The sequence below is a fragment of the Bacillus sp. FSL W8-0848 genome (assembly GCF_038007805.1).
Taxonomy (GTDB): Bacteria; Bacillota; Bacilli; order Bacillales; family Bacillaceae; genus Bacillus; species Bacillus glycinifermentans.
In genome coordinates this window covers 3,901,421-3,959,091 of the sequence record NZ_JBBOYB010000001.1, presented here as the reverse complement: position 1 = coordinate 3,959,091, position 57,671 = coordinate 3,901,421, and the positions used below count along the sequence as shown (strand labels likewise).

Annotated in this window: 58 protein-coding genes and 4 tRNA genes (2 of these 62 running past the window's edge); 39 read left to right on the top strand and 23 right to left on the bottom strand. The window is 44.7% G+C overall.

Annotated features, from left to right (window positions below; all coding sequences use genetic code 11):
- From noc to NSQ39_RS20685, 5 genes are all read left to right on the top strand, one after another.
- Nucleotides 1–423: the final stretch of a nucleoid occlusion protein gene (gene noc, locus NSQ39_RS20705; protein ID WP_341016822.1), read on the top strand. It extends 426 nt beyond the left edge of the window; 423 of the gene's 849 nt are visible here — the last part of the coding sequence; its start codon lies off the left edge, out of view; it ends in the stop codon at nucleotides 421–423.
- A gap of 55 nt (nucleotides 424–478) precedes the next feature.
- Nucleotides 479–1,330 (top strand): RNA polymerase sigma-70 factor, encoded by an 852-nt coding sequence (locus NSQ39_RS20700; protein ID WP_175077324.1) that lies wholly within the window; start codon nucleotides 479–481, stop codon nucleotides 1,328–1,330.
- A 69-nt stretch (nucleotides 1,331–1,399) separates the two neighbouring features.
- Entirely contained in the window at nucleotides 1,400–1,843 is a 444-nt protein-coding gene (locus NSQ39_RS20695; protein ID WP_341016816.1) for a carboxymuconolactone decarboxylase family protein, read from the top strand.
- A gap of 241 nt (nucleotides 1,844–2,084) precedes the next feature.
- Nucleotides 2,085–2,846 (top strand): sporulation initiation inhibitor protein Soj, encoded by a 762-nt coding sequence (soj, locus tag NSQ39_RS20690; protein ID WP_046129434.1) that lies wholly within the window; start codon nucleotides 2,085–2,087, stop codon nucleotides 2,844–2,846.
- Nucleotides 2,839–3,687, top strand: a complete 849-nt coding sequence (locus NSQ39_RS20685) for a ParB/RepB/Spo0J family partition protein (RefSeq protein WP_341016813.1) — start codon at nucleotides 2,839–2,841, stop codon at nucleotides 3,685–3,687. The genes soj and NSQ39_RS20685 overlap by 8 nt, the downstream gene beginning before the upstream one ends.
- A gap of 48 nt (nucleotides 3,688–3,735) precedes the next feature.
- Here NSQ39_RS20685 and yyaC read toward each other — a convergent pair whose 3' ends face one another.
- Nucleotides 3,736–4,353 carry a spore protease YyaC gene (gene yyaC, locus NSQ39_RS20680; protein ID WP_046129432.1) on the bottom strand — a complete coding sequence of 206 codons (618 nt, stop codon included), beginning with the start codon at nucleotides 4,351–4,353 and terminating at the stop codon, nucleotides 3,736–3,738.
- Nucleotides 4,354–4,810: 457 nt separating this feature from the next.
- On the opposite strand from yyaC, the gene NSQ39_RS20675 reads away from it, so the two are divergent.
- The 6 genes from NSQ39_RS20675 to rpsR all read left to right on the top strand — a co-directional run bounded on the left by NSQ39_RS20675 (nucleotide 4,811) and on the right by rpsR (nucleotide 8,697).
- Nucleotides 4,811–5,827 (top strand): YkvI family membrane protein, encoded by a 1,017-nt coding sequence (locus NSQ39_RS20675; protein WP_175077321.1) that lies wholly within the window; start codon nucleotides 4,811–4,813, stop codon nucleotides 5,825–5,827.
- 132 nt (nucleotides 5,828–5,959) lie between these two features.
- The gene (locus NSQ39_RS20670; RefSeq protein WP_046129452.1) at nucleotides 5,960–6,166 is read left to right on the top strand and encodes a DUF951 domain-containing protein; all 207 of its coding nucleotides are present in this window, start codon (nucleotides 5,960–5,962) and stop codon (nucleotides 6,164–6,166) included.
- 189 nt (nucleotides 6,167–6,355) lie between these two features.
- The gene (gene ychF, locus NSQ39_RS20665; protein WP_046129430.1) at nucleotides 6,356–7,456 is read left to right on the top strand and encodes a redox-regulated ATPase YchF; all 1,101 of its coding nucleotides are present in this window, start codon (nucleotides 6,356–6,358) and stop codon (nucleotides 7,454–7,456) included.
- Between the two features lie 112 nt (nucleotides 7,457–7,568).
- Entirely contained in the window at nucleotides 7,569–7,856 is a 288-nt protein-coding gene (rpsF, locus tag NSQ39_RS20660; protein ID WP_046129429.1) for a 30S ribosomal protein S6, read from the top strand.
- Between the two features lie 45 nt (nucleotides 7,857–7,901).
- On the top strand, nucleotides 7,902–8,414 hold the full coding sequence (gene ssbA, locus NSQ39_RS20655; RefSeq protein ID WP_046129428.1) for a single-stranded DNA-binding protein SsbA: 513 nt from the start codon (nucleotides 7,902–7,904) through the stop codon (nucleotides 8,412–8,414).
- Between the two features lie 43 nt (nucleotides 8,415–8,457).
- Nucleotides 8,458–8,697, top strand: coding sequence for a 30S ribosomal protein S18 (rpsR, locus tag NSQ39_RS20650; protein ID WP_003178022.1), 240 nt, complete (start codon nucleotides 8,458–8,460; stop codon nucleotides 8,695–8,697).
- A gap of 108 nt (nucleotides 8,698–8,805) precedes the next feature.
- Here the strand turns inward: rpsR and NSQ39_RS20645 are convergent, their stop codons facing one another.
- On the bottom strand, nucleotides 8,806–10,104 hold the full coding sequence (locus tag NSQ39_RS20645; protein ID WP_216898930.1) for an MFS transporter: 1,299 nt from the start codon (nucleotides 10,102–10,104) through the stop codon (nucleotides 8,806–8,808).
- Nucleotides 10,105–10,288: 184 nt separating this feature from the next.
- Here NSQ39_RS20645 and NSQ39_RS20640 point away from each other — a divergent pair, with 184 nt between their 5' ends.
- Complete coding sequence (locus NSQ39_RS20640; RefSeq protein ID WP_216898927.1) at nucleotides 10,289–11,749, top strand: SulP family inorganic anion transporter; 1,461 nt, start codon at nucleotides 10,289–10,291, stop codon at nucleotides 11,747–11,749.
- A 47-nt stretch (nucleotides 11,750–11,796) separates the two neighbouring features.
- Here NSQ39_RS20640 and NSQ39_RS20635 read toward each other — a convergent pair whose 3' ends face one another.
- Entirely contained in the window at nucleotides 11,797–12,276 is a 480-nt protein-coding gene (locus NSQ39_RS20635) for a spore coat protein (protein WP_175077317.1), read from the bottom strand.
- A 182-nt stretch (nucleotides 12,277–12,458) separates the two neighbouring features.
- Here NSQ39_RS20635 and NSQ39_RS20630 point away from each other — a divergent pair, with 182 nt between their 5' ends.
- The 4 genes from NSQ39_RS20630 to rplI all read left to right on the top strand — a co-directional run bounded on the left by NSQ39_RS20630 (nucleotide 12,459) and on the right by rplI (nucleotide 16,197).
- Entirely contained in the window at nucleotides 12,459–12,566 is a 108-nt protein-coding gene (locus NSQ39_RS20630; protein ID WP_236809876.1) for a hypothetical protein, read from the top strand.
- A gap of 232 nt (nucleotides 12,567–12,798) precedes the next feature.
- Nucleotides 12,799–13,734: a YybS family protein gene (locus tag NSQ39_RS20625; protein ID WP_175077316.1), complete on the top strand. Its 936-nt coding sequence runs from the start codon at nucleotides 12,799–12,801 to the stop codon at nucleotides 13,732–13,734.
- A 34-nt stretch (nucleotides 13,735–13,768) separates the two neighbouring features.
- On the top strand, nucleotides 13,769–15,751 hold the full coding sequence (locus NSQ39_RS20620; protein ID WP_046129424.1) for a DHH family phosphoesterase: 1,983 nt from the start codon (nucleotides 13,769–13,771) through the stop codon (nucleotides 15,749–15,751).
- Nucleotides 15,748–16,197 (top strand): 50S ribosomal protein L9, encoded by a 450-nt coding sequence (rplI, locus tag NSQ39_RS20615; protein ID WP_046129423.1) that lies wholly within the window; start codon nucleotides 15,748–15,750, stop codon nucleotides 16,195–16,197. The genes NSQ39_RS20620 and rplI overlap by 4 nt, the downstream gene beginning before the upstream one ends.
- 29 nt (nucleotides 16,198–16,226) lie before the next feature.
- Here the strand turns inward: rplI and nagE are convergent, their stop codons facing one another.
- The 7 genes from nagE to NSQ39_RS20580 all read right to left on the bottom strand — a co-directional run bounded on the left by nagE (nucleotide 16,227) and on the right by NSQ39_RS20580 (nucleotide 22,712).
- Entirely contained in the window at nucleotides 16,227–17,594 is a 1,368-nt protein-coding gene (gene nagE, locus NSQ39_RS20610) for an N-acetylglucosamine-specific PTS transporter subunit IIBC (RefSeq protein ID WP_046129422.1), read from the bottom strand.
- Complete coding sequence (gene murQ / locus NSQ39_RS20605; RefSeq protein ID WP_046129421.1) at nucleotides 17,594–18,493, bottom strand: N-acetylmuramic acid 6-phosphate etherase; 900 nt, start codon at nucleotides 18,491–18,493, stop codon at nucleotides 17,594–17,596. The genes nagE and murQ overlap by 1 nt, the downstream gene beginning before the upstream one ends.
- A complete protein-coding gene (locus NSQ39_RS20600; protein WP_046129420.1) occupies nucleotides 18,490–19,221 on the bottom strand; it encodes a GntR family transcriptional regulator in 732 nt (243 codons plus the stop codon). Before NSQ39_RS20600 ends, murQ begins: the two co-directional genes overlap by 4 nt.
- Nucleotides 19,218–19,964, bottom strand: coding sequence for a glucosamine-6-phosphate deaminase (gene nagB / locus NSQ39_RS20595; RefSeq protein WP_046129419.1), 747 nt, complete (start codon nucleotides 19,962–19,964; stop codon nucleotides 19,218–19,220). The genes NSQ39_RS20600 and nagB overlap by 4 nt, the downstream gene beginning before the upstream one ends.
- Nucleotides 19,965–19,966: 2 nt before the next feature.
- A complete protein-coding gene (nagA, locus tag NSQ39_RS20590) occupies nucleotides 19,967–21,166 on the bottom strand; it encodes an N-acetylglucosamine-6-phosphate deacetylase (RefSeq protein WP_099047084.1) in 1,200 nt (399 codons plus the stop codon).
- Between the two features lie 179 nt (nucleotides 21,167–21,345).
- Nucleotides 21,346–22,551, bottom strand: coding sequence for a CynX/NimT family MFS transporter (locus NSQ39_RS20585; protein ID WP_046129418.1), 1,206 nt, complete (start codon nucleotides 22,549–22,551; stop codon nucleotides 21,346–21,348).
- Nucleotides 22,552–22,619: 68 nt separating this feature from the next.
- A complete protein-coding gene (locus tag NSQ39_RS20580) occupies nucleotides 22,620–22,712 on the bottom strand; it encodes a YycC family protein (protein ID WP_128748418.1) in 93 nt (30 codons plus the stop codon).
- A 130-nt stretch (nucleotides 22,713–22,842) separates the two neighbouring features.
- On the opposite strand from NSQ39_RS20580, the gene NSQ39_RS20575 reads away from it, so the two are divergent.
- Nucleotides 22,843–23,061 carry a hypothetical protein gene (locus NSQ39_RS20575; protein ID WP_046129417.1) on the top strand — a complete coding sequence of 73 codons (219 nt, stop codon included), beginning with the start codon at nucleotides 22,843–22,845 and terminating at the stop codon, nucleotides 23,059–23,061.
- Between the two features lie 130 nt (nucleotides 23,062–23,191).
- Nucleotides 23,192–24,556, top strand: coding sequence for a replicative DNA helicase (dnaB, locus tag NSQ39_RS20570; protein ID WP_046129416.1), 1,365 nt, complete (start codon nucleotides 23,192–23,194; stop codon nucleotides 24,554–24,556).
- A gap of 18 nt (nucleotides 24,557–24,574) precedes the next feature.
- On the opposite strand, the gene NSQ39_RS20565 is transcribed toward dnaB, so the two are convergent.
- Nucleotides 24,575–24,841, bottom strand: coding sequence for a holin (locus NSQ39_RS20565; protein WP_175077315.1), 267 nt, complete (start codon nucleotides 24,839–24,841; stop codon nucleotides 24,575–24,577).
- Nucleotides 24,842–25,096: 255 nt separating this feature from the next.
- On the opposite strand from NSQ39_RS20565, the gene NSQ39_RS20560 reads away from it, so the two are divergent.
- The 19 genes from NSQ39_RS20560 (at nucleotide 25,097) to NSQ39_RS20470 (ending at nucleotide 40,802) form a co-directional block, all read left to right on the top strand.
- Entirely contained in the window at nucleotides 25,097–26,389 is a 1,293-nt protein-coding gene (locus NSQ39_RS20560; RefSeq protein WP_046129414.1) for an adenylosuccinate synthase, read from the top strand.
- A gap of 272 nt (nucleotides 26,390–26,661) precedes the next feature.
- A tRNA-Lys gene (locus tag NSQ39_RS20555) sits at nucleotides 26,662–26,737 on the top strand.
- A gap of 10 nt (nucleotides 26,738–26,747) precedes the next feature.
- Nucleotides 26,748–26,819 (top strand) — tRNA-Glu (locus NSQ39_RS20550).
- A 90-nt stretch (nucleotides 26,820–26,909) separates the two neighbouring features.
- Nucleotides 26,910–26,986, top strand: a tRNA-Asp gene (locus NSQ39_RS20545).
- A gap of 10 nt (nucleotides 26,987–26,996) precedes the next feature.
- Nucleotides 26,997–27,069 (top strand) — tRNA-Phe (locus NSQ39_RS20540).
- Between the two features lie 384 nt (nucleotides 27,070–27,453).
- A complete protein-coding gene (gene walR, locus NSQ39_RS20535; RefSeq protein ID WP_046130588.1) occupies nucleotides 27,454–28,161 on the top strand; it encodes a cell wall metabolism DNA-binding response regulator WalR in 708 nt (235 codons plus the stop codon).
- Between the two features lie 7 nt (nucleotides 28,162–28,168).
- Entirely contained in the window at nucleotides 28,169–30,013 is a 1,845-nt protein-coding gene (gene walK, locus NSQ39_RS20530) for a cell wall metabolism sensor histidine kinase WalK (RefSeq protein ID WP_046130587.1), read from the top strand.
- Nucleotides 30,003–31,367, top strand: coding sequence for a YycH family regulatory protein (locus tag NSQ39_RS20525; protein ID WP_175075912.1), 1,365 nt, complete (start codon nucleotides 30,003–30,005; stop codon nucleotides 31,365–31,367). The genes walK and NSQ39_RS20525 overlap by 11 nt, the downstream gene beginning before the upstream one ends.
- A complete protein-coding gene (locus tag NSQ39_RS20520) occupies nucleotides 31,354–32,196 on the top strand; it encodes a two-component system regulatory protein YycI (protein WP_175075913.1) in 843 nt (280 codons plus the stop codon). The genes NSQ39_RS20525 and NSQ39_RS20520 overlap by 14 nt, the downstream gene beginning before the upstream one ends.
- Nucleotides 32,197–32,210: 14 nt before the next feature.
- Nucleotides 32,211–33,005: an MBL fold metallo-hydrolase gene (locus NSQ39_RS20515; protein WP_048353860.1), complete on the top strand. Its 795-nt coding sequence runs from the start codon at nucleotides 32,211–32,213 to the stop codon at nucleotides 33,003–33,005.
- A gap of 81 nt (nucleotides 33,006–33,086) precedes the next feature.
- Nucleotides 33,087–34,298: a S1C family serine protease gene (locus NSQ39_RS20510; RefSeq protein WP_309245908.1), complete on the top strand. Its 1,212-nt coding sequence runs from the start codon at nucleotides 33,087–33,089 to the stop codon at nucleotides 34,296–34,298.
- Between the two features lie 231 nt (nucleotides 34,299–34,529).
- A complete protein-coding gene (locus tag NSQ39_RS20505; RefSeq protein WP_046130582.1) occupies nucleotides 34,530–35,375 on the top strand; it encodes an SAM hydrolase/SAM-dependent halogenase family protein in 846 nt (281 codons plus the stop codon).
- A gap of 187 nt (nucleotides 35,376–35,562) precedes the next feature.
- Nucleotides 35,563–36,033, top strand: coding sequence for a hypothetical protein (locus NSQ39_RS20500; protein ID WP_046130581.1), 471 nt, complete (start codon nucleotides 35,563–35,565; stop codon nucleotides 36,031–36,033).
- 11 nt (nucleotides 36,034–36,044) lie between these two features.
- Nucleotides 36,045–36,527, top strand: coding sequence for a GNAT family N-acetyltransferase (locus NSQ39_RS20495; protein ID WP_175075916.1), 483 nt, complete (start codon nucleotides 36,045–36,047; stop codon nucleotides 36,525–36,527).
- A 330-nt stretch (nucleotides 36,528–36,857) separates the two neighbouring features.
- Nucleotides 36,858–37,358 carry a DUF4234 domain-containing protein gene (locus NSQ39_RS20490; protein WP_175075917.1) on the top strand — a complete coding sequence of 167 codons (501 nt, stop codon included), beginning with the start codon at nucleotides 36,858–36,860 and terminating at the stop codon, nucleotides 37,356–37,358.
- Between the two features lie 184 nt (nucleotides 37,359–37,542).
- On the top strand, nucleotides 37,543–37,701 hold the full coding sequence (locus NSQ39_RS20485) for a CxxH/CxxC protein (RefSeq protein ID WP_065894714.1): 159 nt from the start codon (nucleotides 37,543–37,545) through the stop codon (nucleotides 37,699–37,701).
- A gap of 80 nt (nucleotides 37,702–37,781) precedes the next feature.
- Nucleotides 37,782–38,261, top strand: coding sequence for a 23S rRNA (pseudouridine(1915)-N(3))-methyltransferase RlmH (gene rlmH, locus NSQ39_RS20480; RefSeq protein WP_216898924.1), 480 nt, complete (start codon nucleotides 37,782–37,784; stop codon nucleotides 38,259–38,261).
- A gap of 170 nt (nucleotides 38,262–38,431) precedes the next feature.
- Nucleotides 38,432–39,139: a hypothetical protein gene (locus NSQ39_RS20475; protein ID WP_216898922.1), complete on the top strand. Its 708-nt coding sequence runs from the start codon at nucleotides 38,432–38,434 to the stop codon at nucleotides 39,137–39,139.
- Nucleotides 39,132–40,802: an ORC-CDC6 family AAA ATPase gene (locus NSQ39_RS20470; protein ID WP_216898920.1), complete on the top strand. Its 1,671-nt coding sequence runs from the start codon at nucleotides 39,132–39,134 to the stop codon at nucleotides 40,800–40,802. The genes NSQ39_RS20475 and NSQ39_RS20470 overlap by 8 nt, the downstream gene beginning before the upstream one ends.
- A gap of 174 nt (nucleotides 40,803–40,976) precedes the next feature.
- On the opposite strand, the gene NSQ39_RS20465 is transcribed toward NSQ39_RS20470, so the two are convergent.
- The 6 genes from NSQ39_RS20465 to NSQ39_RS20440 form a co-directional block, all read right to left on the bottom strand.
- A complete protein-coding gene (locus NSQ39_RS20465) occupies nucleotides 40,977–41,579 on the bottom strand; it encodes a response regulator transcription factor (protein WP_216898918.1) in 603 nt (200 codons plus the stop codon).
- Complete coding sequence (locus NSQ39_RS20460) at nucleotides 41,576–42,718, bottom strand: sensor histidine kinase (protein WP_046130575.1); 1,143 nt, start codon at nucleotides 42,716–42,718, stop codon at nucleotides 41,576–41,578. Before NSQ39_RS20460 ends, NSQ39_RS20465 begins: the two co-directional genes overlap by 4 nt.
- A 5-nt stretch (nucleotides 42,719–42,723) precedes the next feature.
- Nucleotides 42,724–43,461 carry an ABC transporter permease gene (locus tag NSQ39_RS20455; protein ID WP_216898916.1) on the bottom strand — a complete coding sequence of 246 codons (738 nt, stop codon included), beginning with the start codon at nucleotides 43,459–43,461 and terminating at the stop codon, nucleotides 42,724–42,726.
- The gene (locus NSQ39_RS20450; RefSeq protein WP_046130573.1) at nucleotides 43,458–44,360 is read right to left on the bottom strand and encodes an ABC transporter ATP-binding protein; all 903 of its coding nucleotides are present in this window, start codon (nucleotides 44,358–44,360) and stop codon (nucleotides 43,458–43,460) included. Before NSQ39_RS20450 ends, NSQ39_RS20455 begins: the two co-directional genes overlap by 4 nt.
- A 381-nt stretch (nucleotides 44,361–44,741) precedes the next feature.
- Nucleotides 44,742–45,053 carry a nucleotide pyrophosphohydrolase gene (locus NSQ39_RS20445; protein WP_006639775.1) on the bottom strand — a complete coding sequence of 104 codons (312 nt, stop codon included), beginning with the start codon at nucleotides 45,051–45,053 and terminating at the stop codon, nucleotides 44,742–44,744.
- 2 nt (nucleotides 45,054–45,055) lie between these two features.
- Nucleotides 45,056–46,672, bottom strand: a complete 1,617-nt coding sequence (locus NSQ39_RS20440; RefSeq protein WP_175075922.1) for a DUF2075 domain-containing protein — start codon at nucleotides 46,670–46,672, stop codon at nucleotides 45,056–45,058.
- 199 nt (nucleotides 46,673–46,871) lie between these two features.
- Between NSQ39_RS20440 and NSQ39_RS20435 the strand changes: the two genes are divergently transcribed.
- Nucleotides 46,872–47,885, top strand: coding sequence for a hypothetical protein (locus NSQ39_RS20435; RefSeq protein WP_175075923.1), 1,014 nt, complete (start codon nucleotides 46,872–46,874; stop codon nucleotides 47,883–47,885).
- 414 nt (nucleotides 47,886–48,299) lie between these two features.
- Here the strand turns inward: NSQ39_RS20435 and ahpF are convergent, their stop codons facing one another.
- Together ahpF and ahpC are read right to left on the bottom strand one after the other, a co-directional pair.
- Nucleotides 48,300–49,829 (bottom strand): alkyl hydroperoxide reductase subunit F, encoded by a 1,530-nt coding sequence (ahpF, locus tag NSQ39_RS20430; RefSeq protein WP_175075924.1) that lies wholly within the window; start codon nucleotides 49,827–49,829, stop codon nucleotides 48,300–48,302.
- 13 nt (nucleotides 49,830–49,842) lie between these two features.
- Entirely contained in the window at nucleotides 49,843–50,406 is a 564-nt protein-coding gene (ahpC, locus tag NSQ39_RS20425; protein ID WP_046130566.1) for an alkyl hydroperoxide reductase subunit C, read from the bottom strand.
- Between the two features lie 270 nt (nucleotides 50,407–50,676).
- Between ahpC and NSQ39_RS20420 the strand changes: the two genes are divergently transcribed.
- A complete protein-coding gene (locus NSQ39_RS20420; RefSeq protein WP_216898914.1) occupies nucleotides 50,677–51,306 on the top strand; it encodes a hypothetical protein in 630 nt (209 codons plus the stop codon).
- A 17-nt stretch (nucleotides 51,307–51,323) separates the two neighbouring features.
- Here the strand turns inward: NSQ39_RS20420 and adhE are convergent, their stop codons facing one another.
- The 4 genes from adhE to gntK all read right to left on the bottom strand — a co-directional run.
- Nucleotides 51,324–53,927 carry a bifunctional acetaldehyde-CoA/alcohol dehydrogenase gene (gene adhE / locus NSQ39_RS20415; RefSeq protein WP_175075926.1) on the bottom strand — a complete coding sequence of 868 codons (2,604 nt, stop codon included), beginning with the start codon at nucleotides 53,925–53,927 and terminating at the stop codon, nucleotides 51,324–51,326.
- Nucleotides 53,928–54,308: 381 nt separating this feature from the next.
- The gene (gene gnd, locus NSQ39_RS20410) at nucleotides 54,309–55,715 is read right to left on the bottom strand and encodes a decarboxylating NADP(+)-dependent phosphogluconate dehydrogenase (RefSeq protein ID WP_175075927.1); all 1,407 of its coding nucleotides are present in this window, start codon (nucleotides 55,713–55,715) and stop codon (nucleotides 54,309–54,311) included.
- A 22-nt stretch (nucleotides 55,716–55,737) separates the two neighbouring features.
- Nucleotides 55,738–57,084: a GntP family permease gene (locus NSQ39_RS20405; RefSeq protein ID WP_046130562.1), complete on the bottom strand. Its 1,347-nt coding sequence runs from the start codon at nucleotides 57,082–57,084 to the stop codon at nucleotides 55,738–55,740.
- A 19-nt stretch (nucleotides 57,085–57,103) separates the two neighbouring features.
- On the bottom strand, nucleotides 57,104–57,671 hold the 3' portion of the coding sequence (gntK, locus tag NSQ39_RS20400) for a gluconokinase (protein WP_175075928.1). The gene runs 971 nt beyond the window's last position; 568 of the gene's 1,539 nt are visible here — the last part of the coding sequence; the start codon falls outside the window, past its right edge; its stop codon occupies nucleotides 57,104–57,106.

Here is a 57,671-nt window from a genome sequence, read left to right as displayed (position 1 = left end):
GATTTGACGCAGGAAGCCCTTGCCCAAAGGATCGGCAAGGGACAGTCAACGATCGCCAACAAGCTCAGACTGCTGAAGCTTCCGGCAGAAGTGCAGGAAGCGATTTTGAAAAAAGAGATTTCAGAGCGGCATGCACGAGCGCTCATTCCGTTAAAACAGCCCGAACTTCAGATCAAGCTGCTAAACGAAGTGATTGAAAAAAGCTTAAATGTCAAACAAACCGAGGACCGCGTTGTCAAAATGCTTGAGCAGGATAAGCGAAAGCCCAAACCGAAGAGAAAAGCATACAGCAGGGACGCGAGAATCGCGATGAACACGATCCGCCAGTCATTATCGATGGTGGAAGACAGCGGAGTCAAACTGAATACCGAAGAAGAGGAATTTGAAGAATACATTCAGTTTACGATCCGGATACCGAAATAAAAGCTCCCAGAGCTTTTATTTTTTTAGGTCAAAATATCTACATACGGGGGAAGCTATGGAACATTATCAAAAATACTGGTCATTGCTTCATTCAGTCGCTTATCGAATGACAGGTTCTATACAGGATGCTGAAGATATCGTGCAGGACCTGTTTGCCGATCTTCAGGAAAAAAGCATCGATCAGATCAATAAGCCTTATTTGATCAAATCTGTTACAAACCGCTGCATTAATTTTTTGCAGTCAGCCCGGAAAAAGCGCGAGGTCTATGTCGGCGAGTGGCTCCCGGAGCCAAGCTTGAGACTCCCGGATCAGAACCCGGCTGATCTGGCGGAAAAAGAAGAAACGGTATCCTACGCATTTCTGGTGGCGATGAGCAGGTTGAATCCCGTTGAGAGAGCGGTATTTATGTTTAGGGACGTGTTTGGATATCACTATAAGGAAATATCATCCATTATCGAAAAATCTGAAGCAAACTGCCGGAAAATTCACAGCCGCATCAAGCATAAATTAAGCGGAGAACTATCTCTTACTTCCAGACCGAAAGAGGAGCGGCAACTGGCAGAGCTGTTCATAGCATCGGCAAAAACGGGAGATTTTGACGAATTCGCTCGCAAGCTGACCGAAGAAGCGGTTTTATATACTGACGGAGGCGGAAAAGTGAAGAGCGCAATCAGACCGATCTACGGAAGGAGCCGAATCTATGCATTCTTTAAGGGAATTGCTTCAAAAGGAAGACTTGCAGGCCATATAAGGCATGCCCAAATCAATGGCCAAAGAGGCGTGCTGATAGAGCGGGGCAAAAAACCGATATACGCCATTTGCTTTGCATGGTCCCCGGAGTGCGATTTGATCAACAACATATACATCGTTTCCAATCCTGATAAACTAAAGCACATTACATTTTAGCGTTTCCTGTCACAAATCGAATGCCTCACTTGTTATATAAGTGAATCGCTTTTTTGAGGAGGAATTGACATGGAAACAAGATTGATCATGGAGAAGGTAAATCCCAAAGGATATGCCGGCATGCTGGAGCTTGAAAAAGCACAAAGCGCTTCAAGCATTGATCCCATTTTAAAGGAGCTTATCAAAATCCGCGCTTCGCAATTAAACGGCTGTGCTTTTTGTTTGAATATGCACACTAAGGATGCGAGGAAAATCGGCGAAACCGAACAGCGTTTGTACGCCCTCAACGCATGGCGCGAAGCTCCGTTTTTCACGGACAAGGAAAGGGCTGTTTTGGCGCTGACTGAAGCGGTGACACTTATTGCGGATGAAGGAGTGCCGGACGATGTGTACGAGGAAGTGCGGAAGCATTTTAGCGAAATCGAAACCGCTGAACTCATCATGGCGGCCGTAACGATCAATGCATGGAACAGAATCGCGGTCTCCACCCGGAAAATGCCTCCAACGGACTGACCTTTGCCCTGGAACACATGGATGTTCCAGGGTTTCCTTTTCTTAAATTATTATTCTTATATAATATAATTATTATCCCTTCATTCGACAACATTATCTTTTTTTCTTCCTCATGCATAAAAATGCAATGTCACTGCTTCGACACAAAAAACAAAAATTCAAAAAATGCAAACGGCCGATTCTTTTTTTGTTAAAATAGAGAAATGAGAGAAACTTGTTCAATGTGAAAGTAGGTGACATTGTGGGGAAAATTATTGCGATCACAAACCAAAAAGGAGGCGTTGGTAAAACAACAACCTCTGTCAACCTGGGAGCTTGCTTAGCTTACATCGGGAAAAGGGTTTTGCTAGTCGACATAGACCCGCAAGGAAACGCAACAAGCGGAATTGGAATAGAAAAAGCTGATGTTGATCAATGTGTGTACGATATATTAGTGGATGATGCAGACGTCAAAGACGTCATCAAAACAACATCCGTCGAAAATCTGGATGTCATTCCGGCTACGATTCAGCTGGCGGGTGCCGAAATCGAGCTTGTACCGACCATTTCCCGCGAAGTCAGATTGAAACGCGCTTTAGAATCGGTCAAACAAAACTACGATTTTATGATCATCGACTGTCCGCCTTCATTGGGACTGCTCACCATCAACGCGCTGACGGCTTCGGATTCCGTTGTCATACCCGTGCAGTGCGAGTACTATGCTTTGGAAGGGCTAAGCCAGCTTCTCAACTCCGTCAGACTCGTGCAAAAGCACTTGAATACCGACCTTATGATAGACGGCGTATTGCTGACAATGCTTGATGCGAGAACGAATTTAGGCATACAGGTCATTGAAGAAGTGAAAAAATACTTCCGGGATAAAGTATATAAAACCGTCATTCCGCGGAACGTCAGGTTAAGTGAAGCGCCGAGTCACGGAAAGCCGATTATTTTATATGATCCGCGTTCCCGGGGAGCGGAAGTCTATTTAGATTTAGCAAAGGAAGTGGCTGCGAATGCCTAAAGGTCTCGGAAAAGGGATTAATGCGTTGTTTTCAAATGTCGATTTATCGGAGGAAACGGTTGAGGAAATCAAGCTGAAAGATTTGCGGCCAAACCCTTATCAGCCAAGGAAAACGTTTGATGACCAATCGTTGAAAGATTTAAAAGAATCCATTCTGCAGCATGGCGTTTTGCAGCCGATCATTGTCAGGAAGTCCATCAAAGGCTACGATATCGTAGCAGGAGAGCGGCGCTTTCGGGCTGCTGAAAAAGCCGGTTTGGAAACCATTCCTGCGATTGTCCGCGAACTGTCAGAATCCCTGATGATGGAGATTGCCTTATTGGAAAATCTTCAGCGAGAAGACCTGTCTCCGCTTGAGGAAGCAAAAGCCTATGAATCATTATTAAAGCACCTTGATTTGACACAGGAACAGCTTGCAAAAAGGCTTGGCAAAAGCCGTCCTCATATTGCCAATCATTTAAGACTTTTGACGCTGCCTGAGAACGTTCAAGATTTAATCGACAAAGGCACACTGTCGATGGGGCACGGAAGAACACTGCTCGGGCTGAAAAATAAAAAGAAGCTTGAACCATTGGTGCAAAAGGTTGTATCTGAACAGCTGAACGTCCGTCAGCTTGAAAAACTGATTCAGCAAATGAACGCCAATGTTCCACGTGAAACAAAGAAACCGAAATCGGTGAAAGATGCGGTAATTAAAGAACGGGAGACATATTTGCAAAATTATTTTGGAACACCGGTCACCATTAAAAAGCAAAAGAAAAAGGGCAGAATCGAAATTGAATTTTATTCAAACGAAGATCTGGAGCGCATTCTTGAACTTTTGTCTGAAGGGCATTCGTAATATCCGCAAACGAGTTGAAACCATCTGGATAACAGATGGTTTTTTTGATTACATCCTTCCCGTTATTTTTTGAATCGGCGATAGATGAGGCCGGAGCCATCCGGCTGCTTTCTCAAGATGCAACAACCCTTCCGCGAGGACGTTTGACATGCTCATGACAAGGTTAAGCCTCGTGTTCTGCAAAACAAAATACTCCATAAACCCGCTGACATTGACGATGCCGTTAATGTGAACGTCGCCGACTTCAGGCAGATTTTTTTGTACACCGGCGCCTGGTTTTAATGGTCCTTTGCCAATTTGGAAGGAGCCAACGCTTTTGGTTCGTCCGAGACAGGCGTCAATCGCGATAATGAAGGGATTTTGATGGTTTTGATGAATCGTTTCCAGCTTTTCGGCCAAGTTGACGGCATGAACCGGATCGGCAAGGGTTCCATATACATGAAACCTTGTCAGCCGTCTTTCGGCAAGCTTCATTCCGACGAGAGGGCCGAGCGAATCGCCTGTGGAGCGGTCCGTGCCGATGCAGACGACGGCAACGGGGCGATCGGCCGCCTGTTTTAGATGGACGGAAAGAACTTTTTCAATTTGTTTGACTGCCAACGGATCTGAATGGGAAATATATTCGTTTATTGGTTCTTGAGAAAAGAGCCCGCCTTTTCGATTCAAATGTTTCACATCCTTGTCATCGTAATAACAGAATTGTTGTACCAGATTTTATTTCTAGTATATCCAGTGTTGTCTTGTTTTATGCTTGGATTGAAAAAGCGTAAGAACCGGGGGCAATTTGGGTTTATTGCGTGAACTGAAGGAGCAGAAGAGTGTAAGAAAAGGACTCATGTAAAATATAACAAAAAAGCAAGGAAGATGGCCTGGTCTTATATGAGAAATTGAGATTCAGTGCTGATAGCAGACTCTCGGGAAATAAAGTGACCGCAGAACAGATGAAACCCTCTCAACGGGTCTCCATGTTTCCGCCGCGGTCACTCGGTCACCATCACCGCAACTTGATCTGATCCGTTTCCTCAAATCCCGATGCTCCTTTTTGGAATCTTTCATGAATCAGGTCAGTATAGTAACAGTAAAACGGAAACAAGCTTAAAACGATCGACGAGGTGATCAAATCGTGTGGAGAGCCGGGATGAAGTGGATGCTTCTCATTTTGGGAAGTTTAATAGGTGCAGGATATGCATCCGGCCAGGAAATATGGCAGTTTTTTGGCGATGAAAGCGGACTGGCTATCCTGTTGTTTACGATCATATTCACTCTGTCTACATATATTGTGATGAAAATCAGCTTTGAAGAAAAGTCAGAGCACTTTCTTCCCGTTCTTGAAAAATTGATCGGTCCTATGCTCGCAAAAGTATACGATCTGCTCATCATTTTATATTTATTTACGACGACGATCGTCATGATTGCCGGAGGCGGGGTTACGCTGCAAATGTTTCAAATCCCGTTTTGGGCGGGTGTCGGCTTATTTGCTTTGTGCACGGCATTTATTTTTTTATGGGGGCTAAACGGGATTCTATCAGTGAACAGCTATTTAATTCCCATTCTGGTAGCCGGGCTGCTGTATGCGCTGATTTCATTTCAGGCAGCACATCAGCAGCCGTGGCTGCTCAATATGAACCGTCAATATAATTGGCCTGCCGGGATTGCATTCGCTTCGCTGAACGTTTTATCGGTCGTTGCCGTATTGTCCTCGGTCGGCAAGGAGTTGAAAGGGCTTGGCGAAGCGCGGATTGCCAGTCTTCTCAGCGGCTTGGTATTTGGCGCAATTTCATTTATGTACAATGAAACGCTTGTCGTACTTGCCGGGCAGCTGTCGCATTATGAAATTCCATTATTCGCGGTTTTGGAAGGTGCGCCTTTTCCGATGTTTATGTTTATGACAGCCGTTCTTTGCGTAGCGATTTATACGACGACTGTCACAAGCATTCTCGGACTGTCAAGCCGTTTTCTTACGCTTGTGAAAGGGCCGAGATGGATCATTGCGCTATTCCTTCTTTTGCTGATGCTGCCTTTTACATCATTCGGCTTTTCTAATTTGATCGCTTTTTTATACCCGATTTACGGACTGCTGAATCTTTATTTATTAGTGAATATTTTGCTTTATCCCATATTATGCAAATGGAAAAATTGAGATGTGTTATACTATATTAGTATAATTAATCTGTTATATTGAAATGATCTCATGTTTTGAAAAATTGCCCTTTCCATGTCGTTTTTTGTACAATAGGATCACAAAAAAGGAATTTTAAAGAGGTGAACGATGTTGGCGGATAAAGAATTTGGCCTGAATGACGTGGTCGAAATGAAAAAGCCGCATCCGTGCGGGACGAACCGCTGGAAAGTGATTCGAATGGGGATGGATATCAGAATTAAATGCGAGGGTTGTGCCCACAGCGTCATGATTCCCCGCAAAGAATTTCAAAGAAAGATGAAAAAGATTCTGGTGAAGCATGAGGAGTCCGATTCTTAATATATACGGGCCCCATGCTTTTTTGGTGGCTTGATTATGGATTTTGGCAAAAAAAGATTTTCACCCCGTTTCAGTTATTGAAAAGCAGGTTTTGTCAGCTTGTTTTTTACAGTAATCATCCTTATAATTGTTGCAGGTTTGAATTACACGAATGTCATATGGATGTTTATTTATAGAGGAGATGAAAGAATGGCTTTAACAGCTGGGATTGTTGGTTTGCCGAACGTCGGGAAGTCAACCTTATTTAACGCGATTACACAGGCCGGGGCAGAATCGGCCAACTACCCGTTTTGTACGATTGATCCAAACGTCGGGATCGTTGAGGTGCCGGATGAGCGTCTGCAGAAGCTGACAGAGCTCGTCAATCCAAAGAAAACCGTTCCCACCGCATTCGAATTTACCGATATTGCGGGTATTGTAAAAGGGGCTTCCAAAGGGGAAGGTCTTGGAAATAAGTTCTTGTCCCACATTCGCCAAGTTGACGCGATTTGCCATGTCGTCCGCTGTTTTGCTGATGACAATATTACGCACGTCTCCGGAAAAGTGGATCCGATATCCGATATCGAGACGATCAATCTTGAGCTGATATTGGCGGATCTTGAAACCGTTGAGAAGCGGATCGGCCGCGTCGGAAAGATGGCGAAACAAAAAGATAAGGAAGCTGTCTTTGAATTTGAGATTTTGACAAAATTAAAAGAAGCGTTTGAACAGGAAAAGCCGGCGCGCTCTGTCGAGTTTACCGAAGAGCAGCAAAAAGTGCTGAAACAGCTCCATCTTTTAACGACTAAACCCGTATTATATGTAGCGAATGTCAGCGAGGATGAAGTGGCTGATCCTTCAGGCAACGAATATGTCCGGAAAGTCAAGGAATTCGCCGCCGCTGAAAACGCTGAGGTGATCGTCGTCTGCGCGAAGATCGAGTCCGAAATCGCCGAGCTTGAAGGCGAGGAGAAAGCGATGTTCCTTGAAGAGCTGGGAATCGAAGAATCCGGCCTTGACCAATTAATTAGGGCGTCTTACTCACTGCTCGGACTGGCAACTTATTTTACGGCGGGAGAGCAGGAAGTCAGAGCCTGGACGTTCAAAAAAGGCATGAAGGCTCCGGAATGCGCGGGCATCATCCATTCTGACTTCGAACGCGGATTTATCCGCGCGGAAACTGTGGCATACGACGATCTGCTTGAAGCGGGAAGCATGTCCGCGGCAAAAGAAGCCGGGAAAGTCCGCCTTGAAGGAAAAGAATACATCGTTAAAGACGGTGACGTGATTCATTTCCGTTTCAATGTATAACGCTGTTGAAAAGAGACAGGAGCTTTGATATAATATAAAATTGTGAGTAATAGGATTATTGCTCCTTGCCCAAGTAATGGGCCGCTTAGTCCAAAAGGAGGTGCAAATACAAATGAGAAAGTACGAAATCATGTACATCATCCGCCCAGACGTTGATGAAGAGTCTAAAAAGGCTGTTGTTGAGCGTTTTAACAACATTTTAACGACAAACGGTGCGGAGATCACTGAAACAAAAGATTGGGGAAAACGCCGTCTTGCTTACGAAATCAACGATTTCCGCGACGGATTCTACCAAATCGTAAACGTTCAATCTGGTGCTGAAGCAGTTCAAGAATTTGACCGTTTAGCTAAAATCAGTGATGACATCATTCGCCACATCGTGGTTAAAGAAGAAGAGTAAACAGAAATGAATGATATATTCTAAAGCAAAAGGATGGTCTCTCATATGCTTAACCGAGTTGTTTTAGTCGGCAGACTGACAAAGGACCCAGAGCTTCGTTATACTCCCAGCGGTGCGGCAGTTGCCACCTTTACGCTCGCTGTAAACCGTACGTTTACGAATCAGCAGGGCGAACGTGAAGCAGATTTCATCAACTGTGTCGTTTGGAGAAGACAAGCTGAAAATGTTGCGAATTTCCTTAAAAAAGGAAGCCTTGCGGGTGTAGATGGACGTTTGCAAACGAGGAACTACGAAAATCAGCAAGGACAGCGCGTATATGTGACGGAAGTTCAAGCTGAAAGTGTTCAATTTCTGGAGCCTAAAGGCGGCGGTTCTGGTGCCGGCGGTTACAGCGGAGGCCAGGGAGGCCAGTACTTTGGCGGCGGACAAAACGATCAGAATCCATTTGGCGGCGGTCAGAGCAATCAGAATCGCAATCAAAGCAACAGCTTTAATGACGATCCATTTGCAAACGACGGCAAACCGATTGACATCTCAGATGATGACTTGCCGTTTTAATGGATGACGGACGGACTTAAAAAAAGAAAGGAGGGAAATAGCAATGGCAGGAGGACGCAGAGGCGGTCGTGCGAAACGCCGTAAAGTGTGTTATTTCACTTCTAACGGAATTACGCATATCGACTACAAAGATGTAGATCTTCTTAGAAAATTTATCTCTGAGCGCGGTAAAATTTTACCACGCCGTGTAACAGGAACAAGCGCGAAATACCAACGCAAATTGACTGTTGCAATCAAACGCGCTCGTCAAATGGCTTTACTTCCATACGTAGCAGGCGAGTAAGCTGAGATATAAAAAGAACAAGAGCCCTATGCGGTTCTTGTTCTTTTTTATTTTGAATAAATGGCTAAATCAAAGTAATTGTTATAATATTTTCCAAATAGTGAAACTTTATTTGTTTCTCGATACATGAATCCGCTCTATATCTCCGAGGACGGCCAGGTAGAAAACGAGCCCCAGCAGCAATACAAATCCCGCGACGAGGAAACTGAGGGTAAAAGACCCGGTCATGTCGACCAAATATCCCGTCAATGACACCGCAATAATACCGCCAAACAGATTATTGGCGAGATTGACCATCGAACTGAGAAGGGAGATGGAGCCCGGAGGGGCAATATCAGCCGAAATGGACCAGCCGATGGGCGCTGTTGCCGAAATCCCTGCCAGTCCGACGGAAATGAAAATGATTGCAATGATGATGTTATGCGTGAAAATCGCGCCTAAAAAAGCAAATCCCAGACTCATGCCGATCACGATGATCGTTTGATACACTTTTGTATTTGAATGCCCCTTTTTTATCAAAGAGTCGACAAGCCATCCGCCGACAATGATTCCGGAGATGGTCGAGATAAGCCAGGGAACGGCCGTAAACAGTCCTGATGACATGATGTCCAGTCCATAGGTTTCTTTAAAAAAGGTGGGGAGCCAAGTTAACAGCAGGTTGAACGTATAACCGTAACCCGTAAACCCGATCATCAGCCCCCATGCTTTTCGGTTCGTTATCATCGTTTTCAGGGCGTCTATTGTACGTTCTGATATTTCTTCAGTTGATACGGCATTATGCTTTTGAATGTAATGAAGCTCTTCCTTTGAGACCAATTTGTGCCGGTCAGGCTGCTCATAATACCACCAGAAAAAGATCGTAAAACATATATTCATGATTCCGATCGTCAAAAATGCGGTCCGCCAGTCATACGTCGTCACAAGGAATGCAACGAGCGGCGCACCGATTACATTTGCAAATTTCGCAGCCGAATCAAACAACGAATTGGCAAGGCCGCGTTCGTTCGGCGGAAACCAGAGGGCGGTCGCTTTCGAAGCAGCGGGAAACGCCGATGCGCTTGTCAGTCCGATTAAAAAACGAACGATATATAACAGCAGTTTTCCGTGCAAAAAAGCCAAAATGACCGTTAAAAGGCTCCAAATCGTCATTCCGATCCTTGTTACCCAGGCGACGCCGAACCTGTCCAGCAGGCTGCCGACGGGAAGCTGCATGAGGGTATAGGAATAAGTATATATCGAAAAGACCACGCCCAATTGTGTCGCCGTCAATTGAAAGGAGTCCTGTATCGCAGGAGCTGCGACAGAAATGGCGACACGGTCAAAGTAATTTAAAATGATCATGCTGCTTAATAGTGATGAAATATACCATCTTGTATGCCCCGGCCGTTTTTCCAGCTCTTGCGCCATGATGAAACCTCCTCTTTTCCTTAGATTGATCTCTTTTTTCAAAATACATTCCCTTTTTGCACTTTCTGATAACGGAAAAACTATATAGACATTTAGATGCATGTTTGCTAAAGTGAATCATGTTAAAAACAGACGGCTTCTATGAGAGTTGGAAGCAAAACAGATAAAAGAGGTGTTGAATATTTTGAGTATCAAACAATTAAATAGCGAATGGTTTTCAAATGTGCGGGGTGATATCCTTTCGGGTATCGTCGTAGCGCTGGCTCTCATTCCCGAAGCCATTGCGTTTTCCATTATTGCGGGCGTAGACCCGATGGTCGGTTTGTATGCGTCGTTTTGTATTGCTGTTGTGATTTCGTTTGCAGGAGGGCGGCCGGCGATGATTTCGGCTGCAACGGGAGCGATGGCTCTCTTAATGGGTACGCTGGTCAGGGATTATGGCATCGAGTATTTGTTTGCGACTACGATTTTAACCGGAATCATCCAATTCATATTTGGGTTACTGAAAATCGCGCGCTTTATGAAATTTATTCCACGGTCGGTTATGGTAGGTTTCGTAAATGCGCTGGCCATTTTGATCTTTTTGGCCCAGGTTCCCCATTTTGTTGGAGTTTCGTATATGACGTATGTGGTTGTCGGTATTACATTGTTGATTATTTACATTTTGCCCCGCTTCACAAAAGCCATTCCATCTGCTCTTGTTGCGATCATTGCCATGACCGCATTTTCTATTTTCGGCCATCTTGATCTTCGCACGGTCGGAGATTTGGGAGAGATTAAGCAATCTTTTCCATCTTTTATGATCCCGAATATTCCTTTAAACTTTGACACGTTGTCGATCATTTTTCCGACTGCTTTTGCTCTTTCCATCGTCGGTCTTTTGGAATCATTATTAACATCTTCTATTGTGGATGACATGACGGAAACGGAAAGCGACAAACATAGGGAAAGCCGCGGTCAGGGAATAGCCAATATCGTTGCCGGGTTTTTCGGGGGTATGGCAGGCTGTGCGATGATCGGCCAGTCCGTGATCAATGTAAAATCAGGAGGAAGAGGACGTTTGTCCACTTTTGTGGCAGGTGTTTTCTTAATGTTTTTGATCATGGTGCTGGGCGATTGGGTCGTCCAAATTCCGATGGCTGCTTTGGCAGGGGTCATGATTATGGTGTCCATCGGAACATTTGACTGGTCTTCATTCGGCATGTTGAGAAAGGTGCCGCTTACCGATTCGATTGTCATGCTGGTGACAGTCATTACCGTCGTAGCCACGCATGATTTGTCAAAAGGCGTGTTTGCCGGCGTCATCTTAAGCGCGATCTTTTTTGCGGCGAAAATTTCTAAAATCAAAGTCGATACCGCATCAACCGGACAAGAAAAAACATACATGCTCAAAGGTCAAATTTTCTTTGCATCTGTACACGACCTTGTAAAATCCATCGAAATAGACGATGACGCCAAAAAGGTTATTTTTGATTTTTCAGAAGCGCATATATGGGACGATTCCGCCGTTGCGGCAATCGACAAAATCATTCTGAAATACAAGGAGCAAGGCGCGGACGTTGAGGTGACGGGCTTGAATGAATCAAGCGGCAGGCTCGTCAAAAAGATGGCGACATATCATCTGCCAGAGCGTTCCGTGTCCTGATATAAAAAAAAACAGCCAGTAAGGATCTGATCCTTGCTGGTTGGTTTTTATCGCATCGAAATTGCCTTCTGGGCATGCATCGCATCGCCCTTCAAGAGCTCAGTGAGGTTGTAGGCAGGGTACAGTCCTCTTTGGTACATGTACTGAAAGACTTGCTCGTGAAGCCTGATGGCTGCATTAATCTGCTTCACCAGCACTCTTCTGAGCTCAGGGGTTGCCGTTTCCGTGATGGCGATTGCATAATTTCGGACGCTTGTTTTCGCCAATGCTAATAACTCTCCTGCTTCAAAGAAAAGATCCGCTCTTTCATCATCCCGGTGGAAAACCGGAGCCTTCGGCAAAAACGGGAGAAGCTCTCGTAAATTCCCCTCCAATCCTCTTGCCGCCATGCTGTAAAGGTGTCTGAGCTGGGGATCTCTAATCTTTTTCAGGCTCTTTTTCACCTTGATTAAGCCTACTGATTGTGTGGCGATCAGTTCATGCAATTCCAGCGTTTCATGCCACGCCAATGTTCTTGTATGACTCATATCCATTCTCCTTTATTGCTTTCTCTTTGATAGCATATGCCTAAAACGCCCAAAAGGTTAAAGGAACGTTTCAGACCGTTTTTGAAAGGGGAATTCTTAAGTATGAGATTTTTCAGCTGAGTGATTACACAAGTGAGAGGTGATAAAGGGTGCTGGATTCTGTAAAAGACTTCTTTTTATTTATGAGCGGAGGACTTCGGATCACGATATTGATCATGGTTTTGATCATCTTGTTTATGATCAGAAAGGCGAAGAAAAAAAATAAAGATAAATCCGGATTTTTAGATTGATTGAGCTGCTTTTCTTGAAAGAAGGGGATGTTTCACATGGAACATTCCCTTCGTCGCCGCTGGCCTTATTTTACTTGAGATTTGCCCTTATGTTAAAATTAAAGAAACAATGAGAGAAGGCTTTGCACCTGCTCATGTTATCGTCTTATTGAAAATGAAATTGCGACGGAAAAAGAGCAGTCGTCCATGCTGCTCTTTTTGGATTCAGAAAACAAAAATATGAGGTGAACAAGTGAAACAAACAAGAACTTTGGTAGAGGGCGCTATTTTGGTCAGTCTTTTTGCCGTTGTAATGATGATAAGCCTCTATCTTCCTTTCGTCGGAACGTTTCTCTTATTGGCATTGCCTTTGCCTGCCATGATTCAAACGATCAGGCACGGGGTAAAGCCCGGTCTTTTCATGGGCTTAGTGAGCTTGCCTGTTTCACTGATAACAGGCTCTTTGAGCAGTCTGGCTTTCGCTGTTCCCGTAACTGCCGCGGGGATTCTCATGGGGTTTCATTACAGAAAAAACGAGCCTGCGCAGGCGATTGCTTCAGCCGCTGTTGCTTATATGGTTTCCATTGTGCTGCTGTTGTTTATTAGCATTCAGTTTCTCGGGTTAAACTTAATAGAAGAGATCAATCAATCATATAATGAATCATTCAAAATGTCTGAATCGATTATGAAGCAGTTTGGAAATGACGATGAGGCGGCGAAACAGCTGGAACTCGTCAGAGAACAATTAAAACAGGCGCAGTATTTATATCCGACGGTGATCGTGATCTTTTCCGCCATCACCGCATTTTTAAACCATCTGATCGCAAAGCCGGTGCTGCGGCGTTTTGCCATGCAAATTCCGTCCCTGAAGCCTTTTAGGGAGCTGAAGCTTCCACAGGGCACGATTTGGCTGTATTTGCTGACGATTCTTCTGTCGCTGGCACCTGCTGAAGAGGGAAGCGTGTTCTACTCGATTATTTTAAATGCGAGCGTGATGATGGGGTTCATTATTGCCATTCAAGGTTTTTCATTCGTTTTTTATTTTTGTCACGCCAAAAAGCTGCCAACGGCCCTGCCGGTTCTTTTTTTGATCTTCGGGCTGCTTACGCCCTTGATGTATCTTGTCCGTATCTTGGGTATAATTGACATAGGTTTTAACTTAAGGGAGAAAGTAAAGAAATCATCGTGATGATGTTCTCTCTGGTGGTGAGGAGTTGATTGGAGTGCCAAGTTTTTATGAAAAACCGTTATTTCGATATCCCATTTATTCTTTAATTATCGTCACAATCATTTCTGTCCTCATCAACGTTTATTTTAATTGGGTGGCAGGAGCGGCCGGCGTCCTTATCCTTGGCGTCATTTTATTCTTTTTAAAACGTGCGGATTCTCAAATCAGACAAGAATTGGATGACTATATCTCGACTTTGTCCTACAGGCTGAAAAAAGTCGGGGAAGAAGCGCTGCTGGAAATGCCGATCGGGATCATGCTTTTCAATGACCAGTATTATGTTGAATGGGCGAATCCGTTCATGGCGTCATGCTTTAGCGAAAGTACGCTCGTCGGAAGGTCGCTTTATGATATTTGCGAATCGGTCGTACCTTTGATCAAGCAGGAAGTCGATACGGAAACGATCACCTTAAACGACCGGAAATTTAACGTCGTCATTAAAAGGGAAGAAAAGCTCTTATACTTCTTTGATGTCACAGAGCAAACGCAGATTGAGAAGCAGTATGAAAACGAACGAACGGTTCTGGCTTACATATTTTTAGACAATTATGATGATGTAACACAAGGTCTTGATGACCAGACAAGAAGCACGATGAACAGTGAAGTGACATCCCTTCTGAATCAATGGGCCAAACAATACGACATTTTTCTCAAGCGGATTTCATCCGAGCGGTTTATCGGTGTTTTAAACGAGCACATTTTAAGCGAATTGGAAGCATCGAAGTTTTCAATTCTCGATGAAATCCGGGAAAAGACGTCTGTTCATGCCATTTCGCTAACTTTAAGCATCGGGATCGGCGCGTCTGTCTCCTCTTTGAAAGAGCTTGGCGACCTTGCGCAATCAAGCCTTGATCTGGCGCTTGGCCGCGGCGGCGACCAGGTGGCGATCAAGCAGCCGAACGGAAAAGTGAAATTTTACGGCGGAAAAACGAACCCGATGGAAAAGCGGACACGGGTTAGAGCACGGGTGATTTCCCATGCGCTTAAGGAAATCGTTTCTGAAAGCAGCAATGTCATCATCATGGGGCATAAGTATCCCGATATGGATTCCATCGGTTCGGCGATCGGGATTTTAAAAGTGGCGCAGGCAAACGGAAAAGACGGATTCGTCGTGATTGACTCCGATCAGATCGGTGCAAGCGTTCAGCGGCTAATCGGGGAAATCAAAAAATACGAAGAGCTCTGGTCGCGGTTTATTACGCCTGAAGAAGCGCTTGAGATTGCCAAAGATGATACGCTGCTTGTGATCGTCGATACGCACAGGCCGTCTTTTGTTATTGAAGAGAGACTGGTCAATAAAATTGAAAATGTCGTCGTAATCGATCATCATAGAAGAGGAGAAGAATTTATTAAAGATCCGCTGCTCGTCTATATGGAGCCATACGCTTCGTCGACGGCTGAGCTTGTCACTGAGCTGCTTGAGTATCAGCCGAAACGCCTGAAACTCAATATGATTGAAGCGACCGCACTGCTGGCAGGGATTATCGTCGATACAAAAAGCTTTTCTCTCCGTACCGGCTCCCGTACGTTTGATGCGGCCTCATACTTGAGGGCTAAGGGCGCCGACACCGTGCTTGTGCAAAAGTTTTTGAAAGAGACAGCCGATCATTATATTAAAAGGGCGAGGCTCATTCAGCATACATCCTTTTATAAAGAGGGTATCGCCATTGCATCTCTGCCCGGCGGCGGGGATGATGACTATTTTGACCAGGTCATTATCGCTCAAGCCGCGGATTCTCTTCTTTCGATGAGCGAGGTTGAAGCTTCTTTTGCAGTGGCGAGAAGAGACGAGAGCACGGTATGCATCAGTGCAAGATCGCTAGGCGAGGTAAACGTTCAAATCATCATGGAGGCTCTTGAAGGCGGGGGGCATTTAACAAATGCCGCTACACAACTGACGGATGTCTCGGTTGAGGAGGCGCTCCGCCGTCTAAAAGAAGCGATTGACGAGTATTTTGAAGGAGGCAATGAGACATGAAGGTAATTTTTTTACAGGATGTAAAAGGCAAAGGGAAAAAAGGCGAGGTCAAAAACGTGGCAGACGGATACGCGCACAACTTTTTGATCAAAAAAGGCCTTGCTGTTGAAGCAACACCTTCCAACATCAGCGCGCTTGAAGGACAGAAGAAGAAAGAGAAAAAAGAAGCGGCTGAAGAGCTGAAGCAGGCTAAAGAGATGAAAGAAAAGCTTGAAAACATTACGGTTGAGCTTTCTGCCAAGTCAGGGGAAGGCGGCCGTCTGTTCGGTTCTGTCACAAGCAAGCAGATTGCCGATGCGCTGCAAAAGGGACACCAATTAAAAGTTGATAAGCGGAAAATTGAACTGAACGATGCCATTCGCACGCTGGGATATACAAACGTCCCGGTTAAGCTGCATCCGGAGGTACAGGCGACGCTGAAAGTACACGTGAAAGAGCAATCATAAGATAAAGCCCCTGCAAGAGGGGCTTTTTTTTATAAATCTTTCCGCATTTCGTTTGCCAAAAATTCAACATCTGTGCCGACGATTACCTGTATTTCGTGCTGGTTCAGCTTGACGATCCCCTTGGCCCCCAGCGTTTTCAGCGATTTTTCGTCCAGCTTGGATGCGTCGCGGATTTTGAGGCGGAGGCGGGTCACGCAGTTGTTCAGCGTATCGATGTTTTCCTTTCCGCCCAGGGCTTTAAGGTATTGGACGGCAAGGCTTTCGTATTTGGATGAACCCGTTTCTGTTTCAGCCGGCGCAGCTGATTCTTCTTCGTCTTCACGTCCAGGCGTTTTTAAATTCAGCTTCGTGATCAAGAAATAAAACATGACGAAATAAATGGCGCCGTACACCAGTCCGATCGGCAGCAGGAGCAGCGGCTTTGTGGCGATTCCGAAGTTTAAGAGATAATCGATGATACCTGCAGAAAACGTAAAGCCGTGATGGATGCCCAGCATATTGGTAATGGCCATTGCGCTCGCCGTTAACACGGCATGAATGCCGAAAAGCAATGGCGACAGGAACATAAAGGTGAATTCAATAGGTTCCGTGATCCCGGTTAAAAACGACGTGAACGCCAAGCCGATCAAAAATCCGGCCGTTGCTTTGCGGCGGTGTTTTTTAGCGGCTGCAATCATAGCCAGACATGCGGCAGGAAGGCCGAACATCATGATCGGAAAGAAGCCCGTCATAAACGCGCCGGCACTCGGATCCCCGGCAAAGAATCGGTTCATGTCGCCCGTTTTGCCGGCAAATTCTCCAAATACCATCCATACCATGTTGTTTAAAATGTGATGAAGCCCCAGCGGAAGCAGCAATCTGTTTAAAAGGCCAAAAATTCCGACGCCGACCGCTCCGGCATGAATGATCCAGCTTCCGACGGCATCGATCGCCTGCTGTGCGTATATCCAGACAAACCCGAAAATGGCCGCGAGAATGATAGAAGACATGGCCGTCATAATCGGAACGCAGCGTTTACCGCCGAAGAAGCCAAGCCATTCCGGAAGTTTTGCATCTTTAAAGCGGTTGTACATCATAGCGGCGACCACGCCCGAGATAATGCCGCCGAGCACGCCCATGTTCAAATCTTTATTGATCGCTGCAAGGCCGCCCGTCAGCACGAAATAGCCGATTGCTCCAGACAGCGCTGCGGCCCCGTGTCCATCTTTCGATAAGCCGATGGCAACCCCGATTGCAAAGATGATCGGCAATTGATCAAGGATCGATTGTCCTGAGGCGGCGATAAACGGAATGTTGAACAAATCTGCTCTTCCCAAAGCGAGCAAAAGGCCCGCGGCAGGAAGAACGGCGATCGGCAGCATTAAAGCGCGCCCGATGTTTTGAAGAAAACCAAGCATCATGAAAACCCCTTTCGATGATATTGAATCGCGTGTTTTAAACGGCCATTTTCATAGGATAAACAGCGGTCTGCCTCTTCAAGCGTCCCGCCCGTCAGCACCATAAAAATCGCAGCTTTGACGTTGTAGCGGCTTTCTTTTAAAGCCTGTAACGCTTCGTCCCGTGATAAGCCGGTCGTGTTCATTAAAATGCCTGCGGCCCGGTTTTTGAGCTTTTGATTGACCAATTGCATATTGACCATCTCGTTTTGATAGACGTGGCCGAGACGGACCATTGCCGCAGTTGACAGCATGTTGAGAATCAGTTTTTGAGCCGTTCCCGCTTTTAAGCGGGTCGAGCCGCGGATAATTTCCGGTCCTGTCTCAGCCTCGATCGCAATGTCGCTGAACCTGGCTGCTTCCGTTTCCTTGTTGCAGCTGATCGAAACGGAGACGGCTCCCATCTCTTTTGCATAGGATAATCCCGCAAGGACATAAGGCGTTGAACCGCTGGCTGTGACGCCGATGAACACATCCGCTTCTGAAAATGAATGTGCCTTGAGCTGGGAGACGATGATGTCCCGGTCGTCTTCATTTTCTTCGATCGGCTTCCACATGGCCTCGTAATGTCCGGCAATCAGACCGACCCACTGACGTTCGTCAAGCGAGAATGTCGGCGGCAGTTCGGCGGCGTCAAGGACGGCAAGCCTTCCGCTCGTGCCTGCTCCTGCGGCAAACACCCTGCCTCCCGACTGAAGGCGGCTGACAATCGTGTCGGCGGCATGGGCGATATCGGGAAGACACGGTTTGACGGCTTGCGGCACCGTATGGTCTTCCTCGTTCATCAGTGCGACGATATCGAGCGAAGTCATCTCATCGAGTGCTTTGCTTTTTGCGTTTGTTCCTTCTGTTGTTTTCATCGTTCTTTCCTCTTCATGTCGATTACGAATTTGTAGCGGTCTCCTCTGTAAACCGATTTCACCATCTCAAACGGCCTGCCGTTTGTTAAATAGCTGCATCGTTCGATTAAAAGGACGGGTGATCCTACCTCGATGTCCAGCGGTTCGCTTTCGGCCTGCTGTGCGATGGAAGGCTCAAGCGTTTGCGCGGCTCTGTCGATTGTAAGGGACAGCTTGTTTTCCACATAGTCGTACAGCGAAGCATTCATAATTTCTTCTGTAAGGCCTTTGACAAGTTCAACAGGCAGATAAGAAATTTCATAAGCCATCGGAATCTTATCGGCAAGGCGGATCCGTTTGACTTCATAGACGGAAGAACCTTCAGGTATCTCAAGCTTTGCAGCCGTTCTATGATCACACGGAATGATCCCGAAGCCGAGCATCTTCGTCCCCGGCGTCATGCCTCTTGACTTCATGTCTTCGGAAAAGCTCGTCAGGCCTTGAAGAGGCTGCTCGATCTTTGGTTCGGCAATAAAGGTTCCTTTTCCCCGCTGCCTGACCAGAATCCCTTCATTTACGAGATTGTTGACAGCTTGCCTGACGGTCATTCTGCTCACTTCGTATTTTTCGGCAAATTCCCTTTCAGAGGGGATGAGGTCTCCGGGTTTTAAATCTTTCGTTTCTGCGAGCTTCTTAATTTCGGTTTCGATTTGGTAGTATATAGGAATGTGGGAATCTTTTTTGATCAAAAGGCAATGCTCCTTTCTTTTACAACCGATAATGCGTCACTGTCAGCGATGATCACCACGTCCCGGTGCATGTTTAAGACGGAAGCAGGAATGTCCTCATTCGGTTGTTCGCTGAGCAGCTTTGCCAGAATGCCGGCCTTTTTCTCTCCTGACACGAGCAGCAGAATCTGTTTGCTTCTCATGATCGTTGCAATGCCCATCGTGACGGCCTGAGCAGGCACGGATGACAGAGAATTAAAATAACGGGCATTTGCCTTTCTTGTAGAATCGGTCAGTTCAACGACATGTGTTTCAGATGAAAAGGGCGTCCCCGGCTCATTGAAGCCGATGTGGCCGTTCATGCCGAGGCCGAGCAATTGCAGATCAACGCCTCCGAGCCGCTCGATCAAAGATTCGTAGCGCCGGCACTCGCCTTGCAGATCTGCGGCCATTCCGTCAGGCAAATGAGTATGGCTCGCCGGAATGTCGATGTGGCCAAAAAGCTCCTTTTTCATGTAAAACGTATAGCTGTTGTCATCATCAGGCGAAAGGCCGACATACTCGTCTAAATTCACTGTATAGACATGCTGGTAAGACGTTTGATTGTTCAGATGGTCTTCCCGCAGGAACCGGTATGTTCCAAGCGGCGTTCCTCCGGTGGCCAGCCCGAGCACGGGCGCTGATGAACCGTTTATTTTTTCGATGATGAAGCTGGCGGCTTTTTTGCTCATATCCTCATAATTCCTGGCTTCAATGATTTTCATGATCAAACCTCCCTTTTGCTGTAAGCGATTGCTCCTTTACATAGCGTGAGAACGATTTCGTTATGTTCGTTTAATACGATCAGGTCGGCGTCTTTGCCGTTTCGAATGCTGCCTTTCCGATCAAACACCTGAAGCTGTTTGGCAGGATTGACCGCCGTCATATAGACGATGTCCTCGAGCGCGCAATCTGCGAATTCCATCATGTTCCTCGCGGCCTGTTCCATCTTAAGAATGCTTCCGGCCAATGTTCCGTCCTGTAAAACGGCTTTTTCGCCTTCGACGAAAACTTCCTGTCCCCCTAATGTGTAAGTTCCGTTCTGTAAGCATTTGGCGCGCATGGCATCCGTGATCAAAATGATGCCTTCTTTTTGTTTTTGCATGAACGTCAATTTGACAACGGCAGGGTGGACATGGATGCCGTCGGCAATCAGCTCCGTCTTAAGCTCAGGATATAAAAGGGCGCTTCCCGCAACTCCCGGCTCGCGGTGATGAAGGCCCCGCATGCCGTTAAATAAATGGGTCACATGTGAAATCCCGGCTTTTATCCCGGCTTTCATTTCTTCGAGCCCCGCGTCGGAGTGACCGGCTGACGCGATAACGCCGGTCTCTTTCAAATAGGCGATCAGTTCTAAAGCCCCTTCGGCCTCAGGCGCGATTGTAACTAATTTAATGTTATTCCCCGACAGCCGCTGCCATTCTTTGAATACCGCAAGATCGGGCGAAATGATGGCATCGGCCGGCTGGGCTCCGCAGCGTTTTTCCGAAATAAAAGGGCCTTCCAGGTGAATCCCGAGTATTTCCGCCGCACCGGGCTGATTTTGCTCTGATTGATACCGTTTTGCATTTTCAAGGGCGCGTTCGATGGTTGACGCATCCTGTGTCATCGTGGTCGCTAGAAAGCTTGTCGTGCCCTCCTTCGGAAGTGCTTCAGCCATCGTCTTTAACGCTTCCTGCGTCCCGTCCATCACATCGGCTCCATCGGCGCCGTGAATATGAACGTCAATCATGCCCGGCAGCACTTTGAAGTTCTCCGGGAACTGAAGCGGCTCGGCCGTCTCCGCTGAATCGGGAATATCGGCCATTGGTCCGTAAGCCTCAATCTTTTCTCCGTTCGTCAGAAGAAATCCGTCTTGAATCGTTTCATTTTCGCCATAAATCGTAAGGTGCTTAAAAATAAAGCGCTGAGATTTTTTTATCAACACAGTCAAAAGTCCTTTCTTGAAAACGTTATCATAAGTATAGAATAGTATAATTCTAGTTGTCTAGACCATTCGCGAAAATTTATTTTTTCTGGCATATGATGATCATGAAGAATCATTTATTTGGCCGCTTTATTGTCAGGGTTTTATGACGTAAAAAAGCCGACTCGATGGTCGGCTTTTTAAGCGGCTTTTGCGTATATATAGAGATTTCTTCCCGCGCCGAGGCCTGTCCCGATCAAGGCGATCAGTGCGGCGATGAACAGGAGGATCGGTCCGTTCCAGGAATGCGTATGATCATACAGAAAACCGACAAAGCTCGGGCCGATCGCCGCCAGCAAGTAACCGGCGGACTGTGACATTCCTGATAAAGCTGCGGCTTGATGCGCATTCTCGCTCCGCAGTCCGATTAATGTCAAGGCCAAGCTGATGCTAGAGCCTTGTCCGACTCCGATCAAGATCACCCAAAAGGTCAGCATGGCCGGGCTGCCGCCGTACAAAAGGCCCGCCATTCCGGATAAATAAAGAATGCCGAGTCCGAGGACGATGCTTTTTTGGTCGCGGAAACGGCCGGCGAGAACCGGGGTTAAAAACGTTGACGGAAGGCTGGCAAACTGCATAAGCGAAAGCATCCAGCCTGCAAGCGACATGCTCATCCCGTGGGATCTGAGGATTTCGGGAAGCCAAGCGATCGTACAGTAAAACAGGAAAGACTGAATCCCCATAAAAAATGTGACTTGCCAGGCGATTTTCGACCGCCAGACCGATTGCCCGTCTGCTTTCAACTGAACTGTGCGGTTTGCCGTGTCATGATAGCGGAGCTGGGGAACCCAGATCAATATCGCCAAAAAGGCCAGTCCCGCCCAGACCATGAGCGAGGCGCTCCATCCCCAGTCCAAACCGTGGGAAAGGGGAATGCTGATCCCTGATGCCAAAGCCGCAAATATCGACATGGCCGTCGTATAAATACTCGTCATGATTCCCGCTTTATCAGGGAATTTATGTTTGATCAGGCTCGGCAGCAGAACGTTTAAGACAGCGATGCCGACGCCGATCAGAGCGGTTCCGGCAAACAATGTGAACGCTTCCCCGTAGGAGCGGAGCAAAATTCCGATCAAAAGAACGACCAGACCGATCCAGAGTGTTCTTTCATTGCCCAGCCGTTGTCCCAGCTTGGGGGTGACCGGGGAAAGAAACGCAAAAGACAATAGCGGCAAAGTCGTCAAAAAACCTGCCATTCCGTTTGTCATATCCAGATCGGTACGGATCGAACTGATCAGCGGTCCGACAGATGTAATGGCGGGCCTTAGATTAAAAGCGATGAATATAATTCCCGCAATGAGAAAGATTCTGTTGATGCGGGTCCGTCGTGCGTCAATGTGGTGCATGGTGTATTCTCCTTTGCTTTCGGGTGAACAAGTGGCATGAAAAAGAAACCCGGAAACGAGGTCCAAGGTTACTCTTCCTCTGTTTCGGCCAGCTTCGCAGGCAAAATATGCTGCGGCATATGCATGATTTGTTCAGTAGGAATATGTAAAGACTTCGATATTTTCTATTGTACTAAAGTGGAAAAGGGGCGCAACAGTAAATATTGTTCCCAACAATCATTGTAACATCATATAACGGGTTGGTTGGAAGAAAAACAAATAAAGGATATAAATAAAACAGGAGGTGATGTGATGAACACACCGTTATCGGCATTAAAAAAGAAATTGTATGAGCAGCAGGTCAGAGCGCAGGGGATGTATACGTTTGAAGAGTCGAAAGATATGCGCAACGCGTTGCAAACGCTGCGCATGAAATTTGCCGCTTACGAAGAATGGGAGCTGTATCAGAAAGCGACCGATGTAATGGTCGGCATGCTGTTTAAAGACAATTGGAACAAAAGAGCGGAATAATGCCGCCGCACCGGTTTGTTTCCTCTGCCCATTTCTAAAAATGCCCATTTTAATAGAGAGTCTACTATATTTTTTGTAAAAATGATAAAATAGACGTTGGGTTATTTTTAATGGGAGGACGGTGCTTAACATGACAGATCTTCTGAATGACAGGCTGCCGCCGCAGAATATTGAAGCTGAACAGGCCGTGTTAGGTGCTGTTTTTTTAGAGCCTTCCGCGCTCACGTTGGCGTCTGAAGTCTTAATTCCAGATGATTTTTACAGAATGTCGCACCAAAAAATATTCAACGCCATGCTGATTCTGGGGGACCGCGGCGAGCCTGTGGACTTGGTGACAGTCACATCAGAGCTTGCAAATACCGGCCTTTTGGAAGAAGTCGGCGGGATTTCTTATTTGACGGATATTGCAAATTCTGTGCCTACTGCGGCTAATATAGAGTATTACGCAAAAATCGTGGAAGAAAAATCGATTCTCCGCCGCTTGATCCGCACCGCAACGACGATTGCGCAGGACGGATATACAAGGGAGGACGAAGTCGAAGACCTTTTAAGCGAAGCAGAAAAAACGATTATGGAAGTCGCCCAGCGGAAAAACTCGGGCGCCTTTCAAAATATTAAGGATGTTCTCGTTCAAACCTACGATAATATCGAACAGCTTCACAACCGGAAAGGGGATATCACCGGAATCCCGACCGGCTTCACGGAGCTTGACAGAATGACGGCCGGATTCCAGAGAAACGACCTGATCATCGTCGCCGCGCGTCCGTCGGTCGGGAAAACCGCCTTTGCCTTGAACATCGCGCAAAACGTAGCGACGAAAACGGACGAAAGCGTCGCGATCTTCAGTCTTGAGATGGGGGCAGAGCAGCTGGTCATGCGGATGCTTTGCGCCGAGGGAAATATCAACGCCCAAAATCTCCGTACCGGAAATTTGACGGAAGAGGACTGGGGCAAGCTGACAATGGCGATGGGGAGCCTGTCAAACAGCGGAATTTTCATTGACGATACTCCGGGTATCAGGGTCAGCGAAATCCGTTCAAAATGCAGGCGTTTAAAGCAGGAGCACGGACTCGGCATGATTTTGATCGACTATTTGCAGCTCATCCAGGGAAGCGGCAGATCAAAAGACAACCGTCAGCAGGAAGTATCGGAAATATCCCGTTCCCTGAAAGCGCTGGCGAGGGAGCTCGAAGTTCCGGTCATCGCGCTTTCCCAGCTTTCCCGCGGCGTTGAGCAGCGCCAAGACAAGCGTCCGATGATGTCAGACATCCGGGAATCGGGAAGTATCGAGCAGGACGCCGACATCGTCGCCTTCCTGTATCGTGACGATTATTATGATAAAGAAACAGAGAATAAAAACATTATCGAGATCATTATTGCTAAACAGCGGAACGGCCCGGTCGGCACCGTATCACTCGCATTTGTAAAAGAATATAATAAGTTCGTAAACTTGGAGCGCCGTTTTGACGACGCAGGTGTTCCGCCTGGTGCATAGATCCCTAAGAATTGCTTCTTAGGGATTTTTTTTGTTTCTTGTTCCGCGGTTTTTGCCGATCTCAAACAGGCCGGTTGCCGTTAAGCCTGCCAGACCGCCGGCCCATAATCGCAGAACAAGCTCAAGTTCTGTAAACGGATATGCGGCGGCTCCGATCAGAAAACCAATCGATAGAGACGTAAGCGGAATCAAATTTTTGGGCACTCTTACCGTTTTTTTCACCAGCTCGACAAGCGCCAAAATGATGGGCGATAATACGGAAGCAAAAATCAATACGGTTTCCATTGGACATTCCCCTCCTTACTAATTTCATATTGAAGAAGACGGCGTTTTATGTGTATTTGTCCAATAAAAATGTAGTTTTTGAGATTTTATCTTAAAAACATCTCCCAAAAAAGAAATATATAAATCAATAACGAACAATATGTTTTGTGAAAAAATAAATGTTCGGATTTACGATTGACTTTGCCTTCTTACACTGATAAACTGAATGTGTTTGATATTGATATCGTTTGAAAAGGTTAACGGAGGTGCACGGATATGTCTTCAGTAGTTGTTGTCGGTACGCAGTGGGGTGACGAAGGGAAAGGCAAAATTACCGATTTCCTTTCAGAGAACGCAGAGGTTATCGCACGGTACCAAGGTGGAAATAACGCAGGACATACGATTAAATTCAACGGGGTAACGTATAAGCTTCATTTAATCCCATCCGGTATTTTTTATAAAGATAAAATATGTGTGATCGGAAACGGCATGGTCGTTGATCCGAAAGCATTGGTTGCAGAGCTTGCATATCTTCATGAACGCAATGTCGCGACAGACAACCTGAGAATCTCAAACAGAGCCCATGTCATTCTGCCGTATCATTTGAAGCTTGACGCGGTGGAAGAAGAACGGAAAGGGGCCAACAAAATCGGAACGACGAAAAAAGGAATCGGCCCGGCTTATATGGACAAAGCGGCCCGCGTGGGAATCCGCATTGCCGACCTTTTGGACCGCGACGTTTTTGAAGAAAAGCTCGCCCGCAATTTAGACGAGAAAAACCGCCTGCTTGAAAAAATGTACGAAGCAGAAGGGTTTAAAATCGAAGACATTCTTGATGAATATTATGAATACGGCCAGCAAATCAAACAGTACGTATGCGACACATCGGTTGTCTTAAACGACGCGCTAGACGACGGACGTCGCGTCCTGTTTGAAGGCGCACAAGGGGTTATGCTTGATATCGACCAAGGAACATATCCGTTTGTTACGTCTTCCAACCCGGTTGCCGGCGGCGTGACGATCGGTTCAGGCGTCGGTCCTACAAAAATCAAGCATGTCGTCGGGGTATCGAAAGCATACACGACCCGCGTCGGAGACGGTCCGTTCCCGACTGAGCTTAACGATGAGATCGGAGACCAAATCCGTGAGGTCGGCCGCGAATACGGAACAACAACAGGACGTCCGCGCCGCGTCGGCTGGTTCGACAGCGTGGTTGTCCGCCATGCCCGCCGCGTCAGCGGAATTACTGATCTTTCTCTCAATTCCATTGATGTACTGACCGGAATCGAAACCGTGAAAATCTGCGTCGCTTACAAGTATCGCGGAGAAATTCTTGAAGAATTCCCTGCAAGCCTGAAAGCCTTGGCAGAATGTGAACCGGTATATGAAGAAATGCCGGGCTGGACTGAGGACATCACAGGAGCGAAAAGCCTCAGCGACCTGCCTGAGAATGCCCGCCACTACCTTGAGCGCATCTCACAGCTGACAGGCATTCCGCTTTCGATTTTCTCAGTCGGTCCTGACCGCTCTCAGACAAACGTCGTCAGAAGCGTCTACCGTCCGAATTAACCGATTTAGCCTCTGCAATCTGCAGAGGCTTTGTTTTTTACGGGTTGATTCGCAGAAGAGAAGGCCGTCAGCCTCCCGGGATTTTGGCGGAGCCTTGAGCAATGATAAGGAATGAATGCTCACCTGGCAATTTTAAGCTGTCTATAAACCGCGAAGGAACGGGGGAAACCATGGCAGGAAAAAATAAATAGAGAAAAAAAATAAAAAAACATATTGCCACTTCTGTTCGTTCTATGATAATATAAATCTCGTTGTTGCGAAAACAACGACAAGAGCCATTAGCTCAGTTGGTAGAGCATCTGACTTTTAATCAGAGGGTCGAAGGTTCGAGTCCTTCATGGCTCACCATTTACCATATGGCCCGTTGGTCAAGCGGTTAAGACACCGCCCTTTCACGGCGGTAACACGGGTTCGAATCCCGTACGGGTCATTGATTTTACTTAGCATTATTGCTAAATCCCCGCTTGCTTCGGAAGGACCACGATTCCTTTCCGGAGCAGGTACTGTAAATAAAATATACGGTCCGGTAGTTCAGTTGGTTAGAATGCCTGCCTGTCACGCAGGAGGTCGCGGGTTCGAGTCCCGTCCGGACCGCCATTTACATAAAGGCTCGGTAGCTCAGTTGGTAGAGCAACGGACTGAAAATCCGTGTGTCGGCGGTTCGATTCCGTCCCGAGCCACTTTAAAGCGCGTCTGCTTTTAGCAGATGCGTTTTTCTTATAGGTTAAGCTTTAGCGGAAATTTTTTTTGAAAAGCAGCGGAGCGTTTATGAGAGAGAAAAAAAGAGAGGCCGGAGCAGCCGGCCAAAGAAGAAGACGTTACTATATAGACGTTCAAAAACGAAAGATGTTTCACTTTTCAGTAAAAAAAGTAACAGAAATTTAATTGGTGAGAAAGAAGCTGAAATATTATGAATGGGGGATATTACCAATTCCTTTCCTTATAACTATTTTTTTAATTTTTGTCTCATAAACGTTATAATGTATAAGAAATCTATTTTGAATGTTACGACATGAACTTAATATAAACACTGTAAACAAACCCTGAACCAGGAGGAATAAGTAATGGAAAAAAAGATACTTGTTGTAGATGACGAAAAGCCGATTGCCGATATTTTAGAGTTTAATCTGAAAAAAGAAGGCTATGATGTTCATTGCGCTTATGACGGCAATGAAGCGCTTGAGATGGTCGAGGAGCTGAATCCTGATTTAATCCTTCTCGATATCATGCTTCCGAACAAAGACGGTGTGGAAGTATGCCGTGAGGTCCGTAAAAAATATGATATGCCGATCATCATGCTGACCGCAAAAGATTCCGAAATCGACAAGGTCATCGGTCTTGAGCTCGGTGCTGACGACTATGTCACAAAGCCTTTCAGTACCCGCGAACTATTGGCCCGTGTCAAAGCGAACCTGAGACGGCAGACTACGGCTGCGCCTGCTGAAGAAGAGCAAACGACAAACGAAATCCAAATCGGATCGCTCGTCATTTTTCCGGATGCCTATGTTGTGTCAAAACGCGATGAGACAATCGAGCTGACCCACAGGGAATTTGAGCTGCTTCACTACCTTGCAAAACATATCGGACAAGTCATGACCCGCGAACATCTGCTGCAAACGGTGTGGGGGTACGATTATTTTGGTGATGTCCGCACAGTTGATGTCACCGTACGCCGCCTTCGCGAAAAAATCGAAGATAATCCGAGCCACCCGAGCTGGATCGTGACGAGACGCGGTGTCGGTTATTATTTGAGAAATCCGGAACAGGACTAATGACCAAATGAACAAAGTCGGTTTTTTTCGATCCATTCATTTCAAGTTTACGTTAATATACGTACTGCTCATTATCGTCGCGATGCAAATTATCGGCGTGTACTTCGTAAATGCGATGGAGAAATACCTTCTCGATACGTATAAGGAATCACTCGATCAGCGGGTAAACAATCTGTCGTATTATCTTGAACAGGAGATGACGAAAGACAGAGGCACACCATCCTCCACAACGTTGAAGGAGGATGCTGAGCGGATTTTAAGCGATTTCAGCAAGGAAGGCAAAATTCTAGAGGTCAGCCTGATTGACAAAAGCTATGAAGTCATTGCGACTTCCAATCCGTATAACAGGGAAGTAGCCGGAAAAAAGACAACGGAAGGCATCATAAAAAGAACGCTGCTTGTCGGTCAGCCGTATGAAAACAAATTTTTTGATCCGGTACGGGACAGCAGAGTCCAAATTTCCGTCACTCCGATTAAAAAAGCCAATGAAGAGACGATCGGAGCGATTTATGTCGTAGCTTCAATGGACGATGTCTACAATCAAATCCGGATGATCAATACGATTTTAGCTTCAGGAACGATCCTTGCACTTGGGATCACTGCCTTTTTGGGAGTGTTTGTGGCGCGGACCATTACACACCCGCTTTCAGATATGCGAAAGCAGGCAATCGAACTGGCGAAAGGGAATTTCTCCCGAAAGGTCAGGAAATATGGAAACGACGAAATTGGCCAGCTCGCCACGACCTTTAATTATTTAACGAGAGAACTGAAAGAAGCACAGTCGATGACGGAAGGCGAACGGAAGAAACTATCTTCTGTTATCGCATATATGACGGATGGGGTCATCGCGACAAACCGAAACGGCGCCATCATACTATTAAATACACCGGCATTGGAGCTTTTGAATGTTTCACGTGAAACTGCTCTCGAAATGCCGATTACTACATTGCTCGGCCTTGATAAAGAATATACGTTTGAAGATTTAGTCGAACAGCAGGATTCTCTCATTCTTGAGATTGAACAGGAAGAAAGAACTTCTGTGCTTCGCGTTAACTTTTCGGTGATACAAAAAGAGCACGGAAAGATCGACGGATTAATCGCGGTCATTTACGATGTCACTGAACAGGAACAGATTGACCAGGAAAGAAGAGAGTTTGTGGCAAACGTGTCTCATGAGCTCAGAACACCGTTGACGACGATGCGAAGCTATTTAGAAGCGCTGGCTGAAGGCGCTTGGCAGGACGCAAATATTGCGCCGCATTTCCTGAATGTCACGCAAAATGAAACAGAACGGATGATCAGGCTCGTCAATGACCTGCTTCAACTTTCAAAATTTGACAGCAGGGATTACCAATTCAACAAGGAATGGATTCATTTTATCCGCTTCTTCTCTCTTATTATTGAGCGTTTTGAAATGACAAAGGAACAGCATGTCGATTTTATCAGCCATCTTCCTGACAGAGATCTGTATGTCGAAATGGATCCTGATAAAATTACGCAGGTGTTGGATAATATTATTTCAAACGCATTGAAATATTCTCCTGAGGGAGGCCATATTACCTTCTCCGTCGATGTAAATGAAGAAGAAGAGCTTCTTTATATCAGCGTCAAAGATGAAGGCGTCGGCATTCCAAGAAAGGATATGGAGCGGATTTTCGAACGTTTCTACCGCGTCGATAAAGCGAGAACGAGAAAGCTCGGCGGCACAGGTCTTGGTCTGGCAATCGCAAAAGAAATGGTGCAGGCTCACGGCGGAGACATCTGGGCCGACAGCATCGAAGGAAAAGGAACAACGATCACATTTACCCTGCCGTACAAAGAGGAAAAAGAGGATGATTGGGATGAAGCGTGAAACAATTAAAACGATAGTATTGTCCGTTTTAGTTTTGATCAGTCTTCTTTTTACCTTTAACATTTGGGGGTTTCAGGGCAATTACGAAAAGATCTCCAACTCCAAGGCGCAGGTAAGCGATAAGCAGCCGATCACAAATCAGACCAAATTATTGAACGAAGCGGTTAAACCGCAGCAAATGTTTATACATGACAAGGGAAAACACTATTTGCTAAACGATTTAACGCTTTACACGCAGCTGTGGGATGATATGAGCCGCTGGGAAGTCAAATCGCTGAAAGACATTTCAGATACCTTTGGCAAACAGCAGTTCAAAGATTGGCTTTATGCTTCAAACAAAGATCCAAAATTGGACCTTGTCTTCAGTGACAGCATTCCGCTTGACGTTTTGCAGCCGCTGTTCAAATGGAGTGCGAATTCTTATGAATATAACTCTTTTGACAGGATTGTCCTTCCTATCGACGAAGGAAGCGGAACGAAAAAGATTTATTTTGTTTCCTTCAGCAAAGAAACGGTCGTTGAAGCTGATATTGAATCGGCTAATTATCGAAACATCGTGTCGGAAATCTACAAGGAAAAATCGCGTATGCCTGCCTACAAGGCGTATGCCATTAATTCAAGAAGAGATGTGCTCCTTCCTGTTAACAGGCTGCAGCTGACAGAAAAAGAGTACTTTACGGAAACGATCAGCCCAAGCCGATTTAAAAAGGCTTTGTTTGATGACCCTGAAACCGTTCGGCAGGAGACGAATTTAAACAATCCTATTTACACTGATGGAACCAGCCTTTTGGAAATTTATTCGAACAACAGACAGGTGAAGTTTCAGCACCGCAACTTAGAGCCGAGTTCATCTTATCAAAATGGAGAGCTGATTAATAAAAGCTTTAAATATTTAAACGATACCGGAAGCTGGACAGATGATTACCAGTTTTTCAGCTTAAATGAGAATCAGCAGATCAGTTTTTACCTGTACATGGATCAGCTGCCGGTCGTCAACAGTCAAAGCCAGCCTTTTGGAACGACTTCCATCGATCTGCGCTGGGCCAATAATGACATATTGGATTATAAGCATCCAAACTATGTTTTGGGGGCAAATTCAAACCCTCTCAGCAAAAAAAGCAAAGAAATCATGAACGGCAAGGAATTAATCGAGTACTTGAAAGAGCATGATGAATACAATTTTGATAGCATTGAACAAATTTTTCCTGCTTATGAAATGGTCTCGGTGTCTGAAGAACAAGACCCGGTTGTCAAGCTGGTGCCGACATGGTGCATTAAAATAAACGGCACAGTACAGCCCGTTTCTAAGGCGAATGAAGCGGTGAAGGAGGGCGAAGCAAATGGAGTGGAATAGAACGAAAACAATCTTCATTATCGTCTTCCTTATCCTTGATATCTTTTTGGCTTTTCAATATTTTGATAAGCGCACCAAAAACCAGTTCCCGATTTTAGAAAAATCGACGCTCCAGGAAGATATGAAAGCCGATCATATAACTTATGACAGCTTGTCCAAGGAATCACAAAAAGGCGCTTCGATTTCAGCACAAAAAAAAGTGTTTAAAACGAGCGAGATTAAATCGCTGAAAGGACAAAAGCCTTTAATGGACATGTCAAAAGGAGACTCCCTTACTGAAATTGAGATGGGATTTGAAGAACCGATCCTTCTGCCGAAAGAGGACATGGAGACGAAGGCCAGGGAAATTGTGAACGAGCAATTACTGGACGGAAGCAAGTATAAGCTTTGGAAAGTCGACAAATCGCAAAAACAGATCATTTTCTTTCAAACGTATAAAGGGGACTACATTTTTCAGAACCAAAAAGATGATGCCGCAAATGAAATAGGCGAAGTTGTTTTGTTTTACAATGATAAAAATGAAGTCGTTAAGTACAAACAGTCGATGCTGAAAGAAATAAAAGAAGTCAAAACGGAAAACCTGATTTCCGCTGTCGGAGCGGTTGAAGCTTTATACTATCCTGATTTTCTTAAGCCTAACAGCAAAATTAAAACCGCCGAGATTGGGTATTACACGCAATATCCTCTTGCAAGCGCACAAATTTTCGTACCGGTTTGGCGGATCGAAGTACAGCGCAAATCGGACAACGGCGCGATATATGAAGAATTCATCATTGATGCACGGGATGGAGCCGTTCTTCAGTCACAGGAGACAAAGGAAAAATCATAATGGAGTGAGGAACCATGAGCCTGCAATTTAGCGTACTTGCGAGCGGGAGTACGGGAAATGCATTTTATTTGGAAACCGAAGACCACGCTTTTTTAGTAGACGCAGGGCTTAGCGGGAAGGCAATCGAAGGGCTGATGGCCCAGATAGACCGCAGCTTGGACAAGCTTGACGGCATTTTCGTCACGCATGAGCACAGCGACCATATTAAAGGACTGGGCGTGCTGGCAAGAAAATACGAATTGCCCGTTTACGCGAATGAAAAGACATGGAAGGCGATGGAAGGGCACATCGGAAATATCGATACCGGCCAAAAATTCGTGTTCCCGATGGAAACGGTAAAATCGTTCGGCTCCCTTGATGTCGAATCGTTCGGCGTATCCCACGATGCAGCAGAGCCGATGTTTTATGTGTTTCACTACAATGGGCGAAAACTTGCGCTTATTACGGATACGGGTTATGTGAGCGATAGAATGAAGGGCATCATCAGGTCGGCCAACGTTTTTGTATTTGAAAGCAATCATGATGTCGGTATGCTGCAAATGGGCCGCTATCCGTGGAATATTAAACGGCGGATTTTAAGCGATGTCGGCCATGTATCAAATGAGGACGCAGCGCTTGCGATGACAGACGTCATCGGTGATGAGACATCGCGCATCTACTTAGCCCATCTAAGCCAGGATAACAACATGAAGGAACTCGCAAGAATGTCAGTGCAGCAAACCCTTGCTGCAAAAGGCCTGATTACAGGTGAAACGTTTGATTTATATGATACGGATCCAAAAAAACCGACACCTCTTGCAGCGGTATAAATTTTTCGGAATCAATGATTAATCTCACTGTTTGTGAACCACACTATATACATATATCGTTCCTTGAAAGGATTGAATATAGTGGAGTTTAATCATGATGATGAAAAATACGTTCGCGAAAAACCGGCGAGAAACTGGAGAACCTTTTTGTTTTCAAGCCTCGTCGGCGCCGTGATTGGTGCTTTATTAACGGTATTTGCCCTGCCGTACCTCTCACAGCAGGGGCTTTTGCCGTACAACCTCCAAGTCGCCGAACCGGACGGAAGCCAGGCGGCTGGACAAGGCGGAGCCGTTCGCAATGTCTCGGTCAATGTAAATACCGATGTCACAAGACTGGTCTCTAAAGTGTCTGATTCGGTCGTCGGCGTCATCAACATTCAAAAAACGGGTGTCTGGGATGAAAAAGGTGAAGCGGGAACCGGTTCCGGCGTGGTATACAAAAAGAACGGAAGCATATCCCATATCGTGACAAACCACCATGTCATCGAAGGCGCAACACAACTCGAAGTCAGCTTGCAGGACGGAAGCAGAATTCCGGCAAAGCTTATCGGCAGCGACAAGCTGATGGACCTTGCCGTTCTTCAAGTCAAAAGCAATAAAATAAAGTCGGCTGCCGATTTCGGAAATTCAGATAAAGTCAAAACAGGTGAACCGGTCATAGCGATCGGAAACCCGCTCGGCCTCGAATTCTCGGGCTCTGTAACGCAAGGAATCATCTCGGGAACAGAGCGTGCCGTTCCAGTTGATTTAGATGATGACGGCCAGCCGGACTGGAATGCGGAAGTATTGCAAACGGATGCGGCGATTAACCCGGGAAACAGCGGCGGAGGGCTGTTTGATCTTGACGGGAAAGTGATCGGCATTAACTCGATGAAAATCGCCGAAAGCGCCGTTGAAGGAATCGGATTGAGCATTCCGGCAAACCTTGCGATTCCGGTCATCAACGATCTGGAAACATACGGCGAAGTCAGACGTCCGTATCTCGGAATCGAAATGAAATCGCTCGGCGACATCGCAAGCTATCATTGGCAGGAAACCCTTAAACTGCCGACAAACGTAACATCGGGCGTCGTCGTTATGAGCGTGCAGGCATTATCTCCGGCCGCAAAAGCCGGGATAAATGGCCTTGATGTCATCGTTGAATTTGACGGCAAGCGGGTGTACGATATCATCGATCTCCGCAAAAAGCTCTATACAAAAAAAGTCGGCGACACCGTGACATTCAAGTATTACCACCGCGGAAAAATAAAAACGGCAAAAGTGAAGCTTACGCGATCCAAATTGGGGAGCTAATCATGAACAGTCTGGCCTTTACAGCCAGGCTGTTTTTCGTATGCGTCCATTATGAAACGGCTGAGGAATTTCGTCAAAAGGCCAAAAAACGATTTTGATTAATCAAATATCAGTTTTCATACTATGGAAAAAACGGACATGCCGTTGTATTGCGTTTCATTTCCGCCTGCTGTATGATGATTTTAATATTTTTGACAGAGAACTAAAAATCGGGATGGAAAGGGAGATAGAATGAGTCGGAATGCGTTGGTCTTACAATCGGATTTTGGCATTGACGACGGGGCTGTCAATGCGATGTACGGAGTGGCTTATTCGGTTGACAGTTCGATCCGGATTTTCGATGTAACGCACAATATTCCTGTGTTTCACATTTGGGAAGCTTCATACCGTTTGCTGCAGACGGTTTCCTACTGGCCGGAAGGAACTGTATTCGTATCCGTCGTTGACCCCGGCGTCGGTTCGGAGCGCCGCAGCGTGGCAGTCAGGACGTCTTCAAATCAATATATCATTACCCCGGATAACGGCACGCTTACCCATGTCGTACAGAAAAACGGCATTGCCGAAGCGCGCCATCTCGACGAGGCGTTGAACAGGCTGCCAAACTCCGGTGAATCGCACACGTTTCACGGCCGCGACATCTACGCATACACAGGCGCAAGGCTAGCGTCAGGCGCAATCCGCTTCGACCAGATCGGCCCGGAGGTATCCCCCGATTCCCTCATCAAACTCCCTGTCATGGAAGCCTATATCGATCATGAGTGGGTTGCGGGCACCATAGATATTTTAGATATTCGCTTCGGAAACCTTTGGACCAATATCAGCCGCAGGCTTTTCAGCAATTTAGACATCCGCTATGGGGACGCTGTAGAAGTCGTCATCACTCACGGTATCAATGAAGTATACCGGCAAACCATCGTCTTTGGACGCTCTTTTGCTGATATACCTGTGGGCGAACCGCTCGTTTATGTGAATTCGCTGGACAATTTAGGCGTTGCGATCAATCAGGGCTCTTTCGCTGAGACGCACCATATCGGAACCGGAATCGATTGGCGGATTTCGATTCGCAAAGCGGGATAGACGAAAAACAATCTGGAGAAATTCAGATTGTTTTTTCATGTAAGCCGGGAATTTATGTCGAAAATAGTACAAAAGCCGTCTTAGTGCATAAGACTTATTGTCTAAAATTGTGAAAACAGATATATTGATGGAGTGTGCGTTATTAAGAATATTCGTTTGGAAAACTCAATACCCGGAGGAATCCTAGATGAACCACAATGAAATGATGGCGATGAAAGCGCTGTCCGGTGCGAAAAGCAAACGTATCATGTCCGTTTTTGTATTGTGTCTTGTCACCTTGGGAATGTATATTCCATACTGGTTTCTTTCACGGAAAAAAGTTCTCGATCTTCTGCCTAGTCTTGATATTCCATACACCACACTAAAAGTCATTATATTTTATTATTTATTTTCAATCCCAATAAGAATTACAGCACCGTTTGCATTTTCTGATATGCACTACAGCCTTTTCCTTTTGCTGCACAGAATCATCATGATCTTATCCGCAGGCGTTCTCATCTATTGTGCACTTTCAGTGACGGCAGCCGTCAACAAGCTGTCCGGAGATGAACCCGCCAAAGGAACCGCTCTCGCTTTCCTTTTGAACATCTTATACATACAGCACCGAATCAACAAAATGTCCGAACCGAAACATGCATATATCACGAGGGCTTCATAGGAGTGAACCAAATGTTAAAAAAACCGACAGTGGGTCTAACCCCCATGTCAGACAAAGATTTTACAGCCTACCGATCGTATTCAGTCGAACACTACGCCATGGAAAAAGTAAAAGCCGGCACATGGACGCTAGCAGAGGCTTTAGAGAAAGCGGAGGAACAGCTCCGAAAGCTTTTGCCGAACGGAACGAAAAGCACCAACCACCGCCTCTTCTCGATTGTCAACGAAAACAAGGACGTCATCGGGTGGCTTTGGGTTTATGCCGACCCGCATCATCCTCAGAAAGAAGCGTTTATTTATGATTTTGGCCTTTATGAAGCGTACCGCGGCCAGGGGAACGGGCGGCAGGCGCTCTTGGCTTTGGAAGAAGAGGCCAGAAGGCTTGGAATCGAGAAGCTGTCCCTTCACGTATTTGCCCATAATAAAACGGCAAGGCGCTTATATGAGAAAATGAATTTTGAAGTTACCGATTTGAATATGAGTAAGCTGCTGTAAAAGAGGAGGATCAAGGCTGACATAGCTTTGATCTTTTTTCTGCTTTGATTGGGAGAAAAAATGATTCGGGAATGAAAAATGGTTATTTAGACCTTATTTTTTTAGAATGAAGACCTATTTATAAACAATATTCGAGAATTAATGTGATATAAGAATCAATACGAAAGGCGTTGTTTATTCGATTGATTCAATAAAAAGCGCAAATAGACCCGGCGATATCTATTTTATTACAAATCGCAGTTTTGATTTATCGGTTATTTTATAGTACCTTTTGAAAGTGGAAAAGTATACATACAAAGGATAAAAAGACCGAAAGAAGTGGATTTTATAATGAATGCGGAACAAAAATCAGCAGAATTTCCGAAAATTCGGGTTGGATATACAATCTTATTAACGATCGTGACGTTCGGAATGTATATTCCATATTGGTTTCTGTCGCGAAGACAAGCGCTTGAACGGCTTCACATAAAGCTGCCATATGTTTTCATAAAAGTAACTGTACTATTATTTGTTTTTTCGGTTTTGGAGTATTTTTGGATAGCATCTATAACAACTATGCAAAGCTTGTTGTTCAGAGACATTTTGCCCTTTGAAAACAATCCTTTTCTGCTTCCGCTGATTCCGGAGGACAGTTTTTTAAGCGAGTTCGGCTTTTTGCTGTTTACGATCGTAAGTATCATCAGCAGCTTTAAAATCCGGAATGGATTGAAAAAACAGCTTCCAAATCAATCGGTAAACGGATGGCTCACGTTCTTTTTTCACATTTGGTATTTGCAGCATATTGTGAATAAACACGCCTCAAGCGATCTAACAGCAAAAGAATCGGCATAACAGAAAAAATTTTAGCATTGGCTGAGAAGGCCGATGCTTTTTTAGTTATCCAGAAGTCTCGAGTGTTCTTGTGGATAAACCGGCTATAGAAGCATAACACCTATTAACATGTGAATAAATAGGGTATATTGAATATATAGCCTTTTAAAAAAGAGCCTAATGAATCAATATTGGAGGTACACTCATGAAGTCTTGTGAGGAACACATTGAAACCGTCATTGACATGTATGTAGACGAGGAAGAATCAGCACCGGAAATCAGAAAAATCGAACATACGCACAGTTTATCCACAACCTGTGAATTGTGCGAAAAGCCAGCAGTATATATAGTAGGGAACGAATGATCGGACACTAAATACACAAATTTTATCCACAATTGTGGATAATATATATGAATAACTTGTTCTTAAAGTGGGGATGACCTGTGAATATATCAATCGTAGCAATCGGAAAACTAAAAGAAAAATACTTAAAACAAGGAATCGACGAATACATAAAACGGCTTTCCGCATACGCAAAAGTCGACATTATCGAACTCCCGGACGAAAAGGCGCCGGAAAACCTGAGCGACCAGGACATGAAAATCGTCAAAGACAAAGAAGGCGACCGAATCCTCTCCAAAATCAGCCCCGACGCCCACGTCATCGCCCTCGCGATTGAAGGAAAAATGAAAAGCTCGGAAGAATTAGCCGATAATATGGATAGACTCGCCACATATGGGAAGAGCAAGGTGACCTTTGTTATCGGAGGCTCACTGGGCTTAAGCGATGCCGTGCTGAAGCGTGCGGATGAAAAGCTGTCGTTTTCGCGGATGACGTTTCCGCATCAGCTTATGAGGCTGATTTTGCTGGAGCAGGTTTATCGGGCTTTTCGGATTAATCGGGGGGAGCCTTATCATAAATAAAGTCACTAAGGAGCTCAGAAATACGTATTGAATCTATAGTAAGGTTACCTTATTTAAAGGGAGTGTTCGGTTATTTTTTATTTTATTATTAAGTTGATAAGGAAATAATTAATTAACTATTAACTTCAACAAGTATTTAAAAAATAAAGTGAATTTTTAAGGTGATAAAAATGGAAGGAACTTTTTTAAAACAAATAATTACTGAAAGTGCTGAAGAATTAGCATCTAATGTTAAAAGTCATATGGAAGAATGCTCTTCAGAAATAACGGAAATGTTAAATCACCTCAATTTATTAAATAATTGGACGGATTTTCTAAGTGGATACCAGACAAATATTATTCTAAAAGAGGTAGTTTATGACCTGCTTTCTTCGGTATATATAAGCACTAATGGCATGTATAGAAATGCATACTCTAGCTTAAGAAGTGCAATAGAATTAGGAATAGGTTTTATTTATTTTACTGACCATAATTATAATTTTTTAAAGTGGAAACTGAATAAATTTGACTTATCCTGGAGTCTACTTAATTCTGAAAGCCATGGTGTCCTGAATAAAAGTTATTTGACTTTGTTTTTTCCTAAATTTAAATATGAACCCTATATAGAAAAAGTAAAAGAACTTTATAGAGAGTGTTCAGAGTTTACTCATGGAAAATTTAATTATATGCAAACAGTTGAAAATTCAAAGATTACTTTTGATAAAATTAAATTTAATGAGTGGGCAAAGATGTATGTTGAAGTTATCCAAATATTAATAGTTATTCTTCGTGTAAGATTTACGAACGAATTATCTTTTTTCGAACAAGAGGATATTGTTGATTTTATGAATGAAATTTTCAAAAATTTAAATCATAAGGAGTTGGAATTAAATGAATGATATGTATAATGATGAATTTATTTATAGGACTGAAGATTTAAAAGATAGTCAGCTTGATGAGGTTTTTGTCGAGTCAAGAATGGATCGAGAAAATATTGATTTTTTAAAATCCCGTACTCCAGCTTTATTAGTTGGGAGTCGAGGAACAGGGAAAACAATGTTATTGAAAATTGCGGAAAAGGAACTGGATACAAATTTCAAAGGTGATAGAGTATTAAGTGTTTTTGTAAGTTTTAAAAAAGCAATATTTTTAAACACGATTGAGGATATAAAATTTTTTCGTCAGTGGATGCTTGCTAAAATTTTATTTAAAATAAAACGTAAGCTAGAGAAAAAAGGACTATTAACTAATAATGAACTTTTTGGGAGATATTTTAACGTAGGTTTGAGTAATAATAATTTAATTGAGACGTTAAATCAATTTACAAAACTATTAGAGAAAGCGTCTAAAAAAACAGTTGATTTTGATAGTGAGGTAAATCAAATTTTTGGTCAGGAGACAGGGGAAATTGAGCTCTTAAATGAACTAGACTATTTTCATGCATTAATTGAAGACCTGTGTGATGAGTTAGAAATTGAAAGGATAGTTCTCTTATTTGATGAAGCATGTCATAACTTTATTCCACTACAACAACGGGAGTTTTTCACCCTATTTCGTGATTTAAGGTCTGCATATATATGCTGTAAGGCAGCGGTTTATCCAGGTATTTCATCGTTTGGAACATTTCAGAAATTTCATGATGCTACTGTTAGAAAAGTAGAAAGAGACATTTTAGAAGATGATTATGTGGATAATATGAGAGATATTATTAAGAAGCAAACAGACAAAGATGTGTATAAAAAATTTGAAGAACAAGGGCAGTTACTTAATTTTCTTATTTATGCTTCATCTGGAAATCCGAGGTTACTTTTAAAGAGTATTTATTTAGCAAGTAATGGTTTTAAAAAGTTAACAAATAGTAGAGTAAATGAAACTATAAAAAATTTTTATCGGTCTCAAATTTGGAATGAGCATACAAAATTAGGTGAAATATATACTGGGCATAAGAATCTTATCGATTGGGGAAGAGAATTTATTGAAAACGTAGTTTTACATGATACTAGTGAAAAAAATGATACAAGATTGGAAAAAGGAATCAATCAACAAACAATATTTTTTGCTATACACAGAGATGCCCCTGAAACAGTTAAGCAAGCAATTAGGATTTTGGAATATTCAGGGATAGTTTCGTTGCATACAGAAGGTACAAAGGTACGAAGAAAAATCTTTGATAGATATCAAATAAATTTGGGTATTGCATTAAGCGGTTATGATAATCCTACTTTAAGAGCAGAAAGTTTGATTAAAGGATTATCAGTAAAACTTTTTACTGATTACGGACAGAATTCCCCGTCATATAATAATTTAGAAAATTTGAGAGTGATTACAGAAGATACGGACTTTAAAGATGTTATTGATAGGGTTTTAAACTTACCAATTGAAATTTTAGACATAACAGACTTTCAAAAGACAACTATAAAAAGTGCTGGTTTTCATACACTACGTGATATCCTTGAAGGAGAAGAGTCTGATCTACAAAAAGCAAGACTTATAGGCGAAAAAAGGTCAAGAATTATTTGGAATATTGCTTATAACGCAACAGTTGAATATTTCTCTGGATAAAATTAAATATGTAATAAATGTATTTAAGGAGAGGTTTAATCTCTTTAAGTTCCTCTCCTTTTCCAACATTAAGATGAAACCATAACATAAGTAAATAAAGGATTTAGAAATTGTTTAAATTTATATCGCTCAAATTAAACAACTAATGATCATTTAGATATTTAGAAATCACACTCAAATCCACCCCTCCCCCTCAGCAACCTTCGCCGCCTCCGTCCGGTTCTTCGCACCCAGCTTATGCATAATTTCAGAAATATAATTCCGGACGGTGCCGGCTGACAGGAACAGCTCAGCGGCAATTTCTTTCGTCGTCTTTCCTAAAGCTGCCAAGCGCAGGATTTCCTGATCGCGTTCGGAGAGCGGGTTTACCTTGCGGATGGCATCGAAGGTGAGTTCCGGGCTGAAGATTCGCTTGCCTGTCATGCATTTGCGGATGGCGTCTGCGAGTTCGTCGATTTCTCCGTCTTTCAGCAGGTAGCCGTGTACATTGCTTTTGACGGCGCGTTCGAAGTAGCCGGGACGGGCAAATGTTGTTAAAATGACAACCTTACTTTTTGAGCCTCGTTTCGTCAGCTCTTCAGCCACTTCCAAGCCGCTTTTGACAGGCATTTCGATATCCATGAGACAGACGTCCGGTTCAAGTTTCAAAATGGCGGCAAGCGCTTCTTCGCCGTTTGTTGCCTGGCCGATGACTTTCATGTCCTCTTCCAGGTCAAGCAAGGAGCCCAGGGCGCTTAACAGCATTCTTTGATCTTCAGCGATAAATAAACGAATCATTGCATTGCTTCCTTTCGTTCTGCTTTCTTTACAATCGGGACGGTGATGTGTAAAACAGCGCCGTTATGGGTTGAAACGTCCAGTGCTCCGTCGATTAATGAGAGTCTTTCTTTCATTCCGCGCAAACCGTTTCCAAACGGTTTCTTTTGATCGATCCCCATTCCGTCGTCTTTAACCGTGATGCTCATTTTTTCATCCGATTGAGAAATAGAGATCATGCAATGGTTGGCACGGCTGTGTTTGACGATATTTGTGGCTGCTTCCCGTATACACATGCTGACGATATTTTGTGTGACCGGAGGGACTTTTGAAAAATCTGAGTCTCCATCGTATTGGAATGTCATTTCCGCAGCTCGGAGTATTTGCTGGATGTGGATGAGCTCTTCTGCGATTGTGGCGGTTTTCATATCGGACACGAGCTCTCTTGCTTGCTTTAAGGCGGCTCTCGATGTGATTTCCATTTCTTTTGCTTCTTTGCGCGCCCGTTCGGAATCGATGGTGACGATCCGCTGGACAAGCTGGCTTTTTAAGGTGAGCAGTGACAGGGTATGGCCGAGTGTATCGTGAAGGTCGCGGGCAATCCGTGTCCGCTCTTCGCGTTTTACTAACTCCTTGATATGCTGATTTGCTTTGTCAAGCTGTTGTTCCAGTTCTATCCGGCGGAACATGGAACGGATGCCGAATGGCGACATGAGCATAATAATGAAAAAGGGAAGAAAGCGAACGATCTGGCTTGCCGTCTGGGATAAATTACTTTGAATGAAATAAAAAACAAAAGGGATCAACAATACGAAAACTAAACTAATAAAACCGTGCTGAAACTTCTTTTTATCCCGATAAAAACCGATAAAGTTCGCCGGAAAAAAGCCTAAAAATATGAAGCTGATATCGTATAATACACTGAAAATAAGGATGATTGAAAGCTGTACAGTCAGCCAATAAGAGAATCCTTTTTTTTGCGGTGAAACACAATAAAGCTGGCGGTACGTTATAAAGAAAAGCAGCACCATTCCATAGCCGTTAAGCTGTTTGATCCCCGTTTCTTGCGTCAAATAAAAGATCGGCATCAGCAAATAGACTAAAAAGATATAGGGGAAGAAGCCGTAGTGGCTCGGAAATATGCTGATTGTTTTTTTCATTCTGGTCACACCGCTTCTTGTTTTCTTCTTATATATTTAGATAGTAGCATAAGCACGATGAAATAGGCGAACAGAATGAGAACATTGTTCCAGTCCGGCATTTTGCCTCGAACAATTTCCCATGCTCCATTTCCAAAATGATAGGATGGCAGCCAATGGCTGAAACTCTGCATCATTTTCGGCATTACCTCAAGCGGCATCCACATCCCCCCGGTAACAGCGAGGACCATATAGAGCACATTGCTGACTCCGGCCGCTGTATCGACTTTTTTCATCATCCCGATCAATGTCCCGATCGCCAGAAACGGGAGGGAGCCAAGCAGGATCCACAAGCCGCTCATGAACCATTCAAACGGGGTCAAAGAAACTCCGTTGATGATGGCGCCGAATGAGAAAATAACCGTGATCGAAAGAATATGAATGACGCTTTGTCCGGCCATTTGGGCGATAAAATAAACATGATCAGAAAGAGGCGTCACGCGAATGAACGTCGACCAGCCTTGGGTGCGCTCTTGAACCATGCGGATCCCGAGCGACATGATTGAGGAGCCCATGACGCTGAATGTTGTCATCGACATTAAATAATGCGCTTTCCAAGCCCCAGGATCCGGAGCATTCGTATTGACGACGTTTGTAAAAATGTAATAGAAGGCAATCGGCATGACCAATGACCAAAAGACAAAATAGCGGTTTCTGAGCATTCTTTTGATTTCCATTTTGCATTGCATTTGAAATACATTCATTTTACATCGTCTCCTTTGCCTGTCAGCTGACGAAACGCCTCTTCGAGATTTCCGCGTTCAATTTGAATATCATAAGCGCCGGTCTTTTCAGTGAAGAGAAGTTCCAATATTTTGTCCGTATTAGTCGTGTCGATGTAAATCCGATTGTTTTCCCGGGAAATTTGCCCGATTTCCGGGTGCTGATACAGCTTCTCCAGCGATTTTGCCGGATCGGCCATAAATGAAACGGAATGCTTCGATATTTTTGATTTAATGTGCAGCGGCGTTCCGTCTGCAACAATCCTGCCGTCTTTAAACAGCAAGATTCGTTGTGCGGCATCATCAGCTTCCTGTAAGTAGTGTGTAGAAAAAATGATCGTTTTTCCTCGATCTGCGAGCGTTTTGACCGTTTGCCAAAAGCGGTTTCTTGATGTGATATCCATGCCGACCGTAGGTTCGTCAAAGATCATCAGCTCTGGATCACCGGCAAGCGCCAAGGCAAAGCTCAGACGCCGCTTTTGGCCTCCTGACAACTTTTCTGCTCGTGTTTTTACATCTTTTTTTGTCAGACCTGTTAATGCGGTGAGCTTCTGAAAGGATAACGGCTTTGGATAGTAGCTCCGGACAAGTTCGATGATTTCGCCTGCGCGCAAACCCGGTGTTACGCTGACTTGCTGCAGCATCGTGCCGATTTTTTCGCGTACCTGTTTTTCGTGCGGCAGGGAATTAAATAATGTAATGTTGCCGGATGTCGGTTTTAACAGCCCCAACATCATGGAAATCGTTGTTGTTTTTCCGGCCCCGTTTGGCCCCAGAATCGCTACAATTTCCCCTTGTCCGATTGAAAAATTGATATGTTCAACCGCCGTTTTTTGGCGGAATGTTTTTGTCACGTTTGCCAAGCTTACAACATTCCCCATTGCACAACACCTCCTGATTACTTAAGGTCATTGTACAGTCGCAGGAAAGAAGATTTTAGTATGTGATGTCATCAAAATCGGGTGACAAATGTCATTTTTTTAAACAATGAAAATAATATGGAGCTGACGTTGTAGAAAGAATGGAAGTGTTAAGCAAATGAAGGCAGGGAGGATTACTGTAAGATAAGCAAGCAGGGCGCCGTAATTATCGGCGTCCTGCTTGTTTCATTTCAACTGAATTCTTTTGTATGATTACGGATGGCCATTTACTATGGAGGTGTAGAGAGAGCTGTCAAAGAAACTCTCTCTATATATGCATTGTCATAGAACGTGTTTCGGCCCTCTCTATCGCTGGTTGAAGAATCAAAGACATATTAAAGATTAACCATTATTTTTAACCGGATACTTCCTCCCATTCTTCACAATCTTCTCTTCCACAATCTCTTTTACGTCCAATCCAAGATCGTTACACAGCATGAATGAGTAGATCAAAACATCTGCGATTTCTTCACGGATGTTTTCTTTATTTGCTTTGAGTGCTTCTTCACTGCTGATCCATTGGAAGTCTTCGAGCAGTTCTGCTGCCTCGATGGAGATGGAGATGGCGAGGTCCTTTGGGTTATGATATTGTCTCCAGTTTCGTTCATCTCTGAATTCATTGATTGCGTTAATAAGGCTTTGAATATCACTCATGATCATTTTCCCCTTTCTAACTCAAGTAGTCTCTTTCTTAATTTAGGGTCTGTTGCATAAATATATAGGCCGTGGATGCCCCGTTTCATCAGGACATTTATTGAATTTAATACGATTTCTTCTTTAATTTGCTGGTTTTCTTCCGGCGACAAATCCGTACGTGAAATGAATGCACCTGTATCTTTGTATTTGGAAGTATCAATTAATAGTTCGTCTTTTTCTTCATCGTAGCTCACGGAGGGGCCAAGAACGACGCCGACGTAATTTAGGTCAAACCCTTGCACGGTATAAATGGAGCCGACTTCTTTAATGGTATTCGGATTTTCGGCCCATGAAACCTTACTCTGGGTGCTGTGCCATGGCATGTTAATTCCTTCTTCATCAACGATGTGTAAATAATCAAAGGTCGAGACAATCCGAGAGAGCCCGTCTTTGTTGTTTTTATTTTCAATGACTTTCTTAAACGCAGCAGCATCTTCGAATATTTTTAGCTCGAAGGAGGAGCCTTCAGTCGGCAAGGGAAGAACTTTCTTTTCAACAAAGCTGTCAATCCACTTCATCGTTTCTGGATTGGCGTTCATTCTCATTTGATCCGTAAGTTTCACAGTCTTTGCATCATACTGATTGATGATTTCTTCGAGCAATCTGTCGTTCCAATAACTTCTAATCTTTATAACTTGTTTTGGATCAAAGAAGGCAATTGTAATTCTACTGCGCTTAATGATCTCATCCAGTTGGTTTTGGCAGCGGAAATTGTTATAGGAATCTTCCTGTGTCAGAAGCAGATGAGCTTCGTCAACTAATACGATATCTGCTATTGCTCCCGTCTTAGTTTTCTCATTAATAAATGGTGTTGGCTTCAAGTAAATCTTTTTCTTGAAATTCGGTAAGCTGTTTGCGATGTTTTTATAAGTCTTCAGTATTTCGCTGTGATTCACCACCAAGTAATTATCTGTTTCTCCCAAAAAAGGGTCTTCGCTCTTAGCCAAATCTTGAATCGTATTAAACAGAGAGCTTAATAAGACACTTTTACCTGTACCGGCATCTCCTTCAATGACAATGACATGATTTCCTTCTTTCTGTATATTTTCTTTACAGAAATTAAGGATCTTATTTTTTATATCAAGCTGCTGGGGCGAGAGTTCCTTATAGGGAGATAACTTATAAATGTCTTTATTCCTAAGGTTTTCAAGGGAATCGCCCACAATTTTCTCTTCTCTAAGTTTCTCCCAAATGACTTGAAAGATCTCTTCATTATAAAAGGGTTTCTGATAGTAGTTGTGCATTTCCCTGGATCTGGTCTGGCTTACGTTTTGCAGCTGGTAGCGGTTATCGGCAATAAAATAGTTAATTAGATTTGACTCGATATTGTACGTCGCAGACTGATGAAATTTCTCATGGCCGATTAAAATAAAGCGATTCAAACTCTTTCGCTGTTCATCATCTATATGATTTTTCAAACGCCGTGCAGCTTGAACCGTTTGCCCAATATATGCAGTCGGTTTCTTTTGCTCATTATAAAGGATATATACAATCGGATAGTTATTTATATGCATTGCTTTTACAACATTCACATGGTCTGGAGTAAATTCTCTCTTTTCAAACACAAGTTCATTCATTGTTTCTGCCTCTAAATCTCCTTTTTAAAATAATAGTACCATATTTATGATAAATTAATCTAAATTTTAACAAACAGGAAGTTTTCTGAGGGCATATCGCATAGAAAGGCGGGGGACTGAAAGGAAACAGCAATCCTTATATTGACGCAATATTCCTTCAAGGATATAATATGGAAATCATTTAAGGGGGGATGGCAGGGTGTTTAAAAAACCAAAAGTTTTCATAACATCGGTTATCTTAGCTCTCAGCAGCTTTGCGGGGGCGGCTGCATATGCGCAATCAGGCTACTTTAATACGTATACCGATTATGTTTCCATGTCAAATCCGGGGTATTTCACGGCGATGCAGGGGATGTGCGTCGACCGTAATAACAATGTGATTTACGCTGCAAAATTGAATAATGCGAATCACACGACGCAGTTATTCTCTGTTAAAATGAGCGGTACGGCAAGCAATAGAACCGTTACACTTCTTAAAAATTCGGATACCAATACCACGAGCTATGATTTAGGACACGCCAATGACTTGGCTGTCAAAGCTTCTGCAGGCGATAAAAACGTCAGCGTTTATGTGGCGCCGATGTCTGACGGCACTAAGTATGCCGATAAAATCGTGAAGCTCAGCATCGATACAACGAAAAATACTTATAAAGTGGCTAAAACGTATGTGCTGAATTATCAAGGTTCGAATTTGTCGATTGGCGGTATCACATACTCGGTTGGGACAGATAAATTTATCGTAAGATCTGGAAAAAGGTTTTTTATTGGGACATTCAATGATACTACCGGAAAATTTGACTATGAAGCAACGTTTAAATTAAACTATTCGAAAGCGGTTGTGAATCATCAGACAATGGATGTTTCCAATTTCATTCAGCAAGGAATCTCCTTTTACCAGGGGACATTGTATGTGCCGCTGACAAAACCGGACAGCAATGGCAATGCTTCGAATGTGAGCATTATATTGACGTATCCTTTAAATATCAATGAAATGATTAAAGAGCAAAAAACAAACCTGATTCCGGATTTTTCGAAGGAACTGTTTACTCGCAGCGATTTATCTTTCAGAATTACAAGCAGTGCTTACACGCTTTTTGAGATAGAGGCTGTCGATTTTGATGACGGGACGCTTTACTTTAATACGAATCGCGGAAAAAGCGGGACGCAAAACGATATGATCGCGACATTTAATGATTATAATTATTATAAGTAAATGACGTGTTATTTTTGGTGCAAGGGAGTATTCTCTTGCACCATTGTAATATAGATGTAAGTTAAACTCACTTTGTTAAAAGAAAAAGTATCCCGCCTAACATACAAATGATGATAAAGAAAGCAGTTGAGTTCATAAAAGACTTTTCTTTTTCCATTTTAAGTAACCTCTATTCATGATGACTAATATTAACACTATTTATATCTATAGTACCAAATTATTTAGAAAGAAGATGAGAAAATGTATTCTATTGTAAGGGGTTATGACTACAAGATGATTACTTGCCGAGAGGACGCCTCCGTGCCGAGGTGCGCTGCTTGAGGGATGGCTTCCATTGGCATAATCTAATGAGCCGTGATTGCGGGAATACAGAAAAACGCTATGCTGAAACTTCAGCATAGCGTTTTTTATAGATTAATTCCGAATCAGGTAATCAAACGCTCCTAACGCAGCATTCGCACCAGATCCCATCGAAATGATGATTTGGTTATACGGGCTGTCTGTGCAGTCGCCTGCAGCGAACAGGCCTGGGATGGTTGTTTCGCCGCGTTTGTCGACTACGATTTCGCCGATGCGGTTGCGTTCGACGGTTTCAGGCAGCCATTCCGTGTTTGGTACGAGACCGATTTGGACGAAGACGCCTTGGAGTTCGACGTGTTTTTCCGCTCCAGTTTCGCGGTCTACGTACGTGATGCCGTTTACGTTTTCTTCGCCTGTGATTTCTTTTGTCTGTGCGTTTTTCACGACAGTCACGTTAGGGAGGCTGTAGAGACGTTTTTGCAGAACTTCGTCAGCTTTCAGCTCCGGCGCAAACTCAAGAACAGTGACATGATTGACGATGCCTGCGAGGTCAATCGCTGCTTCGATTCCGGAGTTGCCGCCGCCGATGACGGCTACGTCTTTGCCTTCAAACAATGGTCCGTCACAGTGAGGGCAGTATGCGACGCCTTTGTTTTTGAACTCTTGTTCGCCGGGTACGCCGATATTGCGCCAGCGCGCTCCTGTTGAAAGGATCACGGTTTTGCTTTTCAGAACAGCGCCGTTTTCGAGTTCAAGCTCGAACAGATCTTTTTTCTCGAGATGTTTTGCGCGCTGAAGATTCATGACGTCAATATCATAATCCTTCACGTGTTCTTCAAGACTTGCTGCGAGCTTCGGTCCTTCGGTGCGTTTTACGCTGATGAAGTTCTCGATGCTCATCGTGTCAAGGACCTGACCGCCGAAGCGTTCAGCGACAATGCCTGTGCGGATGCCTTTGCGGGCCGCATAGATCGCTGCGCTTGCACCGGCCGGACCGCCGCCGACGACAAGGACATCGAACGGATCTTTGTCAGAAAGCTCAGAGGCGTCTGTGCCGCTGCCCATCTTCGCAAGAATCTCTTCGATTGTCATGCGGCCGCTTCCGAATGATTCGCCGTTCAGGAATACGGTCGGCACTGCCATGATGTTTTTGCTTTCAACTTCAGATTTGTATGCCGCGCCGTCGATCATGGTGTGTGTGATATTCGGGTTGAGCACGCTCATCATGTTCAAAGCTTGGACAACGTCAGGGCAGTTGTGGCACGTCAGGCTGACATAAGATTCAAAGTGGTATTCGCCGCTGATGTTCTTGATTTGATCGATGATTTTTTGATCGACTTTAGGCGGTCTTCCGCTCGCTTGCAAAAGCGCCAGCACTAATGAAGTGAATTCGTGTCCGAGCGGTACGCCGGCGAATGTGATGCCGGTTTCTTCTCCGGCACGATTGACGCTGAAGCTTGGCGTTCTGTTTAATTGCGCTTTTTCGACAGTCACTTTGGATGACATGGAAGCCAGCTCTTCAACGAGAGCCAGCATATCCTTTGAGACGTCATCTTCGCCTGCGCTAACTTTGAGAACAATGTCATTCTCAATTAGCTGCATGTATTGGTTTAATTGTGCTTTGATATTTGCTTCAAGTACCAATTGAATGCACTCCTTAGATTTTGCCTACCAGGTCAAGGCTTGGCGTAAGGGTTTCAGAACCTTCTTCCCATTTAGCCGGGCAAACTTCACCTGGGTTTTGGCGAACGTATTGTGCCGCTTTGACTTTGTTGATCAGGATGCTTGCATCACGGCCGATACCGCCGGCGTTGATTTCAACAGCTTGGATCACGCCGTCTGGATCGATGATGAATGTTCCGCGGTCAGCAAGGCCTTCTTCTTCGTTAAGTACTTCAAAGTTGCGGGAGATCGTTTGAGACGGGTCACCGATCATCGCGTAAGTAATTTTGCCGATTTTTTCAGAGCTGTCATGCCAGCCTTTGTGTACGAAGTGAGTGTCAGTAGAAACAGAGTACACTTCAACGCCAAGCTCTTTTAGGGCAGCGTAATGGTTTTGCAGATCTTCAAGCTCAGTTGGGCATACGAATGAGAAATCTGCCGGATAGAAGCAGAAAATGCTCCATTGACCTTTCAGATCCTCGTGTGTTACATCGATAAACTCACCGTTTTTGTAAGCTTTCGCTGCAAATGGTTTTACTTCTTTTCCGATTAGAGACATAATATCGTCCTCCTATATGTTAATGTAATAAATAACAAAAGTTAAAACTTTAGTTATCTAAAATAATTCTAATCATGTACAAATTATTAAATAATATATTTTATTTGTCAAGGCAGAAAAACTATATTTTTATGTTTATTTCTGCATCTGTTTCTGTTTTATCTTGCGAAGTGAAAGGGTTGTACCGGGTTTCAGCTTTAATTGTTACAATCGTGTTAAAAATTATGATTCTCAATTAGTGAGTGTATTTGAGGTTACAAGAGGGATGATATGTACAGATCAACAAAGAAAAAAATCAGGGGCTGGAAAAGGCATAAAAGAAAAATTGACGTGTGGAAAGAGCGTCATCTTCGGCTGGATATGGAGCATGTCAGAGACCGTCACAGGGATTATGCAAAACTGTGGATATACCCTTTTTACGGTATTCCAAACGTGAATCCTCCTGTTTGGTATAGCCGTTTGTTAGTAAGAGCCATGATTGATGTTTATGATGAATGGTACAGGCAAATGGGGGCCGAGAATGAAGATTTCTATTTGAAAATCTGGCTGTTTGAACACGATTTTATCAGGTCGCAGATTGTGGTCGCCTATAAAGAAGCGATCGATTTTTACAGCGGTGCTTTTGACAAGCAGAAAAGAGGTCAATCGTTCCCTATGAAACGATTTGAAACGCTGCAACACGAGTTGAACCGTTTTGATTGGCAGCTGCATATTGATGCTCACCACTGCTGGCTTTCAGAAATGGAGGAAGACGTGGCAGCCGGGCTTATCGCCCGGGAAGATATTCTCGATATAAAAGATGCTTCTTATCAAAAAGTGACTTACGATCATGACGTGTTGTATAAAGTGAAGGCGGGAAATGTATGGATCGGCTCCTTAACGGAAGAGCCATCCTCTTAAGGATGGCTCTGGAATCTCTAAACGCCTTTAAATGCAGCGCGGTATACTTCAGCCAATTCAGATACTAGCGGAAGCTTTGGATTGGCTGTTGTGCATTGGTCCTCAAAGGCCCGGTCTGCCATGATATCGATCTTGCTTTCAAATTCAGCGGCATCTATGCCGTTTTGTTTGAGGCTCATCGGGATATCAAGCTCTTTGGCAAGCGAGATGACGGCCTGGATCAGACTTTCGACGCCTTCTTCGGTTGTTTTGGCCGGCAAGCCGAGCGTTCTGGCGATTTCCGCATAGCGCTGATCGGCTACGAAATGATTGTATTTCGGGAATGCCGTGAATTTTGTCGGTTTAGCCGCATTGTAGCGAATGACGTGCGGGAGAAGCACGGCATTTGCGCGTCCGTGGGCGATGTGAAACTCCGCGCCTAATTTATGGGCCAGGCTGTGGTTAATGCCCAGGAACGCATTGGAGAATGCCATGCCGGCGATTGTTGATGCATTGTGCATCTTTTCGCGGGCGATTTCGTCGCTGCCGTTTTTGTACGCTCTCGGCAAGTATTCAAATACAAGCTGGATGGCTTTCATTGCCAAGCCGTCGGTATAGTCGTTGGCCATGCAGGATACATAGGATTCAATCGCATGCGTCAAGACGTCCATTCCGGTATCAGCCGTGATATGCTTAGGCACGGTCATGACAAACTGCGGATCAATGATCGCCACATCCGGCGTTAGTTCATAGTCGGCCAATGGGTATTTCGTATTCGCCTCTTTATCTGTAACGACGGAGAATGAGGTAACTTCAGAGCCGGTGCCGGATGTCGTCGGAATAGCAACGAATTTTGCTTTTTCGCCTAATGGCGGATATTTGACGATGCGCTTGCGGATGTCTAAGAATTTTTGCTTTAAATCAAAGAATTCAGCATCAGGGTGCTCATAGAACATCCACATTCCTTTTGCGGCGTCCATTGCAGAGCCTCCGCCAAGCGCGATGATGACGTCAGGCTGGAATTTGGCCATCGCCAGGGCGCCGTTCATCACCGTTTCGATTGATGGATCAGGTTCTACGTCGGAGAAAATGTCGCAATGAACGTAATCCGGGCGTTTTCTTAAATAGTGAAGGACGCGGTCGACGTATCCAAGCTTCACCATTCCCGGGTCTGTCACGATAAACGCTTTTGAGATATTCGGCATTTTTGCTAAATATTGCGTTGCATGTTTTTCAAAATAAATTTTTGGCGGTACTTTAAACCATTGCATATTGACATTCCTCTTTGCCACTTTTTTCGTATTGATTAAATGAACCGCACCCACGTTTGTCGAAACGGAGTTCCCGCCGTAAGTGCCGCATCCGAGCGTCAAGGAAGGCATGTAGGCATTATAAATATCGCCGATCGCTCCTTGGGAAGACGGCGCGTTGACGATGATCCGCCCGGCTTTCATCCGTAAACCGAATTGCTCAATGGCTTCACGGTCGCTGGTATGGATGACCGCGGAGTGTCCGATGCCGCCGAATTCCAGCATTTCTTCGGCCCGTTTTAACCCTTCCTGGAGTCCGCTTACTTTGTAGCAGGCTAACACAGGACTTAATTTTTCCCTTGAAAGCGGGTATTCCGGTCCTACGCCTTTTAATTCGGCGACGAGGATTTTTGTATCCTCCGGAACCTTTATACCGGCCATTTCGGCGATTTTATAAGCCGGCATTCCGACGATGTCAGGGTTTACCGCACAGGTCGTTTCGTTGATAACCAATTTTTCCAATTTTGCTATTTCCGCCTCATTTAATAAATAGCAATTGTTGGAAGTCAGTTCTCTTTTCACGTCTGAATAAACGTCTTTATCGATAATGACTGCCTGTTCTGAAGCACAAATCATTCCATTGTCAAACGTTTTTGATAAGATCAGGTCGTTGACGGCTTGTTTCAAGTTCGCAGATCTCTCAATGTAGCATGGGACGTTTCCCGGTCCGACGCCGAGAGCCGGTTTGCCTGAGCTGTAAGCGGCTTTCACCATTCCGGCCCCTCCTGTGGCAAGAATCAGGGAAATCTTCGGATGAGTCATCAAAGCTTGGGTTGCTTCGCGCGACGGCGTTTCGATCCACTGAATGCAATGTTCAGGCGCCCCTGCTTGAACGGCCGCATCCCTCAAAATCCTTGCAGCTTCAATGCTGCATTTTTGAGCGGATGGATGGAAAGCAAACACGATTGGATTTCTTGTTTTTATCGAGATCAGGGATTTGAACATGGTCGTGGAAGTAGGATTTGTCACCGGCGTAACCCCTGCGATGACGCCGACAGGCTCGGCAATTTCAATGACTCCGTCGTGTTCATTTTCGCTGATGATTCCGACGGTTTTGTCGTATTTGATATTGTGATAGACATACTCTGTGGCAAACATGTTTTTAATGATCTTATCTTCGTATACGCCGCGTTTTGTTTCCTCTACAGCAAGCTTGGCAAGGTGCATATGCTGATCAAGGCCGGCAAGCGCCATCTGTTTGACGATATCATCGATCTGTTCCTGATCAAACCTGCGGAATTCTTCCAATGCTTTAAGACCCTTGTCGACTAAACGGTCAATCATTTTTGAAACGTTTATTTTTTGTTTAATTTCCTTTTCTTCAACTGCCATTGTATAACCCTCCAATGAAGTGATAGGATTTTCCGAAAAGAGTGCAACGGCTTAGATTTGTGAAACATTTCACAAATGGTGTTAAAAATTTTTATGGCGATATGGGGATTTGCTGTGAGAATATAAAGTTCCTCATGACACCTCACTTCTTGTTTTTTATGAATCTTATCATAGCACGGATTTAATATAATAATTTGTGAAATGTTGAACAAAGTATGAAACATGAGTAAAAACGGGAAGATTTACTTAAGAGTGTATTTTTTGGAAAGCGCTTTCGATTAGCACGACTAGATCATAAGTCATTAAAAAACTATTTTAAAATAATAAAAACTGCACTTCCGATTGTTAACACAATCGGGTGCAGTTTTATTTCAAAAAAGCTTACTCATTCCATTTTGTGTGAAACACACCTTCGATATCTGTCCGCTCATACGTATGGGCGCCGAAGTAATCGCGCTGTGCCTGCAGCAGGCTGGCGTTGGAGCGGCCCGTCCGGTAGCCGTCATAATAAGATAGAGCGGTGCTCAAGGCTGGGAACGAGATGCCTGAAGTGATACCTTCGCAGACGACTTTCCGAAGTCCTGTCTGGTAGTCTTTGAGCTTTTCTGCAAAGAAAGGTGCGATCAATAAGTTTGACAGGTCGGGCTGCTCGTTGTACGCTTCGCTGATCAGGTTTAAAAATTCGGCGCGGATGATGCAGCCGCCGCGGAAGATCAGAGCGATGTCCGAAAGCTTCAGGTTCCATCCGTAAAGCTCTGATGTCATTTTATACTGGGCGAAGCCTTGTGCATAGGCGCACACTTTTCCCATATATAATGCCTGTCTGACGTAGTCGATCCACACGTTTTTATCCAGATGCCAGTCTTCTTCCGCCGGACCGGCGAGAATTTTTTCCGCAGCCACCCGCTCTTCTTTTAAAGATGACAGGTAGCGGGCGAATAGCGATTCCGTGATAATGGACGACGGAATGCCGTTGTCGATCGCCTGCATGCTCGTCCATTTGCCTGTGCCTTTTTGGCCTGTTTTATCAAGGATGACGTCGATCAGCGGACCGCCTGTCCGGTCATCCTTTTTCCTTAAAATTTCGGCAGTGATTTCGATTAAATAGCTTTTCAGTTCGCCTTGATTCCACGTTTCAAAAATGTCGGCGATTTCATCGATGGACAGATGCAGTTTTTCTCTTAAAAATGTATAGGCTTCTGCGATCAGCTGCATATCCGCGTATTCGATCCCGTTATGGACCATTTTCACGAAGTGTCCGGCTCCTTTCGGCCCGATGTAGGTGCAGCAAGGGTCATTGCCGACTTGGGCTGCGATTTTTGTCAAGATCGGAGCAGCTTTTTCATAGACGTCCCGATCTCCCCCGGGCATGATCGAAGGACCTGTTAACGCTCCGACTTCGCCGCCGGAAATGCCGATTCCCAAATAGCCGATTCCTTCAGACTTCAGCCTGTCGTATCTTCGTTCTGTATCTTCGTAGTGGGAGTTGCCTCCGTCCATGATGACATCGCCTTCTTCAAGCAGCGGCACTAATGAATCGATCACTGAATCGACCGCTTTGCCCGCTGTTACCATGAGAAAGATTTTCCGCGGCTTTTCTAAAGACTGGACGAAATCCTTCAGCTCGTAGTACGGGCTGAGAGGCTGTCCTTCAATTTTCTCCATCAGTTTATCGGTTAAATCCCTTGTGTAATTGTAGACGGCGACTTGCTCTCCTTTGCCGGCCATGTTCAAGGCAATATTGCTGCCCATCACTCCAAGGCCGATGACGCCAATTGTATTGACCATAATTCCAGCTCCTTCAATAATGTTATACAAATAGACTTAGCAATAACGTAAATCCTAATCCGGCTACAGCGATGATCGTTTCGAGCAATGTCCATGTCGCAAATGTTTCTTTCATGCTTAAACCGAAGTACTCTTTGAACATCCAGAATCCGGCATCATTCACATGGGAAGCGATTACACTTCCGGCCCCGGTAGCGAGCACGACCAAGGCAAGGTTGACGTCAGAATGTCCAAGCATCGGAATGACGAGCCCCGTCGTCGATAAGGCTGCGACTGTGGCGGAGCCTAAAGAAATGCGCAGGATCGCCGCGATTAACCAGGCAAGCAGGATCGGCGACATCGACGTGCCTTTGAACAATTCGGCCACGTAGTCGCCTACCCCGCCGTTGATTAATACTTGTTTGAAGGCGCCGCCGCCCCCGATGATCAACAGCATCATCCCGATTTGCGAAATGGCTGTCGAACAGGAATCCATTACCGTTCTAATCGGAATGTTCCTGGCGATGCCCATCGTATAAACCGCGACTAATAAAGAAATGATCATTGACGTAGATGCATTGCCGATCAAACGAATACCTGCAAGAATGCTATTATCTGCAAACCCCATCGTTTCTTGAAGCAGCGTAATGATCGTAGAAATGGACATGATGATGACCGGAAGCATTGCTGTGAACACGCTGATTCCGAAACCGGGCGTATCTTCAAGTTTGAACGTTTTCTGCTCGCCTAAAGACGCGATATTTCCTGTTCTCGTAAACGAATCGGGTACGATTTTTTTCGCAAGCTTCGTAAATACAGGTCCGGCGATCAGCACCGTCGGAACTGCGATAATGAAGCCGTACAGTAGTACTTCCCCGATGTTTGCCCCGTATTCCCCGGCGATCGCCGTCGGCCCCGGATGCGGCGGCAGGAAGCCGTGCGTGACGGATAAGGCGGCCGCCATCGGGATGCCGAGGAACAGAATTGAAATTTTTAATTCTCTTGAGATCGCGAATACAATCGGAATTAATAATACCAGTCCTACTTCAAAGAATAAAGCCACACCGATAATGAATGAGGCGATCACGACCGCCCATTGGATATTTTTTTCGCCGAATTTGTTGACGAGAGTCATTGCAATGCGCTGCGCGCCCCCTGAATCTGCGATCAGTTTGCCAAGCATGGCGCCGAGTCCAAAAATCAAAGCGATGTGTCCGAGCGTTCCGCCCAATCCTTCCTCAATCGTGCTGACGATTTTGTCAAGCGGCATGCCGAGCGCTAAAGCAACGCCGAACGAAACGATGATTAAGGAAAGAAAAGTGTTAAGTTTTAATCCCATAATGAACAGCAATAATACGACAATCCCGATTGCTACAATGATTAATGGCATGATAGCGCCTCCATTCCCTTTATTCGTTTATTAAGCTTCTTTGATAGTTTGCAATTTGTGCATACTCGTTTTCCAATGATCTTGATAAATTGATGAAAATCGGCATCAATTTCCGGTACTCTTTCGCCGAAGCTTCAATTGGCGTATGCCGGTTGGTGCTGCCGATCATGCCGGATGCGACATCGAAAGATTCGATTTTTCCCATGGCGTACAGACCTAAAATGCACGCGCCGAGACAGGAGCTTTCATAGCTTTCCGGAACGACGACTTCAGACTCGAATATATCGGCCATCATCTGCCGCCAAACGGCAGACCTCGCGAATCCCCCTGTCGCTTGAATCCTTGCGACGGGACCGTCCATACATTCTGTCAGCGCCAAAAATACGGTATACAAATTGTAGATGACCCCTTCCAATGCGGCCCGGATCATGTGCTCTTTTTTGTGGGACATGGTCAGGCCGAAAAATGAACCGCGCACATCCGGATTCCATAAAGGAGCGCGTTCGCCTGCGAGATATGGATGGAACAGCAGGCCGTCGGCACCGGGTCTTACGCGCTCGGCGATTTTGGTCAGCACGTCGTATGGA

Bases quoted from the DNA above. Each gene is read 5' to 3' on its own strand.
- NSQ39_RS20700 (WP_175077324.1), top strand. From the start codon at position 479: ATGGAACATTATCAAAAATACTGGTCATTGCTTCATTCAGTCGCTTAT.
- NSQ39_RS20695 (WP_341016816.1), top strand. From the start codon at position 1,400: ATGGAAACAAGATTGATCATGGAGAAGGTAAATCCCAAAGGATATGCC.
- NSQ39_RS20685 (WP_341016813.1), top strand. From the start codon at position 2,839: ATGCCTAAAGGTCTCGGAAAAGGGATTAATGCGTTGTTTTCAAATGTC.
- ychF (WP_046129430.1), top strand. From the start codon at position 6,356: ATGGCTTTAACAGCTGGGATTGTTGGTTTGCCGAACGTCGGGAAGTCA.
- rpsF (WP_046129429.1), top strand. From the start codon at position 7,569: ATGAGAAAGTACGAAATCATGTACATCATCCGCCCAGACGTTGATGAA.
- ssbA (WP_046129428.1), top strand. From the start codon at position 7,902: ATGCTTAACCGAGTTGTTTTAGTCGGCAGACTGACAAAGGACCCAGAG.
- rpsR (WP_003178022.1), top strand. From the start codon at position 8,458: ATGGCAGGAGGACGCAGAGGCGGTCGTGCGAAACGCCGTAAAGTGTGT.
- NSQ39_RS20645 (WP_216898930.1), bottom strand. From the start codon at position 10,104: ATGGCGCAAGAGCTGGAAAAACGGCCGGGGCATACAAGATGGTATATT.
- NSQ39_RS20635 (WP_175077317.1), bottom strand. From the start codon at position 12,276: ATGAGTCATACAAGAACATTGGCGTGGCATGAAACGCTGGAATTGCAT.
- NSQ39_RS20630 (WP_236809876.1), top strand. From the start codon at position 12,459: ATGAGCGGAGGACTTCGGATCACGATATTGATCATGGTTTTGATCATC.
- rplI (WP_046129423.1), top strand. From the start codon at position 15,748: ATGAAGGTAATTTTTTTACAGGATGTAAAAGGCAAAGGGAAAAAAGGC.
- nagE (WP_046129422.1), bottom strand. From the start codon at position 17,594: ATGCTTGGTTTTCTTCAAAACATCGGGCGCGCTTTAATGCTGCCGATC.
- murQ (WP_046129421.1), bottom strand. From the start codon at position 18,493: ATGAAAACAACAGAAGGAACAAACGCAAAAAGCAAAGCACTCGATGAG.
- nagB (WP_046129419.1), bottom strand. From the start codon at position 19,964: ATGAAAATCATTGAAGCCAGGAATTATGAGGATATGAGCAAAAAAGCC.
- NSQ39_RS20585 (WP_046129418.1), bottom strand. From the start codon at position 22,551: ATGCACCACATTGACGCACGACGGACCCGCATCAACAGAATCTTTCTC.
- NSQ39_RS20575 (WP_046129417.1), top strand. From the start codon at position 22,843: ATGAACACACCGTTATCGGCATTAAAAAAGAAATTGTATGAGCAGCAG.
- dnaB (WP_046129416.1), top strand. From the start codon at position 23,192: ATGACAGATCTTCTGAATGACAGGCTGCCGCCGCAGAATATTGAAGCT.
- NSQ39_RS20565 (WP_175077315.1), bottom strand. From the start codon at position 24,841: ATGGAAACCGTATTGATTTTTGCTTCCGTATTATCGCCCATCATTTTG.
- NSQ39_RS20560 (WP_046129414.1), top strand. From the start codon at position 25,097: ATGTCTTCAGTAGTTGTTGTCGGTACGCAGTGGGGTGACGAAGGGAAA.
- walR (WP_046130588.1), top strand. From the start codon at position 27,454: ATGGAAAAAAAGATACTTGTTGTAGATGACGAAAAGCCGATTGCCGAT.
- walK (WP_046130587.1), top strand. From the start codon at position 28,169: ATGAACAAAGTCGGTTTTTTTCGATCCATTCATTTCAAGTTTACGTTA.
- NSQ39_RS20525 (WP_175075912.1), top strand. From the start codon at position 30,003: ATGAAGCGTGAAACAATTAAAACGATAGTATTGTCCGTTTTAGTTTTG.
- NSQ39_RS20520 (WP_175075913.1), top strand. From the start codon at position 31,354: ATGGAGTGGAATAGAACGAAAACAATCTTCATTATCGTCTTCCTTATC.
- NSQ39_RS20515 (WP_048353860.1), top strand. From the start codon at position 32,211: ATGAGCCTGCAATTTAGCGTACTTGCGAGCGGGAGTACGGGAAATGCA.
- NSQ39_RS20505 (WP_046130582.1), top strand. From the start codon at position 34,530: ATGAGTCGGAATGCGTTGGTCTTACAATCGGATTTTGGCATTGACGAC.
- NSQ39_RS20500 (WP_046130581.1), top strand. From the start codon at position 35,563: ATGAACCACAATGAAATGATGGCGATGAAAGCGCTGTCCGGTGCGAAA.
- NSQ39_RS20495 (WP_175075916.1), top strand. From the start codon at position 36,045: ATGTTAAAAAAACCGACAGTGGGTCTAACCCCCATGTCAGACAAAGAT.
- NSQ39_RS20490 (WP_175075917.1), top strand. From the start codon at position 36,858: ATGAATGCGGAACAAAAATCAGCAGAATTTCCGAAAATTCGGGTTGGA.
- NSQ39_RS20485 (WP_065894714.1), top strand. From the start codon at position 37,543: ATGAAGTCTTGTGAGGAACACATTGAAACCGTCATTGACATGTATGTA.
- NSQ39_RS20475 (WP_216898922.1), top strand. From the start codon at position 38,432: ATGGAAGGAACTTTTTTAAAACAAATAATTACTGAAAGTGCTGAAGAA.
- NSQ39_RS20470 (WP_216898920.1), top strand. From the start codon at position 39,132: ATGAATGATATGTATAATGATGAATTTATTTATAGGACTGAAGATTTA.
- NSQ39_RS20465 (WP_216898918.1), bottom strand. From the start codon at position 41,579: ATGATTCGTTTATTTATCGCTGAAGATCAAAGAATGCTGTTAAGCGCC.
- NSQ39_RS20460 (WP_046130575.1), bottom strand. From the start codon at position 42,718: ATGAAAAAAACAATCAGCATATTTCCGAGCCACTACGGCTTCTTCCCC.
- NSQ39_RS20455 (WP_216898916.1), bottom strand. From the start codon at position 43,461: ATGAATGTATTTCAAATGCAATGCAAAATGGAAATCAAAAGAATGCTC.
- NSQ39_RS20450 (WP_046130573.1), bottom strand. From the start codon at position 44,360: ATGGGGAATGTTGTAAGCTTGGCAAACGTGACAAAAACATTCCGCCAA.
- NSQ39_RS20445 (WP_006639775.1), bottom strand. From the start codon at position 45,053: ATGAGTGATATTCAAAGCCTTATTAACGCAATCAATGAATTCAGAGAT.
- NSQ39_RS20440 (WP_175075922.1), bottom strand. From the start codon at position 46,672: ATGAATGAACTTGTGTTTGAAAAGAGAGAATTTACTCCAGACCATGTG.
- ahpC (WP_046130566.1), bottom strand. From the start codon at position 50,406: ATGTCTCTAATCGGAAAAGAAGTAAAACCATTTGCAGCGAAAGCTTAC.
- NSQ39_RS20420 (WP_216898914.1), top strand. From the start codon at position 50,677: ATGTACAGATCAACAAAGAAAAAAATCAGGGGCTGGAAAAGGCATAAA.
- adhE (WP_175075926.1), bottom strand. From the start codon at position 53,927: ATGGCAGTTGAAGAAAAGGAAATTAAACAAAAAATAAACGTTTCAAAA.
- gnd (WP_175075927.1), bottom strand. From the start codon at position 55,715: ATGGTCAATACAATTGGCGTCATCGGCCTTGGAGTGATGGGCAGCAAT.
- NSQ39_RS20405 (WP_046130562.1), bottom strand. From the start codon at position 57,084: ATGCCATTAATCATTGTAGCAATCGGGATTGTCGTATTATTGCTGTTC.